A 55,849-nucleotide genomic window follows, 5' to 3' on the forward strand; every position below is an offset into this window, starting at 1 on the left:
CTCTCTCTCAGCGAGAACTAGACGCAGTGGCCCTCAGATTGAACCAGCGTCCGAGAAAGACCCTGGGGTTCGAAACTCCCGCCGCCAAACTGCACCAGGTGTTGCGTTGACGGGTTGAGCGCACCGCAGCTTTTTTTAGGATGTCGCGCTCCTCGCGCAGCACCCGCACCTCGCGCCGCAGCCGCTCGAGTTCGGCGCGCTCATCCGAGGCGGCACTGCTCGCCCTGGGAGCTGGCCTGCTCTCGCCGTTGCTGCTGGGGGCGCGACTGCCGCTCCCCTCCAGCTGCTTCTTCCAGTTGCGGATGCTCTGCTCGGTGCAACCGAACTCTCTTGCGAGACTCTTGCCGGACCGGCCGGCCTTCATCAGCTCGACGACCCGCTCACGGAACTCCGGCGGGTATGGGGGGCGTGACTTCGGCATCGTGGGACCCTTTTCGCACAGCGGGTGGGACTCCACGAAACCGGGGCAACTTCAGTTCCGCCATTCTGGGGCCAAGGACCTTATTGCTCAGGCTGATCGACAGAGTAGGAAGCTTAGGGAGAGTGGAGTTCCCATCCGATGGCACGTTGCGGAAAAGCGTGCTGCCGACGCAATGCGGAAGCTCCTTCAGGAAGCGGGAATCAAAGGAGTTGAAGTCGTCCACACTCCGGCACTCTGAAGAGGTTGATTCGTGACCAGCACATCCACGCCAGAGATATACCCGGAGACTTACAATGCTTGCGCCTACTGGGGCTCACGCAAGGAGTCTCCCGAAGAGTGTGCCCGGCGGACAGCGGCATTCCTCAACCTCCTGGCCTCCTGTGATCCCTTCCTTGCCCATTGGTACAAGCCCGCAAGGTCACGGAAGGACGCACTCAAGCATCCTCTGATGCCACCCGATGTGCCGACGCTGGCCGAGATGTTTCAGCGCGGGGTGAACCGCGAGAAGGGGGGGCCTGCTTTCGAGGATCTTGGCTTTAGCTTCTGGTTCGGGAACGGAGGAATCGGCGCGGACAGCGTAGACCTGCGCATCAAGTGCGGCGACTACAGTGGTGCCAACCCCAATCACTGCGTGATGCCACTACCCAGAAGGGGGCCGAACGCGGACCGGATCGTTACGACTCCTGTCCTGGAAGGCATCGTGAGAGCGATGATTTCCGCCTGGGAGCCCGACTGGGCATTGGCGGGCTCGACTACCTACAGGATGCAGTACCCGGAGCCAGACTCGGCGCCCTTTTCCCTGGGGTGGTTTACGTACCTCTCACTTCGCTTGGGCGCGGTGCCGCCACTGCCCACCCCCGTGCGCATCGAGCCGGTCGAGGACAAGGGCACGTTGATCATCCTGACCCCCGAGCGATTCACCGTGGCCAACCCCGAGCACATCGCGCTGGCGCGGCGGGTGCGCGAATTGTTGGTCCGAGCGGGGCTCATGCAATCCGCATCCTTTTGAGCGTCCACTTCGCGATCCAGCAGGCGCCAGCGTCATGGGAAGAAAGCGAGCTCGTCTTGTGCGGCGAGCCCGCTGAATTCCTTCACGTCAGCGGACGTTCAGATTCACGATGGCGTTGGTGCCCATGACGGCGCCAAAGGTGTCGGCGATGGTCACCAGCGCGGACTTGTGCAGCACATCATGGGGAATGGTGCCGCCGCCGGGCACATCGATGTCCCGGGTGGCCGAGGCGTCGTCCGCCACGATGACGTTGTAGCCGAGGGGGACCGCATCACGCGCCGCGCCGGACACGCAGGCGTGGGTCATCAGGCCGGAGATGATCAGCGTCTTGATTCGGGAGATCTGCAGCTCGTGATGGAGCTCCGTGCCCTGGAACACGCTGATCTGGTTCTTCTTCACGACCTTGTGATGGGCGGCCGGCTGGAGGTCCTTGTGGCAGAAGACCGTCGCGCTGTCGTGGGCGAAGACGGGAGCGCCGGACGGGCTCACGTGCCACACGTGGAAGACCGGCAGCTTGTGCCGATCCGCGAAGGCGATGAGTCGCCTGGCGTTGTTCAGTGCTCGCGTCCCATCCGGAATGGGCAGTTTTCCGCTGAAGTATTCTTCCTGGAAGTCGATCACCAGCAATGCGGTGCTGAAGGGGTCAAGCGAGTCCGGGGCGGATGCGCCAAGGATGGTGCGGATCGTGGGGTGCGACACTCTGTTCTCCGGGTCGAAGGCGGGGCGAGGATGGACGGCCGCGCGAGTGTACTCACCCCTTGCCACCGGACGCTCGGGTTGTCCTGAATTCCGTGTTGTTACTCCGGGGCCTGGGACAGCAGCGCGGCGTCCCGGAGCAGGGCTTCCAATCCGCCTGCTCCCTCGGTGACCCGGTAGTAGCCGCGAAGCTGTCCCCGGGCGTCCACGAGCACGAAGTGCTCCCCATGGAAGACGCTGAAGAAGTCGTCTTCGCCCGCGTCGGCGTCGCGGCCCATCATCACCCGGAAGCCCTCCAGGACGGTCGTCTCCACCTGGTCCAGCGGCCCTGTCAGCAGCGTCCAGTTGGACGTGTCGATGCGATGGTCGCGCGCATAGGCGGTCAGCCTCTCCGGCGTGTCGTAGCGAGGGTCGACGCTGAACGAGGCGAAGCGCACGTCCAAGCCCTGCTCCCGGGCCTGTCGCTGCACGCGCAGCATCTTCTCCGTGAGCAGCGGGCACACGGTGGGGCAGCGGGTGAAGAAGAAGTCCGCCACGTAGAGGTGGCCCCGCATGTCGGTGTCGGAGAAGGGGCGTCCCGTCTGGGCGGTCAGCTCGAAGCGCGGGAGCGGCCCGTACAAGGGCAGGTTCTCCGCGGCGATGCGCGCGCGTTCGCGTTGAACGCGAGGCCACGCGGTGAACAGCAACGCGATGACCGCTGCTCCGGCGAGCACGAATAGGGATGGGGTCTTCATAGAGGGGGACAGGAGCGCAGACAGCGCGCGTCCGTGATGACGCGTTCGGAAGTGGATGGCGTCTGGTTCGAGTCGTAGACGCCCCGGACCTGGAGGCGTTGGTCCACCAGCAACAGAAGGCGTCCGCTGTCCCGCAGCGGCTGCCAATCCGGGTGGAGCACCGTGGAGTCGCGCGACGTCGCGATGACGACCTGGACTGGGACGCCGTCGGCCTTCAGCCGTTCTTGGACCTGCCGCAGGAAGGGGAGGGGATGCGCGTCCAAGTGGAGCAGGGTGAGCTGTCCCTGAAGCTGCCCGGTCTCCAGCGGTTGGCCCTGCTCATCGCGAAGGGTGAGCGAGGGCAGTGGCCCATACACCGGAGGGGGGACCTCCAGCTCCCACGAGGCATTCGTCGTCGGCGCCTCCGACCAGGCGAAGTCCAGCACCAGCACGAGCGCCGCGCATGCGAGCGCGGACACGGTCAGCCCCGCGGCTCCCAGCACCACGAACACCCACGAGCGGGGCTGCGCGGAAGAGGACGGAAGGGCGGACATGATGGCGCACCCTCTCGCATCCAGACCGCATGCGCGATGCGACACCTTGTCGCAGAACCCGGGCGGGCCTCTTCCGCTACACGGCAAGGATGATCAAGGCACTGCTGATGGGAATGCTGTTGCTGGGAGCGACACCCTCCGCCGAACCAGATGCTGGCCAGGTGAGCGCGGTCGCTACCGTGGGAACAGTGGCCAGCGCATCCGGCCGGCTCCGCGTCGAGGTCCTCTCCTCGATGACACCGCTCCGAAGAGGCGTTCAGACGTTCCAGGTGCGAATCACCGAGGCCGTGTCGGGAAAGCCGGTGCCCGGTGTCGTGCTGTCCGTCCAGCCCTGGATGCCCGCCATGGGCCACGGCATCTCCGAAGTTCCCCGAGTCACCGCGAGAGAGCCAGGGAGCTTCGAGGTCTCCGACGCGGACCTCTTCATGCCCGGCGTCTGGGAACTGCGCTTCACGCTGAAGGGGTCGGTGGTGGAGGACTCCGCGACCGTGACCCTCAAACTGGGACGGTAGTCGCGGCGGGCGCTGCGAGCAGGGAGTTGTTCGGCCGGTGGAGTGCCATCCCTGCCCGACGAGGAAGTCTGAGCGGGAGCGAGGGCCTCAGGCCTTGAGCGCCGAGGGAGCCGTCTCGCGCGGCATCAGGCCGGTGAACTCGTAGATGAACGCGCCGTTCTCCGTGACGTCCACGGTGCAGGCGCCCGCGCGGGAGAGCTCCTCGAGCACCTCCTTGGCCTCGGTGAAGGAGAGGTGCGTGCCCGTCGCCACCTCGGCGATGGTGACGCGGCCGCCGTGCCCCTGCGCGCAGGCGAGCACGGCCCGCTCGACGTCGCGGGAGTCCAGCGAGGGCCGCACCACGACAGGCGCATCCCTCAATTCGGGCGGCAGCTTCGCGCGCCGCGCGGAGCGGACGAGCGCCAGGCCTCCGAGGACGAAGACGGCGCCGAGGATGATCCCCGCGACCGTGTGGTCCGCGGTGCCATTGATCAGCTTGTCGATCTCGAGGCCAATGCCAAAGACGCCGAACGCGGCGAGCGCCCACCCGATGATGCTCTTCATGCAACCCCCTTCGCGACGGGACCACCCATCCGTCCCCCAGCGCGGGTTCATAGCAGAAGACGTCGTGTCTCAAGCGGACGCAGGGGTCCACCCGGAGTGCGTTGGCGCGCCGGTCCACCCGTGGAGTTGAATGGCTCAAGAGGACCCCATGCCGACCGACCCGTCCAATACCGCCCCCTCGCGCCTGCCCGTCGTCTTCATCCCGCACGGCGGTGGCCCCTGGCCCTTCGTGGAAATGGGCCTTCCGAAAGCCGAGGTCCAGGCGCTCGCGACCTACCTGCGCCAGGTGGGCCAGCAGCTCGCGACGCCACCCAAGGCGCTGCTCGTCATCTCCGCCCACTGGGAGGAGCCCGTGGCCACGGTGATGACGTCCACCGCGCCACCCATCCTGTATGACTATTACGGGTTCCCGCCGGAGTCGTACCGCATCCCCTGGCCGGCGACGGGCAACCCACGGCTCGCCTCGCGCGTGCGCGAACTGCTCTCCTCGGCGGGCTTCGCCACGTCGGAGGACCCGGCGCGCGGCTATGACCATGGCACCTTCATCCCGCTGAAGCTGACGTATCCGGAGGCGGACATCCCCTGCGTCCAGCTGTCGCTGAAGCAGGGGCTGGACCCGGCGGAGCACCTGGCCATGGGCCGGGCGCTCGCGCCGCTCCGCGACGAGGGTGTGTTCATCATCGGCAGCGGGATGACGTTCCACAACCTGCGCGCCTTCGGAGACCCTCGCGCGCACGAGGTCTCCGCGAAGTTCGACGCGTGGGTCCAGGACGCCGTCACCTCTCCCTCATCCGAGCGTGACGCCAAGCTCACGCAGTGGATGCAGGCTCCCTACGCGCGGCTCGCCCATCCTCGCGAGGAGCACCTGCTCCCCTTGATGGTCGCCGCCGGTGCCGCCGGTGAGGACCGGGGCACCACCGCCTGGTCCGGCTCCATGATGGGGACGCGCATCTCCGGCTTCCAGTTCGGCTGACGCGGCGGACCTCAGCCCTTGGGGGCCGGGGCCTGCTTCTTCTCGGCCAGGACCTTCAGGACCTCCTGCGCGGTGGCGGCCGAGGACGCCGGGTTCTGCCCCGTGACGAGCCGCCCGTCGCGCACCGTGAAGCTCTTCCACAGCGGGCCGGACTCGTAGCGTGCGCCCAGCTCGTGCATCCGGGTCTCCAGCGGGAAGGGGACGATGGCGTCGAACTTCGCCGCCTGCTCCTCCGCGTTGCTGAAGGCCGCCACGCGCTTGCCCGCCACCAGCGGCTTGCCGTCCGGTCCCTTCACGCCCACCAGCGCCGCCGGGCCGTGGCAGACCGCCGCCACCACCGAGCCCCGCGCGTAGCCCGCGGACAGCAGCTGGTGCGTCGGCGCGTGCTTCGCCAGGTCCCACATCACGCCGTGCCCGCCCACCACGAAGTACGCGTCGTAGGTGTCCTTCACCTGGGCGAGCACCTTCGTGTTCGCCAGCTTCTTCGTCGCCTCGGCGTCCGCGAGGAAGGCGCGTGTGTCCTCCGTCTGCTCCTTTTCACTGCGCGGATCCACGGGCGCCTTGCCGCCCAGCGGCGACGCGATGTCCACCTGGGCCCCGGCCTTGGTGAACTGCTCGTACGGCGCGGCGAGCTCCTCCAACCAGAAGCCCGTCTTCTCCCCGGTGTTCCCGAACTGCGAGTGGCTGGTGACGATGAGCAGCACCTTCACGGCGGTGAGCGCTTCCATGGGACGTCCTCCTTCGAGCCCCCTTCCACGGGGGCGATGGGCGATGAAATACGTCCCGGCCCTCCCCAAGAAAATCGAGAGCTGCTTCACATAAACTGAAGCCATGCTTGGCAATCACGAAGCGCTCTGGACGCTGTGGGAGGTCAGCCGGGCGGGCACGCACGCGGCCGCCGCCACGCGCCTGGGCATCACCGCCTCCGCCGTGGGTCAGCAGCTCAAGGCCCTGGAGCGGCACGTGGGCGTGGCGCTGTTCGAACGGGTGGGGCGCCGGGCCCGTCTCACTCCGGCGGGCGCCGCCCTCGTCGCGCGGCTGGGCGAGCACCTGCCCGCGCTGGACGCGGCGCTGGAAGCAGCCTCCGAAGCCCAGCGCGCGGTGCGCGGCGAGGTGTCCCTCGGCGGCCCCTGGCCCTTCTTCCGGTACTGGCTCCGGCCCCGCCTGCCGGGCCTGCTGGCGCGACACCCGGAGCTGCGGCTGGACGTGCGCTTCGACGTGCCCAGCCGCGTGTCTCGGCTGTTGCTGGAGGGCGCGCTGGACCTGGGCATCCTCGGGCTGTTGCCGGACGCTCCGGGACTGGAGGTCCGGCCGGTGGCCCAGGAGGAGTTCGTCGCCGTGGGCGCGCCCGCGTACCTGAAGCGCTGGGGAACCCCGCGTGGTGCGCGCGACTTCGGTGCGCACCGGTTCATCGCCTTCGACGCGGACCTGGCCATGCTGGCGCCGTGGTGGCGCGCCGCCTTCGGGCCAAAGGAGCCCCTGCCGGCGCAGGTGGTGTGCCGCGTCGCGAACCTGGACGAGATGCTGGCCCTGGTGGATGCGGGCGTGGGGCTGGCGGTGCTGCCCGACTACCTGGTGGCGCCCGCCGTGCGCGAGAAGCGGGTCGTGACGCTCACGCCAGAGCAGGGCCGGCGCTCCGCGCGACGGCCTCGGGGAACGCTCTATGTCGCGTGGCGCAGGGCCGCGGCACCCACGGCCCGCTTCCTCGCGGTGCGCGACTGGCTCCTGGCCGGATAGGCGCTGCTTCCGGAAGGCAGCGGGGCAGCGCGTGCCCGCCCGCCCTCCGGCCGGGGAGGAGGGCGCGTCGGGTAGCCAGGCCCAGGCTCGAACGGTCGTGGTTCCCGGCGGGGCAGGGTGTCCCCATCTTTACCGGGGGAGAGCGGGCTCGTGCGCCATGGACGGACTCCGTCGGGATGCGGGCTCTTTCGCACGACGCGGGAGGACGTGGCCAATGCGAAGAATGCGCGGGACGGCGGGCCTGCTGGTGCTGGGCCTGGTGGGACTCGGGGGACTGTCGGCGTGCCACGGCGGCGAGCCGGGGGCGGACGGCCCTTCCGCGAAGCACCGCGAGGGACGTTCGGAGGTGCTGCGCGGGCTGATGGCCTCCAAGGAGACCGTGGACCCCAAGGCGCTGAAGACCGCGGGCTCGGAGGCGAAGGGCGCGCCGCCCCCCGCTCCGGCGCCAGAGGGGACGGGCGGCTCCGGTCAGCAGCCCCGGCCCATGGGCTGGGCCGCGGGCCGCGTGTCCTGGGTGGGCGACGACGAGCTGCTCTTCGTGGACGGCCATGGCCATGAGCAGGAGGTCTTCGTGGACGAGGCCACGCGGCTCAAGCGCGCCGACGAGAACGTGCAGCTGCACGACATGTCCGAGGGCGATGAGATCCGCGTCACCTACGAGGACCATGGCCAGGAGTGGATCGCCCGGGACGTGGAGGCGGTGCCCGCGGAGCCGGAGCCCGGGCCCGACCCCGCGGCCCCGCCGCTGCGCTGACTAGAACGCGCCTCCGTCCGCGCGCCGGCCCGGCGAGGACTGCAGCCCGGGCGTCAGCGTGGTGTGCAGCACGAAGCTCGCGTCTGGCGACAGGTCCGGGGAGCGGTTGATGGACACCGCGTCCACGGTGCTGAAGTACTCGACGCGGTCCACGACGCCGCCGTCCGGGCGCTTGAGCTGCACGCTGTCCGACGTGTTGTTGAGGCTCAGGGACCCGCTGGAGGCCGCGACGGTGTCGGGCGTGCCGGCCGGGAAGCCCGCGGGCCCACCGAAGACGACCAGGGGCCGGCCCGGTTGCAGCACCGTGCCCGCGGCGAAGACGTGCTGCGGGTTCAGGGCGTCCCACAGGATCCAGCCGGACAGGTCCAGCGGGGCCGTCCCCGTGTTGTAGAGCTCCACGAACTCGTGCGCGGTGCCGCCGGGGAGCGCGGGCTCGTTGGCGAGCAGCTCGTTGATGATCACGCGGGGCTCCGCGCGCGTGAACCAGATGCGGCCGGGGCTCATGTCGAAGCGCGACGCGTTGGCCGTGTCCACCACGCGCACGCGCACCAGGTCGCTCTCCACGTCCGGCACGGTCCACGTGAAGGTCCCCGCGCTAGCGCTCACGGAAGGGGCCACGACGCTCCAGATGTCGCCGCTGTCGTAGGTGGCCTCGATGCGCACGGTGCTCACGCCCGCCGAGCGCCACGTGACCGCCAGCGGGGTGCCCACGACGAACGTGCCACCGAGGGGCTCGGTGACCCGCACGCGCGGACCGGGAACGCCGCTCAGGTCGTAGCGGGTGAGGACGGGGTAGTGGTCGCTGACGGTGCGGGCGTAGTCCGGAATGGTCGCGTCGGGCCGGAGCACCTGGACGCCGCCGGGCACCGCGTCCACGGCGACCTCGTCGGTGACGAGCGTGTGGTCGATGACCTCGTTGTACTCCGTGGTGGTGCGGATGGTGGCGTCGGTCAGCACCTTCGTGAGGAAGGTGTAGTGCGTGGGGTCGTCCAGGAAGTTCAGGAAGGGCGTGGGCAGCGCCACGCCGTTCTGCGTGGAGATGGAGTGGTCCAGGTCATCGTTCCAGTCGCCGATGACGAGCACGCGCGCTTCGGGCAGCCACTGGTCCAGGTAGCTCTTGAGGGCGGCCGAGGAGCGCTGGCGCTGGCCGTAGGACGTCATGTCCTCGAAGGCCTTCATGTGAGTGACGATGACGACCAGCGGCGCGTCCTCGCCGTGGATGCGGGTGGTGAAGTCCACGCGCAGCGGCGGGCGTCCGCCGAAGTCGGCGGCCTGCGCGGTGAGGATGATCTGCGCGCTGCGGTAGGTGAGCGAGCTGTCGTAGAGGATGCCGGGCTTCTGCTCGCCCGCGGAGTACAGCGACGTGCCGCTGAGGACGTAGGTGGTGTTGTTGGCGAGGAAGCCTCTGTAGCCGCCGGGCAACCCCGCCATGAGCGTGTTGAAGTCCGCGGTGTCCACCATCTCCACCAGGCCCCAGACGTGGGCCCCCGCGTCGCGGATGACGTTCGTCGCCCCCGCGACCTGGAGGTCGTCGGGCACGCCGCCGTCGGAGGTGGAGTTGGCCGGGCCCTGGTTGGGCGCGCCGAACCACTCCAGGTTCCAGTGGCCCACGGTGAACAGGGAGAGGGTCGGCTCCACCCTCATCAGCAGCCGCGCGGACGCGGTCTGGCCGTCCGCGTCGCGCACGATGGCGGTGAAGGGCACCGTGCCCGCGGCGGTGGGCGTGCCGGACAGGGCGCCGTCGGTGGAGAGGGTGAGCCCCGCGGCCAGCGTGCCGGTGAAGCTCCAGGTGAGCGGCGCCCGCCCGCCGGAGGCAGTGAACGTCATGGCGTAGGGCTCCCCCACGCGTCCGTCCCCGAGCCCCAGGGACGTCACCGTCAGCGCCGGAATGCCTGCATCCGGAACTCCCGCATCGGGGGACATGCTGCCGCCATCGGAAGGCGAGCCGCCATCGTCCGGCATACCGCCATCACCCGACGAGCCGCCATCACCGGGCACGCCACCATCGTCAGGTGTACCGCCATCACCGGGTACGCCACCGTCGTCAGGTGTACCGCCATCACCGGGCACGCCACCGTCGTCAGGTGTACCGCCATCACCGGGCACGCCACCGTCGGAAGTCACGCCGCTGTCGGAGGGCACACCACTGTCGGCTTTCACCCCGGCGTCGGAAGGCACGACCGGCGTCGGAGGCGTGGAGCTGGGACACGCGGTGAGCAGCAGGGCGACGAGCGGCGCGACGATTCGAGGAAGAGCCATGGATGCCATCCGGTCCGGACGCTGCAAGGGGGGGCTGCGGCCCACCGCCATGACGGGCGGTGCATCCCCTGCTTCCAAGAGTGACACATCCCCCTGTCTTCCAAGAAGAAGGGCCGCGCCCCCCGGTGGGGGAACGCGGCCCTGGGTTACGTCAAGGTGTCAGGTCCGGCGATTACGGCGTCGGCGCACCCGGCGTCGGGGTGGTCACGAACGCGAAGTCCGCGTTGTTGTCGTTCGTGTCGTTGCCGTTCGGAGTCCGCTGCAGGGAGCCCGCCGCGGAGTTCGAGTCCGACGCGGAGGTGCGCGTGCCCTCCGCGAAGTTCAGCGACACGGTACCCGCGGCCGTGGCGATGGAGAACGTGCTGTTCTGGTTGCCCGGCTCGTAGAACACGGTGTCGAGGAGCGTGCCCGTCGTGTCGTCAACCAGGCCCACGCCGTCACCGCTGCCGTTCTGGATGATGTCGGTGTTCGCGTTGGTGGCCGACTTGATGATCAGCCGCAGCGTGCCCGCCGGCAGGGTCGCCGTGGTGAAGTACGGCTCGGCCGCCGCGACGATGTAGCCGCCCGCGGGCAGCGACGTGACCGCGTTGCCCTGCGCGTCCTTGGTGTCGGCCAGGTTGAACTTCAGGTACTCCACGCGCGGGTTGGCGGTGGAGTCGCCGTTGACGAACACCAGCTTGACGTTGGTCAGGTCCGCCGCCGCGGTGCCGCGGTTGTAGATCTCCAGGAACTCCGCGTTGTCGGTGCCCACGTTGTCGTAGTCGATCTCGTTGATGACCAGCGACGCGCCCGTCGGAGCAGACGTCAGGCCGGTGAACTTCGCGGTCTTGGCCGCGTCGTCCACGGCCTTGCCGGCGGTGTCCTTCACCTCGCCGTTCACGGTCACCGTGTACTCAGTGCCAGCCGTCAGATCCGCCGTGGTCAGCGCGACCTGGTTGCCCGTCGCCGTCGCCGCGGAGACGGCCACGGTCGGCGTGATGCCGAAGTCCGCCGCCTCCACGCTGGCCGCGTCGAGCCTCCGGTCGAACGTCAGCCGCACTTCCGTGGCGCTCAGCGCACGCGCCTCGGTGAGCTTCGGCGCGGGGCACGAGGTGATGGTGAGCTGCTCCGGCGCGAACACGGACACCTGCGGCTGGGCGTTGAAGCGCCAGACGATGCCGGTGGGCACGGCCACGTCGCAGCCCAGGACCAGGTCCAGGTCCGTGGACAGGGTGTTGGGCACGCGCAGGCGCAGGGGGCTGGGGGACGGCTCACCCGTGGTGATCAGCGGGAAGGCGGTGAAGGACGAGCCGCTGCCAGCGCCCGCCTCCAGCTTGCCGGACACGGTGACCAGGCGGCTCTCGTAGATGCCGGTCGTGCCGCCGTCCTCGAAGCTGCTCTCGCCGGAGATGTCCACCTTGAGGCCCGACACGTCGTTGTTCTTGCTCACCACGGTCAGGTCCGTGACGGTCTTCGCCACGTTGAGCCCGCTGATGATCTCCTTCTCCGTGACGTTCAGCGTCACGAGGTCACCCACGGCGACCGCCGTGGTGGACGCGGAGCCGCGCACGAACATCGCCGGCCCGTTGGCCTCGGCCTGCAGGAAGAAGCCGGAGGCCTCCGTGGCCGAGCTACCCGTCACCTCGGGCTTGATGAAGGTCACGAACGCGCCGCTCACGGGCTGCGGCGTGGCCAGAGCGCCCGTCGGGGCCGCGATGAACGCGGAGATCTGCGCGCTCGTCTGCGCCGGCGTCGTGGTGCCACCGTCGGTGCCCGCGTCCGTCGTGGTGCCCGCGTCCTCTTCCGGAGGCGTGTTCACCGTGCGCAGCTCGCACTTGTTCTCCACGCAGGCGTAGATCTGGCCCGCGGGCGCCGCGCCCTTGTCACGACAGTCGAACTGATCGACACACTCGTCGCCGCAACCCGTGCCGACCGTGACGAACACGGTGGTCACGAGCGCCGGCAGCCAGCTCCGCTTCAGGCTCTGCTTCAGCATGTGAATGCCTCCCAGATGGGGGTCCAGATTGCAGGTTCGGTCCCCCTTACACCCGAAAACAGAGGGGCGTCCATTTGCCCAACCACCTGCCACGTCCCTGTCACCTGAAAGGACGCCCAGGGGCCTGGGAATCGAAGGAAGTCAGGGACTCTTCCGTGCCGGGGCGGACGCTGGACCCGCGTACAGGTCGATGACCTCGCTGATGCCGCGCTGGCACACCGCGCAGAAGGGCACCCGGTCCCGGGTGAACATCATGCAGTCCATCTGGGGCCGGAAGTAACCCTTCGCCTCGTAGTGCGCCCCCTCGAAGGCGCCCACCTTCCCGGACAACTTCTGTGTGCCCAGGAATTTCTCCTCCCAGTCCCGCTGCGCCACGAAGAGCGCGTCCATCTCCGACTCGGGTTTACGCTCCGCGCGAATCTTCTGCCGGCGTTGCTGCACCTGCAGGGCGTGCGCGTCATAGGCGGGCTGATTCCAGGGCGTGGGCAGCGGGGTCCCCGGCGCCACCAGGTCCTTCCACTTGAGCTGGGCGGGGTCGTGGAGCGCGGTGACGTTCTTCTCCCAGGGCTCCACCCGCTCCGCGGGCGCGGCGCCGTAGATGGGGGCGGACGTGTAGTACTCGTCCGCCAGCCCCGCGAAGTGGTGGCCGAACTCGTGGACGAAGACGTAGGGCGCCCAGAGGCTGTCGGCGGCCACGGTGCTGAAGAGGCCGTAGATGCCTCCGCCGCCGTAGGTGTTGCCGTTGGAGAGGATCTCCACGAACTCGTAGGGCGCGAAGGCGGCGGTGTCACGCAGCGCGGCGTTGTCGAAGGTGAGGATGTAACGCTCGGCGCCAAAGGCGTCGTAGGTGGAGCCCAGGGGCGGGCGGCGGTGGACGCCGGTGGAGGGCCGGGAGATGCCGGACTCGGCCGCCTTGGGCATCAGGCCCCAGACGTTGAAGTCCGCCTTGCGCTCCTTGAAGGGGGAATAGCTGAAGAGGATCTCCACCAGCTTGCGCGCGTCCTTCTCGAACTTGGCGCGCTCCGCCTCCGTGTAGCCGTCCCCCAGGATGAGGAAGTCCACCTTGTCCTGCGGCGGCCCGTTCTCCAGCAGCTTCAGCAGCGGGCCCGGCGCGGGCGGCGAGGACGGATCCACGAAGGGGTCCTTTGGATCCACCACCAGTGACCAGATTTCGCGGAAGGCGTTCTGCGCGTCGCGCTTCTTCAGGATGACCTGGACGGGGCTGTCCGGCGCGGGGAAGCGCAGCGATTCACTGAAGGTGCGGTGGGCCTGCTTCGCCTCGTCCGTCAGCTCCCACTCGCCGAAGATGGAGGCGAAGCCGCGCGAGAACAGGAGCCGGTTCGTCCGCCGGTCCCGCACCTCGAAGAGGTACTTGCCCAGGTTCGTCTCGTCGATGGCCCTCGCCGGGTGGCCCGGCCAGGGCAGGGGCTCCACCACCAGCCGCTCCAGGCTGAAGCGCTCCTCGGTGGCGTTGCCGGTGTGGAAGTAGTCGACGCGGAACGTCCGGGGCGCGGCGAGGGCGGTGCTCGCCGTGAGCAGCAACAGCAGGAGGGAAGCGCGCATGGGGCGCGACTCTACGCGCCCGGCGCTTCCCGGCCAGGGACCTCTGGCCGGGACCGTCCGCTCAGAACGCTCCGGATACGCTCGCCGCCGCGCCCGTCTCGTCCGCCGTCACTCCCAGCGTCACGGGCGCTGGCTTCGAGGGGGAGGACACCAGGAAGAGCACCGCCCCGGTGACGACCGCCGCGCCTCCTCCCACGAGCAGCCCCGTCATGACGTTGCTCTTGCCCACCAGCGAGTCGCGCAGCGCGACGGCCCGCGCATCCGTGCTCACCAGCTGGCCGCCGTTGGCCGCGCGGCGGTCCTCCAGGCCGTTCAGGTCCTTCTGGGCCAACAGCCGCACCACGCCCGCGCCGCCCAGGGCCGCCACGCCCGCGCCCATCGCCACGTACGACGCCGTGCGCAGGCCCGCGCTGGGGGCGCCGCCGGAGCCATCCTCCGACAGCAGGTTGGGCGCGGTGAGGTCCGCGCCCGTGCCGGAGGCGCCGGCCGTGCCCCTCGCGCCGCCCGCGTCCCAGGGCGCCTTGCCGTTGGCGTTGTTCATCACCACGAGGTTGGAGGGCGAGCGCCCGGTGGTGACGAAGTCCACCAGCGCGGAGAGGGCCTCACCGGGCGCGTCCAGGCCCTGCGTCTTGAAGCCGCCCTCGCGCAGCTTCTGCCCGCCGTCGACGTTGAGCACCGTGGCGGCGAACCACTTGGGCCCGCTGCTCGGGCGCTCCAGCCGCACGACGATGACCTCCTCCACGCCCAGCGTGCCGCCCAGGCGCACCGCGTGGCTCCAGGTGCGCTCCTCGTTGCCGTCCGCGGCGGAGAGGCACGGGAAGGGCGCGGCCGTCACGGACCCCTCGTAGGCCAGGTCCACCAGCAGCGGCGTGTCCGCCCCCTGCGCCTGCACCTGCCGGGGGAAGCTCACCGCGTCCCCCTTCACCATCGTCAGCTCGTACGCGCCCGCGGGCAGCTCCAGCGTGAGCGGCGTCTGCCCCACGCTCAAGCCCTCCAGGTACGCGTCCGCCGCGGGCAGCGTGGACTTCAGGGACAGCTTCACCTTGGGCGTCTTGGCCAGGTCGCGGCGCAGCTTCTCGAAGGCCTGTCGGATGGAGGGGGCGTACTGGTCCGGATCCAACTGGTACTTCGGCTGGAGGCGCAGCACCTGGAGGAAGGCCGCGTCGCTGTCCTTCGTCTTCCCCAGCGCCCGGTGGTTGAGCCCGTGCAGGAGCTGCGCGTGGGCGAAGAGCTTCCAGCGAGGCTCGCCCGGCGGCAGGCGGCGGATGTCGCGCAGGGCGTCGTCCAGGAGCTGGGTCGCGCGGGCGTTGCGGCCCTCGTAGAACTGGTCCTGCGCGGCGTCCAGCTGGCGCTGGAGGTCCTCGAAGGAGCGCGAGGAGTCGGGGAAGAGGCGCTCGGCGAACTCGGGCGCGCTCAGCACGTGCTGTTCAGGGCGGGCGCGGAGGGCGTCGTAGAACGCCTTGGACTGGCCGCTCAGCTCCGCGTCCCGGCAATCGCCGCTGGAGACCACCAGCCGGTGGGGCGCGGCCCCCGAGGCGGTGGCGCACATCAGGCACAACATCAGCGCGAACGCGGACGGCTTCGGACGGAAGGGCATGGTCACGTGGGTGTGGAAGGGATGGCCGGACCGGCGATGCAGGCCGCGTTCCGTCCTCTACCGGACTGCCCACCCTCCAGGCCAGCGCCCCCCGGCACCTGCCTCCCGGTCCCGCATGTGGACCCCCGTCCGGATTCCGGGCCCCCTGCCTTGCTGGCTGCCCCCCGGGTGAGTCACCGGTGTCCCGGGTGCGACGCCGGGCGTCATCCCCACCTTTCCGTCCACGAACCCTTTCGAACGCTCGGGCCGCCGGGCCCGCCACAAGGACCCCACTCCATGGATCGCATCTGGAAGAAGAAGGTCATCGTCATCACGGGCGCCTCCAGCGGCATTGGCCGGGCCACCGCGCTGCTGCTGGCGAAGAAGGGCGCCCACGTGGTGCTCGCCGCGCGCCGGGAGGACCCCCTGGAGGAACTGGCGGCCGAGTGCGAGTCCCACGGCGTCCAGGCGCTGGTGGTGCCCACGGACGTGGCGGACGCGGAGGCCGTGCGGAAGCTGGCGGAGGCCGCGGTGGAGGCCTTCGGCCACTTCGACGGCTGGGTGAACAACGCGGGCGTCTACATGCTGGGCAGCCTGGAGGAGACGCCGGACGAGGCGTTCCGCCAACTCATGGAGACCAACTTCTTCGGCACGGTGAGCGGCGCGCGCGCGGCGCTGGCCCGGTTCCGCCGCCAGGGCTACGGGACGCTCGTCAACGTGTCCTCCACCTTTGGCACCGTGCCCGCGCCGTACCTGAGCGCCTACGTGGCCTCCAAGTTCGCGGTGCGCGGCTTCTCCGCGTCGCTGCGCCAGGAGCTGCTGGGCACGGGCATCGACGTGTGCACGGTGATGCCCGCCGCCATCGACACGCCCCTGTGGCGCCACACCGCCAACTACACCGGCTGGCGCATCCGCCCGGTGGAGCCCGTCTACACACCGGAGCGGGTGGCCCGCACCATCCTCCGCGTGCTGCGCCACCCCCAGGACGAGGTGATTGTCGGCCCCGCGGGGAAGAGCTTCGCGGCGATGCACGGCCTGTTCCCCCGCACGTATGAGCGCACCATGCGGGCCGGCACGGACGCGCTGCACTTCCAGGACGAGCGGCAGGGCCCCACCCCCGGCAACGTCTTCCAGCCCATGGAGGAGGGGGACACGGCCTCGGGCGGTTACCACGGCACCGGAAAACAATGGCTGCGTCGTCTGTTGGTGGCGGGAGGACTGGCCGCCGCGGCGGTGACGCTGCGCCGGCGTGCGGCCGAGCGGCACCTGGAAGCACGGCTGGCCCACGCCCTGGGGGTGTGATGCCCATGTTTCCGGGGGAGTCCCCATGCCGGGGCTCTTTTCGTGACGGGGCCATGACATGAACTGGGGAAGAGTCGCGCCCGCCATGAACATCGCCGTCCTCGTCAATCTGCGTGCGCGTAAAGGGACCGAGGGGATGGGCGGGCTCGTCAGAGACCTGCTCCCCCGGGCCCGGGTGGCCCTGACCCGTTCCCTGGAGGAAGCCCAGGAGTGGGTGGACCAGCTGAGGCATGACCCGCCCAGCCTGCTGCTCGCGGGCGGAGGCGACGGCACCATCACGGGCCTGCTCAACGAGCTGCGCTCCCAGGGCGTGGCCCTGCCGGCCATTGGCGTGCTGCCGCTGGGCACGGGCAACGCCTGGGCCCGGGTCACCGGAGCGCCACGTCCCCAGGTGGCCCTGAAGCAGATCGCCGCGTATGGCGAGCGCTTGCCTCCCCTGCGTCCCTTCTCGCTGGTGCGGGTGGAGGGCCGGGTGGCTCCCTTCGCGGGCACGGGTTGGGACGCGGAGATGATTCAGGACTTCAAGAACCAGCTCGCCGCCGCCGGTCCGCTGAAGAAGTCACAGGCCGGCCTGCGCGGCTACCTGGGCGCCATGTTCACGCGCACGGTGCCGCGCCACCTGTTCGGCGAGGGCAACCCGAACGTCTCCGTCTACAACCTGGGCGCGCCCGCGCTGACCATCGACGCGACGGGAGCGGTGCGGCCGCTGCCCAACGCAGGCGAGGGGCAGCTCTTGTACCAGGGCCCCGCGGGCGTGGCGGGCGCGGCGACGACGCCGGAGTGGGGCTTCGGCTTCAAGGCGTTCCCGTTCGCGCAGGCGGTGCCGCACCGGCTGTCCGTGCGCGTGTACGGCGCGGGCGTGATGGAGGCCACGCGCAACATGTTCCGCCTGTGGCGCGGCGAGCACCCCATGCCGCGCATGCACGACTTCTTCGTGGAGCGCCTGCGGATGGACTTCGACCGCGAGGTGCCCTTCCAGATGGGCGGCGACGTGCTGGGCATGCGCCGCTCGCTGGAGTTCGACCTCGCGGAGGAGAACGTCAACCTGGTCGACTGGCGGCGCCTGGGGCGGCTCGTCGCCGTCTAGGAAGGCGGTTCGCGGTCCGTTGCCTCATCCGGCGCGGAAGCACGGCTCGTGCGGAGGCGTCCGAAGCAATCGACGCGAAGCAATCCACCCTCCTTGTCCTCCGTTACGCGATTCTGTCCGAGATCGCCGGTGGATGGAGCCCTGGGCTGGAGTCCCGCCTCGGGAGGAGAAGCGTCACAACCTGTCCGACAGTCGGACAGGCTTCCCAAGGGCGCGTTCGTCTCGTCTCCTCCGGCACACTCCCCATCACGCTCGCAGGGGACGAGCGCCGGGGCAGCTGCGAACAGCGGCGCCGCGCTGCCCGCCTCCACGGGACAGTCCTGCCGCGGGGCATGAGGTGCAACCTCGATCGCCTCGTCGGCTGGTGCGAGGCGGCCGAGGCAGTGCTCCTCAACGGAGGGGCGTGCCTCAAGCGCATCATCCTGCGCGGTGGCTGACGCGGGGGCGACGGGGCTGCACTCCTGGGGGCGGTTGTCCTCGGGGGACGCCTGCTTCTGTGAGGTGGGTGCGAAGGCGTCCAGCACACGCTCATCGCACGCCTTCAGGAGTGCCGGCAGCTGGTGCAGGAGTGCCTGGGTGTCGCGGTCGTTCAGGGCATGCGTCGCGCACACGGCCCACTCGCGCAGCGACTCGCCACCCATGAGGGGCAGCAGCCGGGCCGCAGTGCCTCTGAAGGCCCGCTGTAGTGACTGGATGAGGAGCTGGTACCCGGGACGTGCCGCCGCCTGGGCTGCGAGCCGCAGCAACTCGAATTCCAGCTGCGCGCAGCGCTCCCCGGGGTGCCAGCGCGCCGCGTCCCAAAGCTGGAAGCAGGTGTCCCCCAGCCGCTGCAGATCCATGACGGAGGCATTCGCGCAGCAGTCGGCCAGCAGCTCCACCAACACCTGCCGCTTGAGGAAGAAGACGCCCTCCAAAAGCAGTCGGCACTCCTCGGAGCGCTCGTCATGGAGTGCCAGGCCCAGGTTCTCCAGCGTCAGCGACTCATCCAGTGCCACCGCTCGTGCCTGGCGTCCGGGATGCTGCACCACCAGCCCCCGTGCCGACAGCCGCCGCAGTGCCTCGCGCACGGTGCCCCGGCTCACCCCATAGCGACGAGCCATCATCCGCTCCGAGGCCAGCCGCCCGTTCCTCGGCAGCCGTCCCAGCGCAATCTCCCGCTCGAGCTGCTCCTCCACGTACGCCACGAGCCCCACCCGCACCATCTCCGTCCCCCTCCTCGCCCATGCTTCGCCCATCCAACCAGACGGGTCTGACATGGACGCGAGGACCCGCCCTCCTTGGCGCTCGCCGGGACAGCGCGGCCTCGGGTGGCGGGCAGCTCGAACTGGTCCGACAGTCGGACCAGTTCGAGGACATCGCGCCCGGCAGGCGGCTTCTGCCCGTGGACTGCCTTGGGGGCCGTTCCAGCACGCTGTCACGGCCTACCGCTGCGCTCCGTGAGTCGCGCGTTCTCGTGAGAACTTCGGCCGCCGGGGCTCACGAACCGCAGGAGACCTGTCCAGCCGCCGTGCGCCTCCCAAGCGTGAAGGCGCTTGCCGGCACCGTGTCATCTGGACACGATGGTGGCTGGAGGGTCTTCCCATGAGCCACACCTATGAGTACCCGCGCCCGGCGGTGACGGTGGACTGCGTCGTCTTCGGGTTGGACGAAGAGGACCTCAAGGTGCTGCTCATCCAGCGCGGCGTGGAGCCGTACCAGGGCCGGTGGGCGCTGCCCGGTGGCTTCGTGCGCATGGACGAGTCCCTGGAGGACGCCGCGCGCCGTGAGCTGGAGGAAGAAGCGGGCCTGCGCACCAGCCACCTGGAGCAGCTCTACACGTTCGGTTCTCCGGACCGCGACCCCCGGGGCCGCGTCATCACCGTGGCGTACTTCGCGCTGGTGAAGCTGTCTCAGCACCACCTCCAGGCGTCCACCGACGCGCGTGAGGCGGCGTGGTTCTCCGTCTGGGATACGCCGAAGCTCGCGTTCGACCACGCGGACGTGCTGGCCACCGCGCTGCAACGGCTCAAGGGCAAGGTGCGCTACCAGCCCATCGGGTTCGAACTGCTGCCGCCCAAGTTCACGCTGTCGCAGCTTCAGCGGCTGTACGAGACGGTGCTGGAGCGCGAGCTCGACAAGCGCAACTTCCGCAAGAAGATCCTCGCCATGGACCTGCTGGAGGAACTGGACGAGGTGGAGCAGGACGTCTCCCACCGCGCCGCGCGCCTCTACCGGTTCGACCACAAGAAGTACAAACAGCTCGAGAAGGCCGGCTTCAACTTCGAGCTGTAACCCTCACACCTCCCGCCACACCCATCGGCGCCCGCTGACAGGTTGTCCCACGTCGCCTTGACTTCGTGTCATTTGGACACTATGTTGGTGTCGTTGATACACGAAGTCGGGCGGCGCGGGGCCGTCCACTCGCCAGCAGGTTCCCAGGTGGTGCGTGCCCTTCGAGGGCCACGGGAGAGCCATGTCCACGCTGCCCTTCGATGTCGCGGTGGGTTCGGTGCAGGGCCGGGAGCACGCGCGCTCGGGACGCAACAACCAGGACGCCGCCTGCGTCCGGGAGAGCGAGCACGGGCTGGTGGTGGTGGTGGCGGACGGGTGTGGCAGCCAGCCGTGCAGCGAGTTGGGGGCGCAGTTGGGCGTGCGTCGGCTGGCGCAGGCGGCTCAGGCGAGGCTGGCGCGCGGTGAGACCGTGGACGGCGCGGACTTCCTGCCGGGGCTGCGCTCGGACCTGTTGGAGCTGATGGAGGGCCTGGTGTCCACGCTGGGGCGGGACGTGATGGGGGACCTGCTCTTCACGCTGGTGGGGGCGGTGATGACGCCGGCTCACACGCTCGTCTTCTCGTCGGGGGACGGGGTGTGGATGCTCAACGGCGAGGTACACGCGCTGGGGCCGTTCCCGGGCAACGCGCCGCCGTATCTCGCGTATGCGCTGCTGCGCGGGGAGGACGTTCAGCTGGAGCCTCGGGCGCTGGTGCCCACGGACGATGTGCACGCGTTGCTGGTGGGCACGGACGGGGTGGGGGACCTGCTGGGCCTTTCGCAGGCGCGGCTGCCGGAGCGCGATGAGCCCGTGGGCCCGCTGTCGCGCTTCTGGACGGAGGACCGGTACTTCACGAACCCGGACGCGGTGCGACGGCGGCTGGCGCAGCTCAACCGCGAGTCGGTGCGCGCGGACTTCGCGGAGCGGCGGCTGCTGCGCACGCCGGGGCTGCTGACGGACGACACCACGCTGGTGGTGCTGCGCCGCCGGATGGGGAGGGCGTGAGGCCATGGACGTCTGGCTGGAGGGAAAGAAGGTCCGGTTGGATCCGCAGCGGGCGCTGGGCAAGGGCGGCGAGGCGGATGTGTATGACCTGGGTGATGGCCGCGCGCTCAAGGTCTTCAAGCAGCCCGAGCACCCGGACTACCTGGGCCTGTTGCCCGAGCAGGCCGCGGCGAAGGCCCGGCTCGTGGAGCACCAGCGCAAGCTGCGCGCGTTTCCCTCGGGACTGCCGGCGCGAGTGGTGACGCCGCAGGCCCTGGCCACGGACAAGAAGGGCGTGGAGGTGCTGGGCTATGCGATGCGCAAGCTGGACGGCGTGGAGCCGCTGCGCCGGTGGAGCGAGCCCTCGTTCCGGCGCGCGGGAGGCAAGGCCGCGGACGCGGTGACGGTGCTGGCGGGGCTGCACCGGGTGCTGGCTGGGCTGCACTCGGCCAGCGTCGTGGTGGGGGATTTCAACGACCTGAACGTGCTGACGGTGGGCACGGACGCGTACTTCATCGACGCGGACAGCTTCCAGTTCGGTCCCTATCTGTGCCCGGTGTTCACGGAGAAGTTCCTGGACCCGCTGCGGCTGGATCTGGCCGCGCAGACGCTGACGCCCGCTCGGCCGGCGACGGTGGAGAGCGACTGGTATGCCTTCGCCGTCACCGTGATGCAGTCGCTCCTGTGCGTGGGGCCGCAGGGGGGCATCCACAAGCCGAAGACGCAGGCGGCTCGGCTGAACGCGGTGGGACGGATGCTTCAGCGGGTCACCGTGTTCCATCCGGACGTGCAGTACCCCAAGCCCGCGCTGCCCCGGGCCTCGCTGCCGGATGACTTGCTGCACCTGTTCCACCAGGTGTTCGTGGAGGACCGGCGCGGCGCGTTCCCGCTGCCGGTGCTGGAGGGACTTCGCTTCACGGTGTGCGCGTCGTGTGGCCTGGAGCACGCGCGGGCCGCGTGTCCCACGTGTCAGCCGCACGCGACGGTGGCGGCCACGCCGGTGTCGGCGGTGCGCGGGCAGGTGACGGCGAAGCGGACGTTCACGACCCGCGGCGTGACGGTGCACGCGAGCGCGGAGGACGGAGTGGTGCGCTTCGTCTACCACGCGGACGGCGCGTACCGGCGCGAGGATGGGCGCACGGTGATGCGCGGCGCGCTGGACCCGACGCTGCGCTGGGCGGTGCAGGGGGACGTGACGCTGCTGGGGCAGAGGGGGCGCGTGGCGGTGTTCACGCCGGGCCGGGAGCAGGAGTTCCTGGGCGTGGATGTCTGCGACAACCGGCCGGTGTTCGCGGCCAATGCCAGACACCGGTTCTGGGCGTCGGGCGGCGGGCTGTGGCGCGACGGTGTTTACGGGGCCGAGCGGTGGGGGGACGTTCTGCAGGGGCAGACGCGGCTGTTCGTGGGACCCCGGTTCGGTCTGGGGTTCCACCGCGCGGCGGGGCTGCGAGGCGCCTTCCTGTTCAACGTGGAGCGCAAGGGCCTGCGGGACGGACTCGCGCTGCCGTGGCCGTCAGGGCAGTTGCTGGACGCGGAGGCCGTGTTCGACGCGGACTCGGTGTGGCTGCTGCTCGCGGAGGAGTCCAACGGCCGCACGGTGCACCACGCGGTGTTGCTGGGCTCGGACGGATCGGTGCGCGCGAGCGCCCGAGCCGACGCAGGGGACGGCTCGTGGCTGGGGACGCTGGGTGGAAAGTGCGCAGTGGGGGGCGCTCTCTTCTGCGCCACGGACGCCGGGCTGACGCGCGTGGAGCTCCAGCAGGGCCAGTTGGTGGCGGTGCGCGAGTTCCCGGACGCGGAGCCGTTCGTGGACGCGGGCCGAGGGCTCTTGCTGTCGCGAGAGGGATTGACGGTGGTGGGGGCCCAGGACCTCACCGTGCTGCGGATGAAGTGAAACACACACAGGGGGATGGACATGAAGAAGACGACCGTGAAGGAACTGCCGCTGCCCGGGTTCTACAATTCCAACCACGCGGCGGAGTACGGCTACGGCGCGAATGCTGGGAAGCTCCAGCGTGACGCCGGAGCGTGGAAGGCGGCGCAGGGCGTGACGGCGGCGGCCACGGACCGCTTCAACCTGCACCTGCTGCTCATCGACGTGCAGAAGGACTTCTGCTTCCCGGATGGCTCGCTGTACGTGGCGGGGCGCAGCGGGCGGGGCGCCATCGACGACAACCGCCGCATCGCGGAGTTCATCTACCGGAACCTGGGGGCGCTGACGAACGTCACCGCGACGCTGGATACACACTTCGCCTTCCAAATCTTCTTCCCGTCCTTCTGGGTGGACCAGGACGACCAGCCGCTCCAGCCGTACCGCGAGGTGACTCGCGAGCAGATTGAACGCGGCCAGGCGAAGCCGAACCCCGCGGTGGCGAAGTGGCTGTGCGGCGGCAACTACCCGTGGCTGCTCAAGCAGGTGAAGTTCTACTGCGAGGAGCTGGAGCGCGCGGGGAAGTACACGCTCTACCTGTGGCCGCCGCACTGCCTGCTGGGCAGCGACGGGCACGCGCTGTCGGGCGTGGTGCAGGAGGCGCGGCTGTTCCACTCGTACGCGCGCGGCGTGCAGTCGTGGGCGGAGGTGAAGGGCGGCAACCCGCTGACGGAGAACTACTCGGTGCTGCGGCCGGAGGTGTTGATGCGGCATGACGGCCAGCCGCTCGCGCAGCGCAACACGCAGTTCCTGAAGACGCTGCTCACGTCGGACGCGGTGGTGATTGGCGGACAGGCGGCGAGCCACTGCGTGAAGAGCAGCATCGATGACCTGCTGGGGGAGATCGTCGCGCAGGACGCGGCGCTGGCTCGCAAGGTGTACCTGCTGACGGACTGCATGTCGTCGGTGACGGTGCCGGACGGCAAGGGCGGCTTCGCGGCGGACTTCACGCCGCAGGCGGACGCGGCGCTCAAGCGCTTCGCGGACGCGGGCATGCACCTGGTGAAGTCCACGGACCCGCTGGCGAGCTGGCCCGACCTGCACCTGGCGTGACGTCTGGCATTGGTACTCACACGAAGGGAGACACGGACATGAGCAAGGCGAACGGGACGGGTGTCACGAAGCTCTTCGAGGACGCGCACGCGGAGGGCATCCTCAGCCCCGCGGGGTTGCAGACGCTCACGGTGGTGGACCTGGGGGCGCAGATCCAAGCGGGCCTTGGCATCCACGTGGACGACGTGCAGGCGAGCGAGGTGGTGCTGGTGACGGTGATGCCGGATGACTCCGGGAGCATCTCGCACGCGGGGCACACGAAGACGGTGTGTGACGGGCACAACCTGGTGCTGGACGCGCTGCTGGCGAGCCAGCAGAAGGACGGCGTGCTGTTCCACACGCGCTACCTGAACGGACACGTGCTCAATCCGTTCCGGCCGCTGGAGGACGTGGTGCGGATGCACTCCAAGAACTACTCGGCGGACCAGGGGACGCCGCTGTATGACCAGGCGGTGGTGCTGCTGGGCACGGTGCTGGCGAAGTCGCAGGAGTTCAGCGGCAACGGAGTGCCGGTGCGCACGGTGACGCTGCTGATTACGGACGGCGCTGACGCGGGCTCGCAGAAGGCTCGGGCGAAGGACGTGGCGTCGCTGGTGAAGGACCTGCACCGGGTGGAGAACCACATCGTCGCGGCGATGGGCATCGACGATGGGGTGACGGACTTCCGGCGCGTGTTCCAGGAGATGGGCATCGCGGACCGGTGGATTCTGACGCCGGGGCAGAGCGCCCAGGAGATCCGCGCCGCGTTCCAGGTGTTCAGCCAGTCCGCCGTGCGCGTCAGTCAGGGCGCTGCCAGCTTCAGCCGCACGGCGCTGGGTGGGTTCGGAGCCTAGCGGGCGCGGAAGGCCAGGCGTTACGCCCGGAGGAAGTCTCCGAGCAGCTCGCGGACCTCCGCTGGCCGCTCCTCGGTCACCCAGTGGCCGGTGTCCCGGAGGATGTGGGGCTCGACCTGGGTCGCCACCGCTCGCGCCTGCGCGACGAGCGGTTCGCCCATGGACTTGTCACCGCCAATGACCATCACGGGCATGGGGAGTTTGTTCCGGGCCAGCTCCCGGAAGGACTTCTTGTCCTGGTCCAACGCCTGGAAGTAGCCCCATGTCGAGTGGAGCCGGCCCGGGGCCGCGTAGGCCTCCGTGTACGCCTGCCGTTCCGCTTCGCCGACGGCCTGGGGATTGGCGGCGAAGTCGGTCCAGAAATGGTCGAAGTAGATGCGCTCGCGCCCCTGCACCAGCTTCTCCGCGGTGGGGCCGTTGAAGGTGAAGTGCCACACCTCCAGGCTGCGCATGACCTGGTCGGACCAGGGCTCGATGCCCGGCAGGAACGCGTCCAGGAGGGCCAGGCGTTCGACCTCGTCGGGGAAACGGGCGGCGTAGGCATAGGCAACCATCAGGCCGATGTCGTGGCCCACGACGGAGACCTTGTCGAAGCCGAGCTTCTTCACCAGCGCGCGCATGTCGCCGGCCATCGTCTCCTTGTCATAGCCCTGCGCGGGGGCGGCCGAGCCACCCGCGCCTCTCAGGTCTGGGATGAGCACGGTGTGCTGCTTCGCCAGCTCGGGCGCAAGGCGCCACCACATGAGGTGCGTCTGCGTGTAGCCGTGCAGCAGCAGGACGGGGCTGCCCTTGCCGCCGATGACGAAGTGGATCCGCGTGCCGTTGACGTCCTCGTCGCCTTCGCGGAAGCCTTCCGGGAAGAAGGGACGGACGGTGCTCGGCTGCTGGCGTGTCATGGGCGCCTCCTCGCGGGAGCGGGTTCACGCCTCAGGGTGTGCATGCCCCGAGTGCGTGAGGCGCCAGGTCGAGCGGGGAGGCCGGCGCTCGGGTCCCCGGATTCCTCAGTCGTCCTGGGGCGGTAGCAGGCGGGACTGGATGAACTCCAGGTACTTCGCGTCGTCGCCTTCGAAGAGTTCCTCGCCTCCGCCCATGAAGGCGCGGGCCAGCTCATCGGCCGCGCGGGCTTCGTCTCCCAGCTCCAGGGCGCACTGGCCGAGCCGCAGGTGGATGAAGGGGTTGCCGAGCCCTCCCGGCGAGTGGACGGCTTCGCGGAAGTGCTCGCGGCAGTCCTCGAAGCGTTCGAGCTGGAAGTACATGTCGCCGATGGCGGCGCGCACCCAGGTGTTCTGTTGATGGTCGCGGGTGGGTTCGGGAATCAGGGCGAGGGCGGCCTTGAAGTGTTTCAGGGCCTCCTCGAAGTTGCCCTCTCCCGCGGCGGTGTCTCCCTGGGCGCAGAGGTCGGTGATGCGCTGGTGGGTCTCATCCGATATCGACGTCATCCGTGCTCCGGGGACCGGGGGGAGAATCGCGGTCCTCGGCACAGTGTAGATGACATGTCGTGGATTGGGAGACGGTGCTTGGGCACGAAACCGTGGGGACGGGCTGGCTGCTGGCTGATGCTGCTGGTGTTCTGGGTGGGCTGCGCCAGCGGACCCACGGTGCGGCTGCGCACGGAGCGGGGGACTCGGACGTATGCGCCGGCCACGTGGGACGGCCGTGTGCCGGTCAGTGCTCGGGAGTTCGAGGAGGCGCTGACGCGGCTGGTGCTGGAGGTGCCACTGACGGTGCGGGCACCGAAGGTGGTGCGCGCGGTCGCGAAGAAGGGGGCGCAGCTGGACCTGGGGCTCGGGTTCATGCTGCGGGACGGGTACGGGCGGTGGTGCCGCGCGCATGAGGCTCCGGGGGACTGCTTGTCCTTGCTGGCGGACGGTGCGGGTTTCGGTGAGTTGGACCGGCTGACGCTCGCGGTGGGCATGTCGCTGGACCCCTTGCGCGCGAGCATTGGGGCCGCGCTGCAGGACACGCTGAATCCGGAGTTCTTCGTCTCCGTGGTGGCGGGGGCCATCACCTCGTGGGTGGTATTGGCGGCGGCACCGGAGCCCCTGTTCACCAAGGCCGCGGCGGTGATTGCCGCCGTGTTCCTGGCGTACGTGGGCGTGCAGTCGTTCCTCACGGTGGTCCGGGCGTGTGGTGCGCTGAAGGATACGACGGACCGGGCGCAGACGTTCCAGGAGTTGGAGGAGGCGGCGGAGGTCTTCGCGCAGGCACTGGGGCCAGAGGTGGCGCGCGTGTTCGTGCTCGCGGTGACGGTGCTGGTGAGTCACGGCGTGACGGTGGGGCTTTCATCCGCGCTCTCGTTGATGCCGCGCTTCCCGGACGCGGTGCGACTGGGCTCGACACAAGCGGGGTTCAACCCGGCGCGAGTGTTAGACGTGAGCGCGGTGGCGGTGGTGGACGGCGTGGTGGAGGTGACGCTCGCATCCACGGCGGTGGCGATGGCCGCGATGGGCCCGCCTCCTCCAAGCAGCAGTGCGGGAGGTCCGGGCAAATGGGTGCAGGTGAATGAGTCGATGTCCGACCGTGCCCGTGACTATCAGGCACAGGTGACTGGAGCACCGAAGGGCTCCGCGTATCGGGTCAAGCGAGGGGACGAGGAGGTCGACTTCGACGGCTATGACCTGGATGAGAACGTTCTGCTGGACGCGAAGGGCCCTGGTTACGAGCAGTTCTTCGGTATGGATCTGAAGGCGAAGAGATTCTTCCAGGGCGCGGATGCCTTGGTTGAGCAGGCTCGGCGGCAAATCGAAGTGGCTGGAGGTGCTCGCGTTCGATGGGTGGTCGCCGAGAAGAAATTCGCAGACGCCTTGCGTGCGCTGTTCAATCGCCAGAACGTTAAGGTGGAAGTGCGTTATCTCGCTCCCACGAAATGAGCACCGCCGACCACATGACGGACCGTTACTACCTGGGGGCTTACTGGACGGCTCGGCACGAGTCCGACGAATCCTGTGCTCATAGAGCGGAAAGGTTGTTCGAGCGCCTGGGCCACCTTGAACCTACGTGGCGTCAGTGGCACGAAACCGGACGCACCTTCAAGCAAGCGCAGGAGCGTCAGGTACAGACCGGCCGGGCCTCCTTCCTGAATCTGTTCGCTCGAAAGAAGAACCGTATCGGTGACGGCTTCCAGTATTGGTTGTGGGCGGGCCCTCATCCGGATGAAGCAACTGCAGTCAGTGGCTTTTGTGGTTCATCGAGTCACCTGCAGACTTCGGTCTGTGTGGTTGACCTCCCTACTGACGGAGAAGTGGCTGGACGCGTTCTGACAGCACCCGTCTTGCGCGAGGTGCTTCGTGCCGTGGTGCGCTGTTGGGAGCCGGCATGGGGCGTCGTTGCATCCGAGCAGTACCGGGACCAAGTATCGCCTTCCTCAGGGGACGCGGGCACCTTCGTGGGCTGGATGACCTACTTCTCCCGGCAGTGGGGAGAGGTTCCTCCGCTTCCCGCCACGGTGCGCGTCGAGCCCGTGGAGGACCTGGGAACCCTGGTGATCCTCACGGAGGAGCGGTTCACGGTGACGAACCCAGAACACGTCCGGCTGGCCACGGAGGTGCACCAGATTCTCGATGCAGCCGGCCTACTGCGCGCCTTGTGATGACTCCGCCAGGAACACCTCCGCGGCTCCTGGCTGACCCCGCGCCTGCGCTTCCATCCGGTGGAACGCCGTGAGCGTCCGCGCCAGTCCGTCCACTCCGCCGAACTGGAAGCCCAGCTGCGTGCCGTAGCGGACGCAGCCCTCCACCTTCTTGGGCAGGTGCTCCGTGATGTCCACGGCCAGCGGGCGCAGGCCCTGCGGCACGGCGGCGTCCGGGTGGGCCTTCGGCTGGCGCACGGCGTACGGGGTGTCCCGGTAGTAGAGGATCCGGTTCGTCGGGATGCCCAGCCCCTTCACGGCTCGCACCACCTGCACGTGGTCCACGTGGCTCCCCAGGGCCTGGGGCACGAAGACCCGGTCCGGCTTCAGGTCCCACAACACCGACTTCAAGCACTTCGCCACCTTCGCTTCGATGACGTCGTCCGCTCGCGGTGGCTGGAACAGCGCCTCGGGGCTCGCGTAGCCCCGGTGCGGCGCTTCCTCCAGGTCTCCCCACCGCACCTGGTCCACGCCCATGCAGGCGGCGAAGGCGCGGTCCTCTTTCCTCCGCAGGGCCATGTAGTCCACCTCCGGCCCCAGTCCCTTCGATGTCTGACATTGCAGCGCGAAGCCCTTCGGCCCCGGCACCGACCGCGTGAAGACGGTGACGAGCGCCACCGTCCACCCCTTCGCCTTCAGCGCCGCCAACGTGCCACCACAGGAGAAGGCCACGTCGTCCAGGTGCGGTGACACGAACAGAGCCGTGCTCATAGCAGGTGCGGCTCCGCCCGGAACCGGCACGTGTGGTCCGCGCGCTCCTCCGTCATCGCCGGGTCGTAGAGGTGCGTCCACCGCGTGTCCGGCCGCGTGCCCGTCAGCGTCCGGTAGACGCCTTGAATCCTCCGCCCCACCGCTCGCCACGAGTACAGCTCCCGCACCTCGCGCAGCGCCGTGGCCGCCAACCGCTTGCGCAGTGGCGCGTCGTCCATCAGCCGGCCCATCGCCTCCGCCAGCGCGGCGCTGTCCTTCGGCGGCACCAGCAGCGCATCCCTGCCGTCCTCCAAGCAGTCCACCACCCCCACCGCTCGCGTCGACACGATGGGCAGTCCGGAGGCCATCGCCTCCAGCAGCGTGTTGGAGAACCCTTCTGAATACGTGGGCGACACGAACAGGTCCGCGCTCCGGTACAGGTCCGGCGCCTTCGCGTAGATGGACGCCCCCGTGAGCTCCACCACGCCCTGGAGCCCGTCCGCCTCCACCTTCGTGCGCACCGCCTCCAGGTCCGGTCCAATCCCAGACACCCGCAGCTTGAACTTCCGCCCGTCCGCCACCAGCCGCCGCACGGCATCCAGCAGCTCCATCACCCCTTTCCGGGCGTCCACCCGGCCGTGATACAGCCACACCGGCACGTCCCGCGTTTCTCCCAGCGCGGACTCACTCCTCGGATGGAAGCGCTGCGTGTCCGTGGCGCCGGGGACGATGGTGAACCGCTCCAGCGGCGTCCCGTGGTTACCGCTCACCTCTTGCGCGAAGGACCTGCTCCCAATCAGCAGCGCCCCCGCGTGGCCCAGCACCGCGAGCATCGCCTGCTTGTGTGTCCCGCAGCAGGTCCCCACCCAGTGCCCATCTCCGCCCTGGATGGAGACGACGTTGGGCAAGCCCAACAGCCTCGCCGCCTGCAGCGCCGCCAGGCCGCACGGATAGCCGTACTGCGCATGGATGAGGTCGAAGGGGCGGCGACGGTGCTCGCGCACCACCGTGTTCACCATCACCTCCAGGTCATGCTCGAAGCTCGCCGGCTGGCCCTGGTTGATGCGCTGCTCGCCCACTGACTCGCAGCCCAGCACGTGCGCGCCCGGAATGCCCGGCGGCGGCCCTCCCCCGTACACCGCCATGCCCGCCGGATCGCTTCGGTACTGGCTCACCATCGTCACGTCGTGCCCGCACGCCACCAGGTCCCGCACCAGGTTCAGCGCATAGACGCTCATCCCCGAGATGGCCGGGAAGAAGCGCCGGGAGATGAAGCAGATCCGCAGTCCGTTCACGCTGTTCACGCCGCCACCTCCGCGCCCGTCGGCAGGCGCTTCCTCAACCATTCCAGCGCCCAGGGCACCAGTTCGTGCGCCCGGTGCGCGTCCCGCGACAGCTCCACGCACACCAGCCGGTCGTAGCCCGCGCGCGTCAGCTCGCGCAGGACCGACGGCACGTCCACGTCCCCTTCGCCAAACGGCAGGTGCTCATGCACGCCGCGCCTCATGTCCTCCAGCGCCACCGTGCCCAGCACCTGCGCGAACTCGCGCACGGCCTCCGCTGGCGTCCGCTCCTGCGTCACCAGCAGGTGCCCCACGTCCAATGCCAGACGCACGCCGGGCACCCGCGCCTGCAACCGGCGCCAACTGTCCACCGTCTCCACCAGCATGCCCGGCTCCGGCTCCACCGCCAGGACCACGCCGCGCGCCGCCGCGTACTTCGCCAGCCTCGCCACGCCGTCCACCAGCCACGGCCACGCGGCCTCCTCCGTCACGCCCGGACGGGGCACTCCCGCCCAGAAGGACACCGCCTCCCCCCGGCACGTCGCGCACACGTCCACCGCGCGCTTCAGGAACTCCAGCCGCCGCGCTCGGCCCTCCGCGTCCGGGGTGATGAGCGTGGGCTCGTGCTTCCTCCGAGGGTCCAGCAGGAAGCGCGCCCCCGTCTCCACCACCAGCCCCAGGCCCAACCGCTCCAATCGAGCGGCGAGCTGCTCCGTGCGCAGCTCGAAGTCCGGCGCGAACGGGTCGAAGTGGTGGTGGTCCAGCGTCAGCGCCACGCCGTCGTAGCCACTGTCCGCGATGAGGCCCAGCGCGTCCTCGAAGCGGTGGTTCGACACGCCGTTGGTGTTGTACGCGAAGCGCAGGGCCATGGCTCACTGCCCCCCGAAGCGACGGCTCGCGAGCACCGCCGGCACCGCGTGGCGGTCCGGCTCCCGGTAGAGCGCGTACAGCCGCCCCACGCGCGCCTCCGCCAGCCGCACGTTGAACCAGACGGGGCCGCCCAGCCGCTCCTCTGCCTCGGGCGTCAGCCGCACCGGCTGCGCGCCCGGCGGCGGTGCTCCCAGGCCCACCAGCGGGTCCCTGCGCTCCAGGAGCCGCGCCGCGTTGCGCTCGCCCACGCGGTTGTACGTCATCGTCTCCACCTCCAGGCCCGGCACCAGCGCCTTCACCACGTGCACCTGCCGTCCCGGCGGCGACAGGTCCGCGACCAGGATGTCCAAGCCCGCCGCGTGCAGCTGCCGCACCACGTGGTCGCAGCGGAGCGACGGCTCCTCCACGGTGGGCGCGCGGGGCAGGTCCTCGAAGCGCACCTTCTGGCGGACCATCAGCGTGCACGCCGTCAGCTCGCGCAGCGCCGGGGCCGGCAGCCGCGCCCACTCCACCATCGCGTTGAGCGCGCGTGGCTCCTCCGCGTCCAGGTCCACCTGGGGCACGAAGCGGTCCATGTATTCCGGCGGCGCCACCCGGGCCACGTGGCTCAGCGGCCCGTGCATGAACGCCTTGCGCGCGCGTGAACAGGCGTACTCCAGCAGCGCCTTGCGCAGCGCCCGGTCCCGGTCCGGGTCGGCCGCCTCTCCGCACGCCGTCACCATCAGCGGCTGGTCCCCCACGGACAGGTCGCGGCCCACCACGTACAGGTTCACCAGGCCGAAGTCCGTGCTGGCCAGCTTCGCCATCACCTCCACGCCCGCGCGGCGGTAGAGCTCCAGCAGCTCGCGCACGTCCGGCGCCAGGTCCGAGCCCTCCAGGTCCAGCACCACGCCCTGGTCCATGGCGCGGTACATCAGCCCGTTGCCGTCGCGCTGGATGAGCTCCAGCAGGCCGTGCGCCAGCGCTTGGGGCCGCGTCAGCCCCGCGCCCTGGCCGTTGGTGATGGGCGTGATGAGCGGTGTTCGCCCCTGCAACTGACCGGGATGGATGGCGACGTACTCCTCCGGCACCAGCACCCGCTCCCCGGTGGCCAGCCGCTGCATCTCCACCCAGACGAGCGGCAGGTCCGGTTGATACGGACTGCCCGCGGGCAGCCCCAGCGTGAGCGGATCCGCCACCGCGGTGGGACCTCGCGCGCGCACCAGCGCCGCATGGCTGCCGTGCACGCGCGGCATGCGGTGCATCGCGAGCTCGCAGAAGGTCTCCTCCACCAGCTCGCCCAGCGCGCCCACCCGCGCCTCTTCGTCCGTGCGGCCATAGCCGTTGCCGTGCAGCACCGCGCCCGTCCCGCCCCCCAGCGCCAGGCTGGCGGAGGCCACCGGAATCCCCAGCCGGTCGATGGGGTCGATGCGGAACATCTGCAGGGCGCCGGTGGACACGGCGTGGTGATACGCGTCGATGGCTCGGGCAATGCTCATGACAGTTCCTCCAGTGGAAGGGGACGGGTGTGCGGCATGCCCGAGAGCAGCCGGTCGAAGAGCGCGAGCGCGTGCTCGCGGGTGACGCCTCGCGCGAACTCGAACGGGGTAAAGACGTGCTCGAACGGGAGCTGCTTGAGCACCGCGCGGTAGCGGCGCAGCTCGCCGTGGCTCAGCGGAATCGCGTAGTGGAAGCCCTTGTGGCACGACAGCCCCGCGGGCCTGCCTCGCGCGTCCAGGTCCACCTTCAGCGCGTCGCCGCAGAACAGCGAACGGGTGCGCGCGTCGTACAGCACCGTCTGGCCCTCGTAGTGGCCGCCCACGCAGTGCAGCGTCAGGCCCGGCGCCAGCTCATGCTCGTCATCCACCGGCCAGCGCACCTGGAAGGCCTTGCTGTACGGGACCGCGTCCCGGTGCAGGACGAGCAGCGGGTCGAAGTGCTCCTGCAACTGCCACAGCGCCCCGAAGCCGTGCGGGTGCGACGCGGACAGCACCTGGAGGCCGCCCATCACCTCGATGAACTCCAGCGCGGGCCGCGAGTACCAGGGCGCGCCCTCGAAGCCGACGTTGCCTTCGGGCCTGCGCAACAGCCACCCCGTGGAGCCCAGGCCGAAGGGCGGCGTGCAGGTGAAGCCCCAGATGCCGGGCAGCGCCTCCTCCCAGCGCGTGGAGAGCCGCTCCGACACCTGGCCCGCCGTCTGGAAGTCCCAGCCGTCTCGCGGCAGCGCGTTGCGCACGTCCAGGCAGGTGGGACAGCCCGTGGGTGGCTCGCGCGGGAAGCCCGGCTGCCACGTGCCGCAGTGGGTGCAGGCGTAGCGGGTCAGTGGCATGGCGGAAACGCCTTTCCGTCCTGCGTCGCCTGCGTCAGCAGCCCCACGAGGCGCACGTCGCGCTCCGGCGCGAACGGCTGCGGACGGCCCTCCAGCACGCACGCGGAGAAGACCTCCACCTGATGGAGGAAGGGACTCCGGTCCTCTTCCGGCGACAGGGGGACCCACGTCTCCTCTCCTGTCTTCGCGTCGATGAGCGACAGGGAGCCGCCGGGGGTCTGCCCCATCGTCTTGTAGGCCAGCGCTCGCGCCCGCGTGCCGATGAGCTCCAGCGTGCGCCGGGGGTACGCGTCCGGGCAGTTGTAGGCCACCTGCAACAGGCCCAGCGCGCCGCTCTTGAACTGGCCCATCAGCACCGCGCCGTCATCCACGGCGTAGCAGTGCACTCGCCGCTGCGTCATGGCGGTGAGCGATTCCCACTCGTCGCCCAGCACCACCTCCAGCAGGTCCAGGCCGTGCGGCGCCAGGTCGATCATCGCGCCGCCGCCGGCCTGCTCCGGGTCGATGCGCCAGTTGTCCGGCGTCCAGTCCTCGGGCAGCCAGCAGGCGTAGTGGATGCGCGCCTGGGTGACGGTGCCCAGCACGCCCTCCTTCACCAGCGTGCGCAGCTTGCGGTGCGCCGCGTGGTGGCGCTGGTCGAACGCGGTGGCGTAGTGCACGCCCGCGCGCTGGCACGCGGACACCATGCGCAGGCCGTCCCTCGGCGTGACGGCCATGGGCTTCTCGCACAGCACGTGCTTGCCCGCGGCGGCGCACGCCTCCGTCATCGCCGCGTGCAGGTGGTTGGGCGTGGCGATGTAGACGGCCTGCACGTCCTTGTCCGCCAGCGCCGACCCGAGCGCGGTGTAGCGATTCACGTCGTCCGCCGGGATGCGCATCAGCGCCTCCGCGTTCGCGTCGCACAGGGCCACCAGTCGCGCATTGCTCGCGCCCTGGAGCGCCGGGATGACGTAGTCCCTTGCCACCCAGCCACAGCCCACCACCGCCCAGCCCAGTCTCCGGGCCCTCGGCTTCGCCTCGAACATGGTCACCGCCTGTTGGGAAGGTTGAGGAACCGCCGCCGGCTCATGGCCACACCGCCGCGTCGCGCAGGACGTCGTTGCCGAACGTCTGGAGCGGGCCGGGGTGGATCAGCTCCAGGTCCTCCATCGCCTGGCGCAGGGTGAAGCCCGCCGCGCGGGCGTGGGCCTCCAGCTCCAGCACCCGGTCCAGCGCGTCCGCTGCGTTGAAGGCGCGCGCCTCCGCCGAGTCCACGTTGCCGGTGAGCGCCAGCGCCTGCCGCACGACACCGGCCAGCCGCTCCGGCAGCGAGGACAGGGCCTCCTCCGTGAGGCGCTTCATGACGGGCTCCAGCAGGTCCCCCAGCAGCGCCTCGCCGCGGTAACCCGCGTCCGGCAGCGCCGCGTTGAAGAGGTGGTGCGAAAGCCCCGCCACGAAGGGCAGGGCAGGGGACGCGCCGAAGCAGGGCGCGACGAGCACCGCGCCCACCGCCACCGCGTAGCAGTGGTCCGCGTGGCCCTCCTGCGGTGACACGAGGATGCGCGGCCGGCCGGGGAACGTGGCCCCGGCGCGGGGTTGGCGCACCAGCCGCTCCACGAACAGGGGCGGCGGCATGTGACACGCCTCCTCGGGCGTCTGGGAGAGCGCCACGGACAGCCGCTCCCGCAGGCCGGGGTCCAGCGGCGCGGCCACCGCTTCCAGGCTCCGGTGCAGCACCCGCGTCGCGTCCAGCGGGGACAGCCCCGCCCGCTGGAGGACGTCCATGTCCAGGCCGCCCAGCCGCACCGCCGCCAGCGCGCGCGCCGTCTCCTGCATCGCCACGATGCGCGGGTCCATGCCGGAGGCCAGCGCGGCCCAGGCCCGGCGGAAGCCGTGCGCCGCCAGGCCGTCCGGATGGTCCGGGGTGCGGATGCGCTTGAGGTCCATCAGCTCCGACAGGAGCGGGCGGAGCTCCGCCAGACGGCCGGGGGACGCCGTGTCACGCGCGGGTGCGTTCATGGCTCAACCCCTGATGCGTTCCGGGAGGCGCTCCACCTGCCGAGCGCGGCCCGCGCCAAGCCACGTCATCAGTCGGCGCTGCTGCTCCGCCATGGCGTGCTCCACGGGTTCTCCGTCTTGCGACATGGGGGCCTTGAAGAAACAGCCCAGCGCGTCGATGACGCCGCACTCGCCCCGGCGCTTCGCCAGGTCCAGCGTGCGCGCCAGCTCCACGACGAGCGGCGCGGCGAGGATGGAGTCCTTGCAGAGGAAGTTGAGCTTCAACTGCATGGGCTGCCCCAGGAAGCCCGTCACGTCGATGTTGTCCCAGGCCTCCTTGTTGTCCCCTCGCGGGCGGTAGTACTGGATTTGGACGACGTGGTCCTGGACCTTGTAGCCAAGGATGCTGTCCAGCGCGGCGCCCTTGGTGTCGAGCTTGTTCTGCTTCGACGCCGGGTCGTTGAGCGCTTCTCCGTCGCGGTTGCCCAGGATGTTGGTGGAGTACCAGCCGTCCACGTGCAGCGCGCGGTCGCGCAGCGCGGGCGCGAGCACCGTCTTGAGCAGCGTCTGCCCCGTCTTGCCGTCCTTGCCGGCGATGGGCGCGCCGGTGCGCTTCGCCAGGAGCAGCAGCGCGGGCACGTCCGCGGCGACGCTGGGCGTGAAGTTGGCGAACGGGATGCCGTCCACGATGGCCGCGTACGCGTAGAGCATCGCGGGGCCGATGTCCGGGTCGTTCGTGTCCAGGGCCTTCTCGAAGGACTCCGGCGTGGCGAACTCTGGACGGGTGAGGTCCACGGCCTTCTCCGTGGAGGCCAGGTTCACCACCACCACGCGCTCCAGCTGCTCACGCTGCTTGAAGCGGGCCAGGTCGTCGCGGATGGCCCGCACCTGTTCGCGCAGGGTGCGCGCCTTCTTGTCCGCGGTGCCCACGACGTTCTTGCAGAACTTCGCGTTGGAGGCCGCGGGCCACGGCCGCATGCGGCCCAGCGTGGGCGCCACCGCCTCCAACTGCGCCTCCGTCAGCACCGCGTGGTTGCGCGCCGCGTGCGCCAGGTCTTCCTCGAACAGGTCCCAACCGCCGAAGGTCAGCTCGCTGTACTCCGCCAGCCCCAGTCCCTTAGCGTCCGCCAGGGGCAGGCCCCGCGTGTCCACCCGTCCCCGGCGCAGGAGCTCCATGCCCGCCACCGCCGTGGTCGCCACCGCGCCGCCCAGTCCCACCACCGCCACGCCCAACCGCTCGTTGCCCGCCATGTGTGAAGCCCCTCCCCGACCGTTGTGCCCCGTGCTCTCGCGGCGACACTTCGGCGGCGCCCCGGGGTGACAGGAGCGCCGTGGATGGAGGCGCTTGGGGCGCCCGCTCGCTGCGAGAGTTCGTGGAAGGTCGGCACCTGCCTGAGGGCTTTCAACTCAGCCCCTGGGCCGTGTGGATTGTCGGCTGGAGGAGAGCCGTCTCAGACGTGCCGCAGCTTCCAGCCGCCGCGCCGGAAGAGGGCGGCGCTCGCCAGCCCGAGCGCCCCGTAGGTGACGGCGATGGCGATGAACGCGCCCGAGGGACCCAGGCCCAAAGGATGGGAGAGGAACCACGCGAGCGGCAGCTGGAGGCCCCAGGAGAAGAGGGCATTCACCACGGTGGGGGTGGTGGTGTCGCCCGCGCCGTTGAAGGCGTGGGGCAGCACGGTGACGAAGGCGTAGAGGGCCAGGCTGCAGCTGACGATGCGCAGGCAGCGCACGGCGTGCAGGCCCACCTCCGGCTCGGAGGTGAAGCGGTGGATGAGCGGCTCCGCGAAGAGGAGGAAGCCCACCGCCACCACGCCCAGGAACGCGAGCGTGTAGAAGCTGGCGCGCCACGCGGCCCGCTCCGCGCGGTCGGTGTCGCCCGCGCCCAGGCTCTGGCCCACCAGCGTGCCCGCCGCGTGGGACAGGCCCCACGACGGCTGCTGCGCGAAGAGCAGGACACGCATGGCCAGCGTGTAGCCAGCGAGCGCGGTGCTGCCGAAGGTGGCCACGATGCGCATCAGCACCAGCCAACTGGACATGCCCAACAGCGACTGGAGCGTGGCGCCTCCCGACAGCTTGAGCAGCGAGCGCAGCGTGGACGCCTCCACGCGCAGGTGGCGGCGGCGCAATTCCAGACGTCCGCTGCCCTTGAGCAGGCGATACACCTGATACAGCACGCCGGTGGAGCGGCCCACGGTGGTGGCCAGCGCGGCGCCGGTGACGCCCATCGCGGGCACGGGGCCCAGGCCGAAGATGAACAGCGGCGCGAGCACGATGTTCACGGAGTTGGCCAGCCACAGCGCGCGCATGGACGTGGCCGCGTCCCCCGCGCCGCGCAGGATGGCGCTGATGAGGAACAGCAGCATGATGATGGGGAAGCTGGCCAGCATCAGCCGCGTGTAGCCCGCGCCGTGCTCGACCACGCCGGGCGCGGCGCCCAGGGCCATGAGCAGCGGACGCGCGAAGTAGCTGCCCGCGAACGCCAGCGGCACGGCCAGCGCGAGCCCCAGGCCCAGGGCCTGCACCGCGGTGCTCGCGGCGCGCTCCGGATCCTTCTGTCCGATGCGGCGCGCGATGAGCGCGGTGGCGCCGATGGACAGACCCAGCGGCAGGGTCTGGAGGAGCGTGAGCATGGACTCGGTGAGGCCCACGGTGGCGATGGCGTCCGCGCCCAGGTGCGACACGAAGAGCACGTCCACCAGGGCGAAGATGGACTCCATCACCATCTCCAGGACCATGGGCACGGACAGCAGCAGGAAGGCGCGATCCACGGGCCCGGTGGCCAGGTCCTCGGTGGAGCCCTTCACCGCCAGCCACAGGGAGGCAAGGAGGCCCCTGGCTCCAGAGGTAGAAGGAGAGGCGTCCGGGGCGAGGGTTTCAGGCGGGGGTTGCGTCATGGATTGCGCGTTGCAACGGGACGCCTTCCGCGTTTCATCCCTCGCGGTTCCCCGCTCGCCGGCGCGTGCGGACGGGTAGATTCAGGGCATGGCTTCCGGTCCCCGCGTCCTCCTCCTCGCCGAGCGCTTTCCCCCTGACATCGGAGGGCTCGCGCGCAGCGGGGCGCGCACCGCGGGCTCGCTCGTGCGGCTGGGCGCACGCGTGGACGTGGTTGCATGGACCCGCACGGCGCAGCCGGGGGCACTGGAGACGGTGCCGGACGCGGGGGACGTGTCGCCGTTCGCGAAGGGCGTCACGCTGCACCGGTTGGGGTTGTTCGGCAGCGCGGACCTGTCCATGCAGCACACGCTCGATGTGCTCGGCCACCTGCACTCGCGGCGGAAGTTCGACCTGGTGTGGGGGCACTACCTGTACCCGCCGGGTTTCCTCGCGGTGGTGTTCGCGCAGAGCGCGGGGCTCAAGTCCATCCTCAGCGCGCGGGGCAATGACGTGGATCAGCTGATGTTCCCACCGGGGGACTTCGCCCGCCTGCTCTGGACGATTCAGCGGGCGGACGTGCTCACCGCCGCTTCCGCGGACCTGGGCCGGAAGATGGCGATGCTGCTGGGCCGGGACCCGGGCGTGGAGGTCATCCCCAACGCGGTGGACACGGCGCTGTTCTCACCGGGCCCGGCGGACGCGGCGCTGCGCGAACGGTTGGGCATCCAGCCGGGCGAGGCGGTGCTCGGCTTCTCCGGGGAGCTGCGCCACAAGAAGGGGCTGCCGTTCCTCTTGTCCGCGCTCACGGAGGTGCGGCGCGTGCGGCCCGCGTGCCTGCTGGTGATTGGCGAGGTGCGCGCCCGGGACGCGGAGCACCTGGTGGCCTACCGGGCGGAGCATCCGGAGGACGCGGCGCGCATCATCATCTCCGGCGCGCTGGAGTCCCCGGAGCTCATCGCGGAGCACCTGCGGCTGTGTGACGTGTATCTGCAGCCGTCGTTGTGGGAGGGCATGCCCAACGCGCTGCTGGAGGCGATGGCGTGCGCGCGGCCGGTCATCGCCAGCGACGCGGGTGGCATCCCGGAGGCGGTGGAGTCCGGGGTGAATGGCTTCATCGTGGAGAAGGCGCTGCTCAACCACCTGGGGCAGGCGTGCCTGGACGTGCTGGGGATGCCGGAGGCGAAGCGCGCGGCGCTGGGGGCTGCGGCGCGCGCGCGAATCGAGGCGGGCTTTCAGGCGGACGCGGAGGCGGCGGTGTTGTCGCGCGTGCTGACGCGCGCGATGCCCAGGTCGTCCGAGTAGGCGTTCACCAGCGCCTCCTGCGCGCGGCCCCATGGGAATTCACGCTCCACGCGGGTGCGGGCGTTGGCGCTCATGGCGGCGCCGAGGGCGGGATTGGCGATGAGGTCCTTCACTGCTTCCGCGATGGCCTTGGGCGAGCCGGGGCGGATGCGGTAGGCCTCGGTCCCTTCCGCGAGCGCGCGCACCACGGGCAGGTCGCTGACGACGACGGGCGTGCCGGTGGCCATGGCTTCAATGAGCTTCAGGGGGCAGCAGCCCTGCACGCAGTTGCGGTCGTTCACGGGCAGCGGCACGAGCACGACGTCGCAGGCGTGGTGCAGCCGGGCGAGCTCTTCCTGGGGCAGGGGTTCGAGGATCTCCACCGCGCCCTGGAGCACGAGGTCGCCGCAGCGGTCCAGGAGGGCACGGCGCGCGTGCTTGCGCAGGGGGCCCACGAGGGTGAGGGTCACGGGCAGGTCGCGGCGCAGGAGGCGGCAGGCCTCGATGGCGTGGTGCACGCCCTGCCACGCGGTCATGGTGCCGCTGTAGAGCAGGCGCAGCGGGCGGCCGGCTTCGGGAGGGCGTGGAGGTGCGTAGCGGAACACGTCCAGGTCCACTCCGTTGGGGATGACGCGCAGGCGCTTCGGATCCGCGCCGCGGGAGATCAGGTGCTCCGCGGTGACGGCGCTGGGCGTGACGAGGAGGTCCGCGGCCTGGAGGCAGGCTTCTTCTTGCGCGAGCAGTTTGCGCATCAGCTCCGCGTCATCGGAGACATCGGGGTGGTGGTACTTGAGCTCGATGGAGGGCAGGCCGTTGACCTCGTAGACGAGCGCGTCGGTGAGGGCGGCCTTGCGCCGGGCGATGGGGTAGCCCTCGAAGATGGAGCGGACGTGGACGACCTTCGCGCGCGGCCGGCCCCTCCACCACGCGCCCAGGTGCGAGCGGAACGTCAGCGCCTGGGCGACCAGGTCTTTCCCGCGGGCACCCAGCGGGTGGTAGGTGACGTGGGGGCTCAGGGCAGGCGGGGGAGCACCGGGCGCGTCGCCGATGGCCACCAGGTCCACCGGGCCGAACGCGGCGCCCAGGGCCTCCACGAAGGCGCGGATGTGCACGGCGGCGCCCTTGGGCGCAGGGAAGCGGTCGAAGGACGCGTAGACGATGCCGGAGGTGCCCACGGTCTGGTGCTACCGCGACGGCGGCCCGGCGGCAAACGGGGCGGTCCGGAGTTCGGGCAGCATGGCGCGCATGCTCATGAGCTCCGGGGGGATGGTGGCGCTGCTCACGGCCGCGCCCGCTCCCAATGCCCAGCCGCTCACGTGGATGGTGACCGGCTCCGACGTCACGTTCGAGATGTCATCGAAGGACCTGCGCGCCCTGCGCGGCGGCAAGGAGGTCTTCGGCCTCCTGTCGCGCCAGGAGCGCCAAGGCGCCCTCCCTGAGCTTCGAGTGGGAGGGCGCCGACGCGAAGAAACCCTGATCAGGCCGGCTTTTCGATGTGGCCGTCCGCGTGCCGCGCGAAGCGGCCTTCTTCCCGCGCGTGCACCGGGTCGTGGCTGGGCCAGGGCCAGCCGCCGAAGCCCGTGCGCTGGTAGTCCGCGAAGGCCTGCTGAATCTCCTGCCGCGAATTCATCACGAACGGGCCGTACTGCACGACCGGCTCGCCAATGGGCCGCCCCTGGAGCAGCAGCAGCTCCGCTGTCTCCGGGCCGTTCTCCAGCACCACGTCCACGTCCGCGCGCAGCTCGATGGCGCTGCGCGCCGGCACCGCCCGGCCGCCGACCTTCATCCCAGCGCCCAGGAAGAAGTACAGCATCCGGTTCGTGCCGCGCTTCGCGGCCGGCAGCGTCCAGCGCGCGCCCGGCTCCATCTTCAGCGTCCAGATGGCCACGTCCGCGTCCGCGTTCGCGGCCCAGGACTTGGGCGGCGACGGAGGCGCCTGGATGTCGCCCAGGTTGCCCGCCACCACGGTGATGTTCGTGGCGCGGCCCGCGTCGTCCTTCGCCACGTGGCGCGGGATGACGTGGTTCCACAGCATGGAGAAGTGCGCGGGCACCATCTTGTTGGCGCGCGGCAGGTTGAGCCAGATTTGAAACAGCTCGATGTGGTTGCCCTGGTCCTGCTTGAGCAGCGGGAACATCTCCGAGTGGTTGATGCCGCCGCCCGCGGTGAGCCACTGCACATCACCCTCGCCGAAGCGCGCCGCCGCGCCCAGCGAGTCCGAGTGGTCCAACAGCCCGTTGCGCACGATGGTCACCGTCTCGAAGCCCCGGTGCGGGTGCTGCGGGAAGCCCGGCACCACGGTGCCGTGGTACATGTTCCAGCCGTCCCGCCCCGCGAAGTCCTGGCCGATGTCCCGGCCCGCGAGCGACGCCTGGGGCCCCAGCCGCTCGTTGCCCTGGGGGTAGCGGTCGTCATGGTGCACGCAGAAGAGGAACGGATCCGGCGTCCGCCACGGGGTGGGGGACGGCCCGAGCGGATCCACGCGGACCACGGCTTCCGGTTGCTGTGCCTGCTGCTGACTCATCTTCGACTCCTCTGCCTTTCCCGAACCGCGTGAACACCCCACGGTGGAGATGCCCGCCGCCGCGATGAGTTTCAGCGCCGCTCTCCGGCTCACTTCGTCCAAGGTCCACCTCGCGCCCGATGCCGTCGGCGCCGTGCATCCTACCTAACGTCCTGGCCTTCCCGGCGCTCGGCCTGCCTGCATGGTCGGCGGTTCACCCCTGGTAGGACGGCCCGGAGGCCCCTACGCTCGCGCACGGGTCCGCCCGACGGGCATCGCAGGGAGTCCACCGCCTTGGCGGTCAACGTCAGCCGCTTCCACGAACTCTTCCGCTACCAGTCCCGCGCGCCGGTGCCGGACCTGCTCGAGGACATGGAGGTCCTGTCCCAACTGGACGCCCGCGCGGAAGGGCAGCGACGCGCGCTGGCGTGGTCCGGGTGGTTCACCGCGCTTCCGGGCGGGGTGATGGCTGCCGTGACCTACGGCGTGTGGGCGGGCACCGTGGAGCGGGATGAAATCACCGAGGCGGGTGCCCAGCTCCTCAAGGTCACGGGCGTGGTGGGTGGGTCGCTGCTCGTCGTGGGGCTCCTTCTGTTCCTGTGGCGTTACACCCTCAAGCCGCGCGACCTGGACAACCGGCGCTACGGCCTGGCCCAGGCGCTGCTCCGGCGTCTGGAGATGGACCTGGCCCCGAACGCTCCGGTGCGGCTCAAGCTGGACCTGCGCCCGCCGGACGTGCTCGACAAGCGCGTGCGGCAGGACATGGTGGGTTGGTGGAACACGGACTTCTTCGTCGACCCGTGGTTCATGCTGGAGACCCGGTTGGCGGACGGCGCCTTCGTGCGGATCCGCATGGTGGAGCGGCTCCAGAAGCGCGAGCGCTCCAAGACGAGCGCCAGCGGCAAGACGAAGACGAAGACCCGGCGCAAGGGCTTCGCCCAGTTGAGCGTGTCCGTGCGTGTGAAGCCGAAGCGCTACCCCGGCCTGGAGCGGCTCAAGGTCCGCGCCACCGCCGCAACGCGCCTGCCCCGGAAGGTCGAATTGGAGCGGGTGCGCGTCGCCTCGGGCCGGCTGCTTCTGCGCGCCCGGCTGTCCGACGAGTGGGTGGCGCGGGCGGAGCGTGAACCGGGAGCCAAGGACGACGCGTCCCGCACGGCGACGATGATGCTCCTGAGCATCTACCAGGTGCTGGGCTACACCCGGCGGCGCGCGAAGTTGCAGGCAGCGCGCGGACGTCGCAAGTCGGTTTGACCGCCCGGGAGCGGCTCTCTACTCTCACGACCGTGGCGCTCGACACCTCCGAATTCAAGAAGACGTATGTCTACGAAACCCGCGCCCCGGTGACGGAGGTGCTGGCGGACCTGAAGACGCTGGGGGCGCTGGACGCGTGGGCGGAGCGGAGGCGGATCTTGATGGGGATCGGCTCCTTCGTCTTCGTGTGCCTCAGCATCTCGTTCGTCATCCTGTTGAAGTGGCTGCTGTCCGCCGCATTTCTCGCGACGAGCATCGCGCTCTGCATCCTCTGGGCGCGCTCGAAGCACACGGACCTGGAGAACCGCCGCTACGGGCTGGTGGCCGTGCTGCTCCAGCGCTTCCAGGTGGACCTGGACGCGAACGCGCCCGTGGACGTGAAGCTGGACCTGGCGCCGGAGGATGCGGAGCGCAAGTGTGTGGGCAAGCTCAAGCGAGGCCGGTGGGACTGCGAGGATTTCACCGATGCGTGGCTGTCCCTGCACGGCCGCTTCGCGGATGGCACGCACCTGCACCTGTTCGTCGTGGAGCACGTCCAGAAGCGCAAGCGCTACGGCCGCGGCAGCAGCGGCAAGACGAAGCTCAAGACCAAGCGCAAGGGCAAGACGCTGCTCCAGGTGGGGCTGCGCGTGAAGCCGGAGCGCTTCCCCGGACTGGCGGATCAGCGCGCGAACGCGAAGAAGGCCGTGCGGCTGCCCCCGGAGGTCATCCTGTCGCGGCTGGACGTGGCCCAGGACCGCGTGGCGATGCGCGCCCTGCTGGGGCGGGATGGGCGGGACTGGGTGGTCCGCAGGCCGAAGCCCGCCTCTCCCAGCGAGCCCACCGTCCTCCCACCGAATGACGCGTCCCGCGTCGTGACGATGATGCTCTTGAGCCTCTATCAGGTGCTCAACCACTCCAGCTCCCGGGGCCAGCCCGGGAAGATGAGGTCCACGCCGTGAAGCTTCGTGTCCTGTTTCTCGTGGGTCTGGGAGTGCTCGGGGCTTCGGCGTGCCAGCAGGGCGGTGCCCCCGCCTCCAGCGCGCAGCCCACCCAGGCGACTCCCGCCAACGCCGCCGCCGCCGAGCCGCATGAGGCGGGCGCCAAGCTCAAGTTCAAGGATGGCGACGACCGCGAGCGCTTCTCGCTCAAGCCCAAGGACGACGGCGCGAAGCTCGTGGACGGCGCGGACAAAGAGGTCGCCCGCTACAAGTGGAAGGGCGGCGAGCTCAAGGTGTCCGGTCCGGACGACACGGTGCTGGCCTATGTCACCGGCGGCCCGGACGCGTTCCAGGTGAAGGACGCCGCGCGCTCGGCGGTGCGCTACACGCTGACGCGCGAGGGCTCCGGGTGGGTGCTCACGGATGACCAGGGCATGCTGCTCTACACCGTGACAGCCGACGGCGGCGGCGCGTCCGTGAAGGGCGCTTCCGGCGCGGAGGCTGTTCACGTGAAGGTGCGCGACGGCAAGCTGTCCCTGCGCGACCCGTCCGGCAAGACGGTGCTCGCCACGAAGCAGCCGGTGTCGCCGGAAGCCGCCGCGTGCCTGGGCTTCGACTCGCTGGACCTGCCCCTGCGCATGGCCCTGCTCTTCCGCCTCCAGAACCCCGCGTCGCCCTGAGCCTCCCAAGCCATGTCCCCTTCCTTTGCTTCCGCGGAGCAGTGCCTGGAGACCTCCGGCTTCCTCTTCTCCCACCCGTGTGAGCGGGGGGCGACCACGCAGTGCATGCGCTGTCAGAAGCCCATCTGCCTGATGCACATGCGCACGCTCGACGGCGGGGAGGCGGTCTGCGTGGCGTGCGCGCGCGCCGCCGACAACGGCGACGAGAACCGCGACCTGTCCAACACCTCCGACGAGGACGACCCCAGCTACTACTACGAGGACTACGGCTACTACGGCCGCGACGCGTGGCGCGGCTCCGGCGCTTCGTCCTCGGGCAGCGACCCCAACGACTTCACCGAGGCCGACGGCGAGAGCGTGCGGCGCGAGGACGACGCCTCCTTCGAGGAGGACCTGGGCGGGAGCTGAGCGTGGCCGCGCGACGTCAGCACTGGCGCCTCTACGCGCTCGGCGGAGGCCTGGGGCACCTGACGCGCGCCGCGGCCCTGGCCCGCGTGGCCGTGGGACGGGGCCATGCGGTGGACCTCCTCACCAACAGCCCGTTCGCCTCCGGCCTGCCCCTGGAGTCGTGGCTGGGCCCTGGCGCCACCGTGCACCGCGTGGACTCGCGGCTGGACAAGGCCGGCACCGTGGCCGCGGTGGGCGCGTGGCTCGCGGAGTCCACACCGGACGTGCTGGTGGTGGATACGTTCCCCCGGGGATTGGCCGGGGAACTGGTGGCGCTGCTGCCCACCGTGCGCGCGCCGCGCGTGCTGGTGCACCGCGACCTGAACCCCGTCTACGTGGAGCGCTTCGACGTGGCCCACGCCGTGGACGCGTTCGACCTGCTCGTCGTGCCCGGTGAGGACGCGCCCTTCGCGCACCACCCTCGCGCGGTGCGGACCGCTCCGTGGTTGCTGCTGGACGCGGACGCGCTGCTGTCCCGCGAGCAGGCCCGGCGGCGGCTGGGCCTGGACGACGGGGACTCGCGGCCCGTGGTCGCGGTGATGGGCTGCGGCCGTCCAGAGGAGGTGGCGGAGGCCGGGGAGACCGTGAACCGGCTGCGTACGTTGCTGGCCGGACAGGCGGCGGTGATGTGGCTCGTCCCCACGGACCACGCGTCCGGGCTGACGGTCTGGCCAGCACTCGCGGTGATGCGGGGCGTGGACGTGCTGGTGGGCGCGGGCGGCTACAACACCGTGCAGGAGGCCCGGGCCACCGGGACGCCGCTGGTGGCCTGGGCCCGGCCCCGGCTCTATGACCGGCAGGCCCTGCGACTGACGGAGGCGGAGCGGGTGGGGGACGCGGTGGAGCTGGAGGCGAAGGTCGCGTCCCTGCTCCTACTCCCGGGATGGTACGACGCGCGCCCCTCGGCGTGGCTCAACGGCGTCCACGCGGCGGTGGAGGCCATCGAGCGCGTCGCGCGTTAGTGCTTGAAGCCCTGGTGGCCGGCGGCCGGCTCGATGCCGTGGGCCATGACGAAGTGGTACATCACCTGGGGGTCTTCCTTGGGGCCGCCCATCAGCTCCACCAGGAAGTGGCCCGCCTGCGGATCCGCGTCCGGATCCGGGGAGATGGAGACCTCGGAGACCTCGCGGCCCACCATCACCATCTCGCCCACCAGGGACTTGCCCTTGATGAGCTGGAGGACGTGCTGGCGCTCCTCTTCCATCAGCATCCAGTGGAAGTCGTCATGGTCGAACAACGTCATGTCGGGGGAGCCACACCGCAGGATGCAGTTGGTGTGCTCCTGGAGCCAGCGCCAGAAGGCATCGAAGTTCAGGGTGCGGGCCGGTGGGGCGAGCAGATCCATCGGGTGACCTCATCGAGAAGAGCGGGCGCCCGAACGCCGGGTGCGCATCGGGCCGCGTGTCCGTGCTGACTAACATGGCCGGGCCTCGGGAGGCCGGCTCCTTTTGGGGGCCTGTCCGGGGTGGGCCTGCCAGCATCCAGGCGCGAATCCACGATATCGGACGCTTGTTGCTTTCCTTGGGAAGAGGGCGACGACCACCGGGGTTGGCGCGGCCCGGAGGAAGGATGCGCGACCATGACAAAGCGGGAGGCCGGCCGGCGGTTCGCGTGGAGGCGGCGATGAGCCTGCGCGCCTTCTTTTCCACCGTGGTGGGTGGGCTGGTCCTGCTCACCGTGGTGTCCGCCACCCTGCTCGTGGTGCTGACGACCGCCCTGGAACGCATGGCTTCCACGCTGAGTGAATCCGTGGAAGGCGTCCGGCAGGCCGAGGAGCTGGAGGTGGACCTGCTCGTCCACTCGCGGTTGTTGTCATCGCCGGGGGTCCCCATGGTGGCGGACCCGTCGCGCGGGCGCTCGGCGCCCCAGCTTGAGGCCGACCTGCGCGGTCAGCTGTTGGAGATGCATGCCATCGCGTCCACCCGGGAGGAGCGCCAGAGCGTGGCGGAGGTGCAGCAGCAGGTCTTCGCCTACCTGGCCGCGCAGCATGCGCCGCTCGGTCCGGAGGTGACTCCGGCCCAGCACGACGCGTCGGCGATGGTTTCGCTGGACGCGGCGCTGCGCTCGCTGGAGCGCCTCATCGAGATCAACGTGGACCAGGCGCAGGCGGCCCGGCAGAGCGCCGCGCACTGGAGCGAGATGGCCAACCTGTTGGGTCTGCTGTTGGGCCTGCTGCTCCTGGCGACGATAGGCCTGGTGGTCTTCTGGCTGAGGCGCTTCGCGCTGCGCCCGGTGACGGAGCTTCGCAGCGCGATGGCCGGCTTCGGCCGGGGTGGGCGGCACCTGCGAGCGCCCGAGGAGGGCCCGTTGGAGATCCGCGACATGGCCCACACCTTCAACGAGATGGCGGACAGCCTGACCCACCAGCAGGAGCAGCAGCTGGCGTTCCTGGCGGGCGTGGCGCACGACCTGCGCAATCCCCTGTCCGCGCTGAAGCTGTCCACCTCGCTGACGGGCCGCGGAGAGGTCACCCCGGAGCGGATGCAGCGCACGCTGTCGCTGGTGCGAAGGCAGGTGGCGCGCCTGGACCGGATGGTGGGGGACCTGCTGGACGCGACCCGCATCGAGGCCGGCAAGCTGGAGCTCCAGCCGGAGGTGCGCGACACGCGCGAGCTGGCGCGCTCCGTGGTGGAGCTGTACCAGTCCAGCGAATCCGGGCACACGCTGGAGCTGATGGTGCCGGACAGCGCGGTGCTGGTGCGCGCGGACCCCTCCCGGTTGGAGCAGGTGCTGAACAACCTGGTGAGCAACGCGCTCAAGTATTCCCCCTCGGGCAGCCGCGTGGAGGTGTCCGTGCGCGGCGACGGAGAGCAGGTGGTGCTGGCCGTGGCGGACCAGGGCATCGGCATGTCGCCGGAGGAGCTCCGGGGGCTCTTCATCCCGTTCCAGCGCGCGGGCAACGCGAAGCAGCGCGCACCGGGCGTGGGACTGGGGCTGTCGGTGTCGCGGCGGATCATCGAGGCGCACGGCGGCCGCATCGAGGTGGAGAGCCAGCCCGGCCAGGGCTCCGTGTTCCGCGTCCACCTGACCCGGGTGTCCGCCGGCCCTCCGAGGCCGCCCGAGCCCTCCGACGAGGAGGAGCGCGCCAGGGAGGGCTCCGGCGAGGACTCCGGCGCGGTGCACTGAAGGCCGGGACAACCGTTGCCTGAAGCGGGCCCGGGTGAAGCGGAGGGATGCGCCCGGGCGGGGCAGGGCGTACCTTGCGGCCCCATGTCAGGAGCCGTCTGGATGATGAAGCATTCCTACCGGGCCGTGCCGCTGGCCGCCGCCCTGCTGGTGCTGGGAGGGTGCGCGGGGCGCACGCAGACCGAGCCCCCCGTGTCCCCCGCCGAGCCCATGCGGGAGGCGCCGTCCTCCGTCGTCCAGTCCCAGGAGGGGGGCTTCAGCGTGACGTTCCCCGGCCCCGTCACCGAGGAGCGGCGCGTGCAGCCCACGGACGTGGGCGAGGTGACGCTGCACACGTTCATCGCCGCGCGCACGCAGGAGGACACCGCCTACTACGTCTCCTATACGGACTTCCCGCTCGCGGCGGTGGCGCAGGTGAGCCCGCGCGACGTGGTGGACCGCGCCAGCCAGGGCGCGCTGGAGGCCCTGGGGGCGACGGCCATCACCGCGAAGACGCTGGAGCTGGAGGGCGGCTTCCCCGGCCAGGAGGTGGGGGGACTGTCCGGTCCGCGCCGCCTCCGGGGCCGCTTCTTCATGGTGGGCCCGCGCCTGTACCAGCAGCTGCTGCTGCACCCGGAGGGACGCGCGCCCCAGGACGCGGACCGCTTCTTCGACTCGTTCCGCCTGGACCCGGCCGTGGTGGGCAGGTTGAGCCAGCGGACGCCCGGCGGCTGAGGGCCTCGCTTTCAGTGCAGCGGGTGCACGAAGCGGCGCACCCCGGCGAGCAGGGCCTCGCGGTCGAAGGGCTTGGAGAGCACCTCGCGGATGGCGGGGTGGCGCTCCTCGCTGGAGCTGATGGCCATGACGGGCAGGTCCGCGAAGCGGGGCTCGCGGCGCAGGCTGTCCAGCAGCCGCCAGCTGTCCTTGCGCGGCGTCCACATGTCCACCAGCAGCAGCGCGGGGCACGGGTGCGCTTCCAGCCACGAGAGGGCCTCGTCGCCGTTCCCCGTGGCGGCGACGGTGTGCCCTTCGCCCAGGAGGATCTCCACGAGCGCGTCGCGCAGGTCGCTGTCGTCCTCGACGAGGAGGAGGGTGGGGGGCGTGCGGCTCATGGGCCCGACGCATAGGGCAAGCACGACGGGAGTGACAGGGAACATCTGCCGGGTGCGACTGGTAGCGCGGGGCGCGCGCTTCATCGCTCGTCGAACATGGCCTGGAGCACGCGCCAGGCGAGCTTCAGCTCGGAGCCGGAGCGGCACGCGAGGAAGTCGCAGATCTCCGCCACACCGTCAGTGCGCTCCAGGTCGAAGGAGTGGAAGAGCGTCTTGAGGGACACGTCCAGCCCCACGGACAGCTTGCCCAGCGTGTCGAGCGACGGAGAGAAGGCGCCCCGCTCGATGCGGCGGATGGCGTCCACGGACAGGTCACTGCGTTCGGCGAGCGCTTCCTGCGTGAGCGAGCGGCTGTTGCGCATGAGGCGCACGTGCTCGCCAAATCGCCGGTGGAGCTTCGTCCACGTTGTGAGCCGGTTCTTCGCCATAATCGCGGCGGATAATTTGGGGACGTGCCGCGCCATGTGAAGGGACCCTGTTCGCGGCCGGACCCTGCATTCGCGTTGGCGTACGGGAAACCTGTTCTTCCCCGGGACTGGCGGGCCTGGACGTGCGGTCCAGGACGGATGAGATGTCCGGGATGCCACGCCGGGGCGGCTCGCGAGGCGGCCGAGCGTGGGGTCCAGAACATGCGTGTCCCCGGGCTTTCGTCTACGCTCGCGGGCCACATGACGGTTCTCGATGTCTCGCGAGGGCTCCGGCGGGCGGGGTTGCTCGCTGTCCTGGCGGGGGCCCTGCTCCCCGGGTGCGAGTCCCGCACACCCCCTCACCGTTTCCCCCTGACGACGACTCCCGCGACGGACTCCGTGCCGCCGCCGGAGCCCGGTGCCGCGCGGCCCGCCTCCGTGGAGGCGCAACCTTCCGCGCATCCTGAGTCCGCGGTGACGGGCGCGGGTGCTCCCCAGGTGGTGACTGCTTCCGCGAGCCTGCCCGCGGAGGCGCCAGGCAAGGCGCGGCCGGCGGCGCGCTCCGCGTTCCGCGTGCTGCCGCCCACCACCGGGCGTGCCGGACAGCTGCATGCGCTGGCCACGCGGCTGCAGGCTCCAGGCGGCACGGTGGAGGACCCCTGTCTGGAGCCGGGTGACACCGGCTGCGCGCGGTCCGCGCTGACGCCGTTCTTCACCGCGCTGGACGGGCTCATCCAGACTCCGGGGACGACGCCCACTGTCATCGCCGCGTTCGGCAACTCGCTCATCGCGGGGGACCGCATCGTGGACGTGGTCCGCGAGGAATTCGCGGCGGGCTTCGGCGGCGCGGGCCGGGGCGTTCTGCTGGTGGACCGCATGGCCCCCTACGGCGGACGGGGGCGCACGGCCGCCGTGAGCAACGGCTGGCAGCCGCGCACGCTGGGCGAATTGAAGGCGCCACCGCACCCGTTCGGCATCACCGGCGTGTACCACCTGGCCACCGAGAACCGCGCCCGGGGCCGCTTCAAGCTGGAAGGCGAGCCGCGTGGGACGCTGTGGTGGAAGGACGTGAAGGGCGCGGGCCGCCTCGTCGTGTCCGTGGACGGCGCGGTGCTGACGCGCACGGAGCCCCAGGAGGACGGGGCCAGCCGCACCACGTCCTTCGACCTGCCCGCGGGCGCGAAGTGGCTGGACGTCACCGCGGAAGGCAAGGGTGCCATCGTGCAGGGCGTGGTGCTCCAGAAGGACGCGCCCGGCATCGTGCTGGACATGTTGGGCGTGCCGTCCGCGGATGCCACGCTGTATTCCCGGCTGGAGGAGGACGCGCTGAAGGCGCAGCTTTCCCAGCGCGACCCGAAGCTGCTGCTCTTCTTCCTGGGTGGCAATGAATCCAAGCGCCTGGAGTGGAAGCGCACGGACCTGCCCACCGTGCGCCAGGACCTGGCCTCGCTCCTGCGCCGCGCCCGCGCCGCCGCGCCCGGCAGCGCGTGCCTGGTGGTGGGGCCCATGGACGCGGTGCAGGACGGGCACGCGAAGGGCAAGCCCCTGACGCAGCGGCCGTTCCTGGAGGCCGCCATCCAGACGGAGCGCGAGGTGGCGCTCGCCGAGGGCTGCGGCTTCTTCGACCTCTATGCGGCGATGGGCGGCGCGGGTTCGCTCGCGCGGTTCAACCAGGCGGGGTTCATGCACGACGACCTGGTGCATCCGCGCGGTCATGGCCTGGACCTGCTGGGGCAGTTGGTCTCGGACGCGCTGCTCGCGGGCTGGGTGAACGAGGGCGCGGTGCCGGCACCGGCGCTCACGACCTCGCGTGAAGAGGCATCGGACACCGGTGCGAGCAGCCAGACCGCGGAGGCGGTGCCATGAAGCGGCTCTTCGTCGCGCTGTGGGTGTTGGTGCAGGCAGGGCCCGCGTTCGCGCAGGCGTCCGCCGAGAAGCCCGCGTCCGTGGCGCAGGCACCCGCGCCGTCCGAGTCTGGTGAGAAGCCCGCGTCTCCGCCGGAGTCCAGCGCGAAGGTCGCGCTGGAGCCGGACGCGAAGGCCTCCGAGTTCCCTCCAGAGGTGCAGCGTGCGCTGGACGCGCTGGTGCGCGCGGACCTGAAGCAGGGCCCCACCGCGGGCCTGTCCGTGGGCGTGATGCGGGGCGGCCAGCGGTGGATGAACGGCTACGGCTACCGCGACGTGGCGAAGAAGCTGCCGGCCACGGTGCGCACCACGTACCGCATGGCGTCCATCACCAAGTCCTTCACGGCGGTGGCCGTGATGCAGCTGGCGCAGGCGGGCAAGCTGGACCTGGACGCGGACATCCACACGCTGGTGCCCGAGTACCCGGTGAAGCAGTGGCCGGTGACGGTGCGGCAGTTGTTGGGCCACCTGGGCGGGGTGCCCACCTACGACAGCCCGAGCGCCGGCAACAACACGAAGCCGGTGACGACGAAGGAGGCCATCGGCCTGTTCGCGGACCGGCCGCTCGTGTCGGAGCCGGGCACGCGCTACCTGTACACGACGTGGGGCTTCAACCTGCTGGGCGCGGCGGTGGAGACGGCCTCCGGCCAGTCCTATCGCGAGTACCTGCGCGACCACGTCTTCGGCCCCGCGAACATGAGCCACGCGGACGTGGATGAAATCAGCACGCGCGATGCGCAGCAGGCGGTGGGCTACCGCGTGTCGGGCGCCACGCTGAAGCCGTCGCGCTTCCTGGACGTCACCAGCCGCTTCGGTGGCGGTGGCACGCGCGCGACGGTGGAGGACCTGCTGGGCTTCGCGCGCGCGGTGCTGGACCACAAGCTGGTGACGCGCGAGACGACGGGCCGCATGCAGGCGTCGATGGTGACGCGCGACGGGCACATCACCGATTACGGCATGGGCTTCGCGACCTATCCGCTGCGGGGCCACTACATCGTGGCGCACGCGGGCGGTCAGCCGGAGACGACGACGTTGCTGGTGCTGCTGCCGGCGGAGGACACGGCCATCGCGCTCGCCACCAACGTGGAGGACGAGGCGAAGCGGCTGCGCCGGCTGTCCATCCGCTTGATGGAGACGGTGCTGGACGAGGGCGCGCCGGGCCGGGGCGGCCACTTCACGGACCCCGTGGACGCGGTCGTCTACGAGGGCATGGGGCGGCTGGCGAGCTACGGGCTCGCGTACCACGACTGGGCCACGCGCGGGCCGGGCACGCTGCCGCCGGAGACGGACCTGGCGACGGCGTTCGCGAAGGTGTCCTCGCTCTTCGAGCGGGCGCAGATTGCCCGGGACGGCCGGGGTGCGATGGAGCGGATCCGCGGCGCGCACGAGCCGCGCGCCGAGTCGCTCTTCATCCGAGTGGGCGCGCACATGGCGGCCACGGTGGAGCGGGCGATGGGCGCGGAGCGGCTGCGCGCGTACCGGACGCAGGGCGCGGCGGGCTTCTTCGCGGATTACCTGGCGGCGTGTGAGACGCTGAAGTGCCCGGAGGCGGAGCGCTTCAGTTCCTCCGTGCGGAGCGACGTGGCGCGCTTCGTCGCCGGGTGGAAGCGCGCGGAGATGCCGGCGCTGAAGCGCACGCGCCTGGAGGCGGCGAAGGATCCGGAGCGGTTGTGGCCCTCGCTGAAGGAGGCGGCGGTGCGCGCCCCCGCGGTGCGGCCCGACTACACGGATGAGCTGCTGACGCTGGCGGACCGCGCGAAGCGGAAGCCGGTGGACCGGATGCGCTGGCTGGAGCGCGCGACGGAGCTGCATCCGGAATCGATGGACGCGCACCTGGCGCAGGCGGTGGGGTTGCTGGAGGCGGGCCGGGAGCCGGAGGCGATTCCCCACGTGCGTGAGGCGTTCGAGACGCCGGAGGGGTCGCTGGTGTTGTCGCCCTCGGGTTTCCTGAAGCGGTTGCTGGACACGCGTTCGCCGAAGGTGGCGCGGGGCCTGTTGCGCGCGGCGGTGACGCTGCATCCGGACGCACCGGAGCTGTGGGACGCGCTGGCGAAGCGCGAGCGGGCCCTGGGCGATGCGGGCGCGGCGAAGACGGCGTTGGCCCAGGCGAAGCGGGCCCGCCAGGTCCGGGCCGCGCAGGAGGCCCGGGCTCCGAAATCGCAGGGTGTCGTGGCCCCGGCGGGCAACGCGCCAGCGCAGGACAAGGCTGGAAGCACGTCCCCCTCGGTGCCGGTGGATCCGGAGTCCGCGCCGGAGCCGTAGCGCCCGCGAACCGGGCATCCCGGGAAGGCACGGCTCCCGAGCCTCTGGGCATGGAGTCGGTCCCCATGCCTGAGAAGGTGAGAGCCCTGGGGGCGCCTCCCCGGCGCCGGCGGGCCGTGGAAACCTGTCCGACAGTCGGACAGGTTCTTGAACCACGCAGCCTGGGCCTCCGCTTCAACCGAGCCACGGAAACCTGTCCGACAGTCGGACAGGTGCTGGATCCACGCGGCTGGGGCCCTCTGCTCCAACCGAGCCACGGAAACTTGTCCGACAGTCGGACAGGTTCTGGGTCCACGCGGCTGGGGCCCTCTGCTCCAACCGAGCCACGGAAACTTGTCTGACAGTCGGACAGGTTCTGAGTCCACGCGGCTGGGGCCCTCTGCTCCAACCGAGCCACGGAAACTTGTCCGACAGTCGGACAGGTTCTGGGTCCACGCGGCTGGGCCTTTGCTCCAACCGGGCCGCGGAAACTTGTCCGACAGTCGGACAGGTTTTGGAACCGAGCGGCCCGGGGGCCTTTGCTCCAACCGGGCCACGGAAACTTGTCCGACAGTCGGACAGGTTCTGGATCCATGCGGCTGGGGCCCTCTGCTCCAACCGAGCCACGGAAACTTGTCCGACAGTCGGACAGGTTCTGGATCCATGCGGCTGGGGGCCTCCGCTTCAACCGGGCCGCGGAAACCAGTCCGACAGTCGGACAGGTTCTGGATCCATGCGTCCGGGGGCCTCCGCTTCAACCGGGCCGCGGAAACCAGTCCGACAGTCGGACAGGTTCTGGATCCATGCGTCCGGGAGCCTCCGCTCCAACCGGGCTGCGGAAACCTGTCCGACAGTCGGACAGGTTCTGGATCCATGCGTCTGGGGGCCTCCGCTCCAACCGGGCTGCGGAAACCTGTCCGACAGTCGGACAGCTTTTGGAACTACGTGGCCCGGGAGCCTCCGCGCCAACCGGGCCGTGGAACCGAGTCCGACAGTCGGACAGGTTCTGGAAGGGCTCGGCCACGGGGCCTCCACTTCGGCCGGACCGCGGAAACTTGTCCGACAGTCGGACAGGTTTTGGACGACCGCGGCCCGGGGGCCGCTCCATCGGCTGCGCGCGTGGTGGAGGCCGAGCCGTGCGAGGATGCTCGGCGATGACGCCTTCCTGTCCTTCCTGTCAGGCCCCCTTCACCCCCGGCGCGGAGACGTGCGCGCGGTGCGGGGCCTCGCTGCTGGTGGCCCCGGCTCCCGGCGGCGCCGAGCCCGTCTGCGCCGTGCACCCCGAGTGGCGCAGCGTGGCCGCCTGCCCGCGCTGTGGCGCGTTCGCCTGTGCCCGCTGCCTGCGCCAGGGCCCCGAGGGCACCGTCTGCGCCACCTGCCTCGAACGTGAACCCCTGGGCCAACTGCCCTGGGACCAGCGCGCCGAACTGGGGATGCTCAAGGCGTTCTGGCGAACGTGCTTCGGCATGTTGATGCGGCCCACGGAGACCCTCCGGGGCGTCAACCCCGACGCTCCCGTGAGCAGCTCCATGGGCTTCGTGATGCTGTCGGCGATCGCCGGCTTCCTGTCGACAGGCCTCGTCTACACCGCGCTCATCGGCGTCATCATGGGGTTCGTCCCCGAGACGGAGACGAGCGGCGCG

Annotated in this window: 52 protein-coding genes and 2 pseudogenes (1 of these 54 cut by a window edge); 26 read left to right on the forward strand and 28 right to left on the reverse strand. The window is 70.5% G+C overall.

Annotation, left to right across the window (positions count from 1 at the left end):
• A pseudogene (locus D7X30_RS43185) lies at positions 1–110 on the forward strand (IS30 family transposase); the annotation flags it as partial.
• A gap of 17 nt (positions 111–127) precedes the next feature.
• On the opposite strand, the pseudogene D7X30_RS32525 reads toward D7X30_RS43185, so the two are convergent.
• Positions 128–421 (reverse strand): annotated as a pseudogene (locus D7X30_RS32525) (transposase); the annotation flags it as partial.
• 250 nt (positions 422–671) lie between these two features.
• On the opposite strand from D7X30_RS32525, the gene D7X30_RS32530 reads away from it, so the two are divergent.
• Positions 672–1,430, forward strand: a complete 759-nt coding sequence (locus D7X30_RS32530; RefSeq protein ID WP_120566870.1) for an immunity 52 family protein — start codon at positions 672–674, stop codon at positions 1,428–1,430.
• An 87-nt stretch (positions 1,431–1,517) separates the two neighbouring features.
• Here D7X30_RS32530 and D7X30_RS32535 read toward each other — a convergent pair whose 3' ends face one another.
• The 3 genes from D7X30_RS32535 to D7X30_RS32545 all read right to left on the reverse strand — a co-directional run bounded on the left by D7X30_RS32535 (position 1,518) and on the right by D7X30_RS32545 (position 3,393).
• On the reverse strand, positions 1,518–2,129 hold the full coding sequence (locus tag D7X30_RS32535; protein ID WP_120566871.1) for a cysteine hydrolase family protein: 612 nt from the start codon (positions 2,127–2,129) through the stop codon (positions 1,518–1,520).
• 98 nt (positions 2,130–2,227) lie between these two features.
• Positions 2,228–2,839, reverse strand: coding sequence for an SCO family protein (locus D7X30_RS32540; RefSeq protein WP_233591913.1), 612 nt, complete (start codon positions 2,837–2,839; stop codon positions 2,228–2,230).
• A gap of 17 nt (positions 2,840–2,856) precedes the next feature.
• On the reverse strand, positions 2,857–3,393 hold the full coding sequence (locus tag D7X30_RS32545) for a hypothetical protein (protein WP_120566873.1): 537 nt from the start codon (positions 3,391–3,393) through the stop codon (positions 2,857–2,859).
• Positions 3,394–3,506: 113 nt separating this feature from the next.
• Here D7X30_RS32545 and D7X30_RS32550 point away from each other — a divergent pair, with 113 nt between their 5' ends.
• A complete protein-coding gene (locus D7X30_RS32550; protein WP_255424221.1) occupies positions 3,507–3,905 on the forward strand; it encodes a FixH family protein in 399 nt (132 codons plus the stop codon).
• Positions 3,906–3,992: 87 nt separating this feature from the next.
• On the opposite strand, the gene D7X30_RS32555 is transcribed toward D7X30_RS32550, so the two are convergent.
• On the reverse strand, positions 3,993–4,448 hold the full coding sequence (locus tag D7X30_RS32555; RefSeq protein ID WP_120566874.1) for a hypothetical protein: 456 nt from the start codon (positions 4,446–4,448) through the stop codon (positions 3,993–3,995).
• 148 nt (positions 4,449–4,596) lie between these two features.
• Here D7X30_RS32555 and D7X30_RS32560 point away from each other — a divergent pair, with 148 nt between their 5' ends.
• Positions 4,597–5,421 carry a class III extradiol ring-cleavage dioxygenase gene (locus D7X30_RS32560; RefSeq protein ID WP_120566875.1) on the forward strand — a complete coding sequence of 275 codons (825 nt, stop codon included), beginning with the start codon at positions 4,597–4,599 and terminating at the stop codon, positions 5,419–5,421.
• Between the two features lie 11 nt (positions 5,422–5,432).
• Here the strand turns inward: D7X30_RS32560 and D7X30_RS32565 are convergent, their stop codons facing one another.
• On the reverse strand, positions 5,433–6,149 hold the full coding sequence (locus D7X30_RS32565; protein WP_120566876.1) for a type 1 glutamine amidotransferase domain-containing protein: 717 nt from the start codon (positions 6,147–6,149) through the stop codon (positions 5,433–5,435).
• A gap of 103 nt (positions 6,150–6,252) precedes the next feature.
• Between D7X30_RS32565 and D7X30_RS32570 the strand changes: the two genes are divergently transcribed.
• A complete protein-coding gene (locus tag D7X30_RS32570) occupies positions 6,253–7,158 on the forward strand; it encodes a LysR family transcriptional regulator (protein ID WP_120566877.1) in 906 nt (301 codons plus the stop codon).
• 214 nt (positions 7,159–7,372) lie between these two features.
• On the forward strand, positions 7,373–7,912 hold the full coding sequence (locus tag D7X30_RS32575) for a hypothetical protein (RefSeq protein WP_147443375.1): 540 nt from the start codon (positions 7,373–7,375) through the stop codon (positions 7,910–7,912).
• On the opposite strand, the gene D7X30_RS32580 is transcribed toward D7X30_RS32575, so the two are convergent.
• From D7X30_RS32580 to D7X30_RS32600, 4 genes are all read right to left on the reverse strand, one after another.
• Positions 7,913–10,171 carry a lamin tail domain-containing protein gene (locus tag D7X30_RS32580; protein WP_233591915.1) on the reverse strand — a complete coding sequence of 753 codons (2,259 nt, stop codon included), beginning with the start codon at positions 10,169–10,171 and terminating at the stop codon, positions 7,913–7,915.
• A 172-nt stretch (positions 10,172–10,343) separates the two neighbouring features.
• Positions 10,344–12,146: a lamin tail domain-containing protein gene (locus D7X30_RS32590; RefSeq protein WP_120566880.1), complete on the reverse strand. Its 1,803-nt coding sequence runs from the start codon at positions 12,144–12,146 to the stop codon at positions 10,344–10,346.
• Between the two features lie 141 nt (positions 12,147–12,287).
• Positions 12,288–13,709, reverse strand: coding sequence for an IgA Peptidase M64 (locus D7X30_RS32595; RefSeq protein ID WP_120566881.1), 1,422 nt, complete (start codon positions 13,707–13,709; stop codon positions 12,288–12,290).
• Between the two features lie 61 nt (positions 13,710–13,770).
• Positions 13,771–15,306, reverse strand: a complete 1,536-nt coding sequence (locus D7X30_RS32600) for a PEGA domain-containing protein (protein ID WP_120566998.1) — start codon at positions 15,304–15,306, stop codon at positions 13,771–13,773.
• Positions 15,307–15,582: 276 nt separating this feature from the next.
• Here D7X30_RS32600 and D7X30_RS32605 point away from each other — a divergent pair, with 276 nt between their 5' ends.
• Both D7X30_RS32605 and D7X30_RS32610 read left to right on the forward strand, forming a co-directional pair.
• Complete coding sequence (locus tag D7X30_RS32605; RefSeq protein ID WP_120566882.1) at positions 15,583–16,587, forward strand: SDR family oxidoreductase; 1,005 nt, start codon at positions 15,583–15,585, stop codon at positions 16,585–16,587.
• 85 nt (positions 16,588–16,672) lie between these two features.
• Positions 16,673–17,674, forward strand: a complete 1,002-nt coding sequence (locus D7X30_RS32610) for a diacylglycerol kinase family protein (protein WP_120566883.1) — start codon at positions 16,673–16,675, stop codon at positions 17,672–17,674.
• Here the strand turns inward: D7X30_RS32610 and D7X30_RS32615 are convergent.
• Positions 17,671–18,909 (reverse strand): FadR/GntR family transcriptional regulator, encoded by a 1,239-nt coding sequence (locus D7X30_RS32615; protein ID WP_233591917.1) that lies wholly within the window; start codon positions 18,907–18,909, stop codon positions 17,671–17,673. The two genes, D7X30_RS32610 and D7X30_RS32615, sit on opposite strands and share 4 nt — an antisense overlap.
• Before the next feature lie 346 nt (positions 18,910–19,255).
• Here D7X30_RS32615 and D7X30_RS32620 point away from each other — a divergent pair, with 346 nt between their 5' ends.
• From D7X30_RS32620 to D7X30_RS32640, 5 genes are all read left to right on the forward strand, one after another.
• On the forward strand, positions 19,256–19,945 hold the full coding sequence (locus tag D7X30_RS32620) for an NUDIX domain-containing protein (protein WP_014393057.1): 690 nt from the start codon (positions 19,256–19,258) through the stop codon (positions 19,943–19,945).
• 181 nt (positions 19,946–20,126) lie between these two features.
• Positions 20,127–20,930, forward strand: coding sequence for a protein phosphatase 2C domain-containing protein (locus D7X30_RS32625; protein WP_120566885.1), 804 nt, complete (start codon positions 20,127–20,129; stop codon positions 20,928–20,930).
• A 4-nt stretch (positions 20,931–20,934) separates the two neighbouring features.
• Entirely contained in the window at positions 20,935–22,803 is a 1,869-nt protein-coding gene (locus D7X30_RS32630; RefSeq protein ID WP_120566886.1) for a hypothetical protein, read from the forward strand.
• A gap of 21 nt (positions 22,804–22,824) precedes the next feature.
• Positions 22,825–23,892, forward strand: a complete 1,068-nt coding sequence (locus D7X30_RS32635; protein WP_120566999.1) for a nicotinamidase — start codon at positions 22,825–22,827, stop codon at positions 23,890–23,892.
• 38 nt (positions 23,893–23,930) lie between these two features.
• Positions 23,931–24,725, forward strand: coding sequence for a hypothetical protein (locus tag D7X30_RS32640; protein WP_120566887.1), 795 nt, complete (start codon positions 23,931–23,933; stop codon positions 24,723–24,725).
• A gap of 20 nt (positions 24,726–24,745) precedes the next feature.
• Here D7X30_RS32640 and D7X30_RS32645 read toward each other — a convergent pair whose 3' ends face one another.
• Complete coding sequence (locus D7X30_RS32645) at positions 24,746–25,621, reverse strand: alpha/beta fold hydrolase (protein WP_120566888.1); 876 nt, start codon at positions 25,619–25,621, stop codon at positions 24,746–24,748.
• A gap of 105 nt (positions 25,622–25,726) precedes the next feature.
• Positions 25,727–26,164, reverse strand: coding sequence for a M48 family metallopeptidase (locus tag D7X30_RS32650; RefSeq protein ID WP_120566889.1), 438 nt, complete (start codon positions 26,162–26,164; stop codon positions 25,727–25,729).
• Between the two features lie 78 nt (positions 26,165–26,242).
• Between D7X30_RS32650 and D7X30_RS32655 the strand changes: the two genes are divergently transcribed.
• Both D7X30_RS32655 and D7X30_RS32660 read left to right on the forward strand, forming a co-directional pair.
• Complete coding sequence (locus D7X30_RS32655) at positions 26,243–27,595, forward strand: restriction endonuclease fold toxin 5 domain-containing protein (RefSeq protein ID WP_233591918.1); 1,353 nt, start codon at positions 26,243–26,245, stop codon at positions 27,593–27,595.
• A 14-nt stretch (positions 27,596–27,609) separates the two neighbouring features.
• Positions 27,610–28,314 (forward strand): immunity 52 family protein, encoded by a 705-nt coding sequence (locus D7X30_RS32660; RefSeq protein ID WP_120567000.1) that lies wholly within the window; start codon positions 27,610–27,612, stop codon positions 28,312–28,314.
• Here D7X30_RS32660 and D7X30_RS32665 read toward each other — a convergent pair.
• The 9 genes from D7X30_RS32665 to D7X30_RS32705 all read right to left on the reverse strand — a co-directional run bounded on the left by D7X30_RS32665 (position 28,297) and on the right by D7X30_RS32705 (position 38,285).
• Positions 28,297–29,064: a PIG-L deacetylase family protein gene (locus D7X30_RS32665; RefSeq protein WP_120566891.1), complete on the reverse strand. Its 768-nt coding sequence runs from the start codon at positions 29,062–29,064 to the stop codon at positions 28,297–28,299. The two genes, D7X30_RS32660 and D7X30_RS32665, sit on opposite strands and share 18 nt — an antisense overlap.
• Entirely contained in the window at positions 29,061–30,347 is a 1,287-nt protein-coding gene (locus D7X30_RS32670) for a glycosyltransferase family 4 protein (protein ID WP_233591920.1), read from the reverse strand. The genes D7X30_RS32665 and D7X30_RS32670 overlap by 4 nt, the downstream gene beginning before the upstream one ends.
• Entirely contained in the window at positions 30,344–31,195 is an 852-nt protein-coding gene (locus D7X30_RS32675; protein WP_120566893.1) for a sugar phosphate isomerase/epimerase, read from the reverse strand. Before D7X30_RS32675 ends, D7X30_RS32670 begins: the two co-directional genes overlap by 4 nt.
• A gap of 3 nt (positions 31,196–31,198) precedes the next feature.
• Positions 31,199–32,674, reverse strand: coding sequence for a YcaO-like family protein (locus D7X30_RS32680; RefSeq protein WP_120566894.1), 1,476 nt, complete (start codon positions 32,672–32,674; stop codon positions 31,199–31,201).
• The gene (locus D7X30_RS32685; RefSeq protein WP_120566895.1) at positions 32,671–33,504 is read right to left on the reverse strand and encodes a hypothetical protein; all 834 of its coding nucleotides are present in this window, start codon (positions 33,502–33,504) and stop codon (positions 32,671–32,673) included. Before D7X30_RS32685 ends, D7X30_RS32680 begins: the two co-directional genes overlap by 4 nt.
• The gene (locus tag D7X30_RS32690; RefSeq protein ID WP_120567001.1) at positions 33,495–34,529 is read right to left on the reverse strand and encodes a Gfo/Idh/MocA family protein; all 1,035 of its coding nucleotides are present in this window, start codon (positions 34,527–34,529) and stop codon (positions 33,495–33,497) included. The genes D7X30_RS32685 and D7X30_RS32690 overlap by 10 nt, the downstream gene beginning before the upstream one ends.
• A 40-nt stretch (positions 34,530–34,569) precedes the next feature.
• Positions 34,570–35,502 (reverse strand): hypothetical protein, encoded by a 933-nt coding sequence (locus tag D7X30_RS32695; protein ID WP_120566896.1) that lies wholly within the window; start codon positions 35,500–35,502, stop codon positions 34,570–34,572.
• A gap of 3 nt (positions 35,503–35,505) precedes the next feature.
• On the reverse strand, positions 35,506–36,732 hold the full coding sequence (locus D7X30_RS32700; protein ID WP_120566897.1) for an inositol-3-phosphate synthase: 1,227 nt from the start codon (positions 36,730–36,732) through the stop codon (positions 35,506–35,508).
• A 200-nt stretch (positions 36,733–36,932) separates the two neighbouring features.
• Complete coding sequence (locus D7X30_RS32705; protein ID WP_233591921.1) at positions 36,933–38,285, reverse strand: MATE family efflux transporter; 1,353 nt, start codon at positions 38,283–38,285, stop codon at positions 36,933–36,935.
• A 178-nt stretch (positions 38,286–38,463) separates the two neighbouring features.
• Between D7X30_RS32705 and D7X30_RS32710 the strand changes: the two genes are divergently transcribed.
• Entirely contained in the window at positions 38,464–39,657 is a 1,194-nt protein-coding gene (locus D7X30_RS32710) for a glycosyltransferase (protein ID WP_120566899.1), read from the forward strand.
• On the opposite strand, the gene D7X30_RS32715 is transcribed toward D7X30_RS32710, so the two are convergent.
• The 3 genes from D7X30_RS32715 to D7X30_RS32725 all read right to left on the reverse strand — a co-directional run bounded on the left by D7X30_RS32715 (position 39,588) and on the right by D7X30_RS32725 (position 42,160).
• A complete protein-coding gene (locus D7X30_RS32715; RefSeq protein ID WP_120566900.1) occupies positions 39,588–40,811 on the reverse strand; it encodes a glycosyltransferase family 4 protein in 1,224 nt (407 codons plus the stop codon). The two genes, D7X30_RS32710 and D7X30_RS32715, sit on opposite strands and share 70 nt — an antisense overlap.
• Positions 40,812–40,820: 9 nt before the next feature.
• Positions 40,821–41,024: a hypothetical protein gene (locus D7X30_RS42075; protein WP_158619425.1), complete on the reverse strand. Its 204-nt coding sequence runs from the start codon at positions 41,022–41,024 to the stop codon at positions 40,821–40,823.
• A gap of 89 nt (positions 41,025–41,113) precedes the next feature.
• Complete coding sequence (locus D7X30_RS32725; RefSeq protein ID WP_120566901.1) at positions 41,114–42,160, reverse strand: pirin family protein; 1,047 nt, start codon at positions 42,158–42,160, stop codon at positions 41,114–41,116.
• A 273-nt stretch (positions 42,161–42,433) separates the two neighbouring features.
• On the opposite strand from D7X30_RS32725, the gene D7X30_RS32730 reads away from it, so the two are divergent.
• The 5 genes from D7X30_RS32730 to D7X30_RS32750 are packed head-to-tail and all read left to right on the forward strand — an operon-like array spanning position 42,434 to position 46,399.
• A complete protein-coding gene (locus D7X30_RS32730) occupies positions 42,434–43,390 on the forward strand; it encodes a hypothetical protein (RefSeq protein WP_120566902.1) in 957 nt (318 codons plus the stop codon).
• Entirely contained in the window at positions 43,387–44,331 is a 945-nt protein-coding gene (locus D7X30_RS32735; RefSeq protein ID WP_233591922.1) for a hypothetical protein, read from the forward strand. Before D7X30_RS32730 ends, D7X30_RS32735 begins: the two co-directional genes overlap by 4 nt.
• Positions 44,328–44,990 carry a hypothetical protein gene (locus tag D7X30_RS32740; protein ID WP_120566904.1) on the forward strand — a complete coding sequence of 221 codons (663 nt, stop codon included), beginning with the start codon at positions 44,328–44,330 and terminating at the stop codon, positions 44,988–44,990. Before D7X30_RS32735 ends, D7X30_RS32740 begins: the two co-directional genes overlap by 4 nt.
• A 12-nt stretch (positions 44,991–45,002) precedes the next feature.
• The gene (locus D7X30_RS32745; RefSeq protein WP_120566905.1) at positions 45,003–45,398 is read left to right on the forward strand and encodes a hypothetical protein; all 396 of its coding nucleotides are present in this window, start codon (positions 45,003–45,005) and stop codon (positions 45,396–45,398) included.
• A gap of 2 nt (positions 45,399–45,400) precedes the next feature.
• The gene (locus tag D7X30_RS32750) at positions 45,401–46,399 is read left to right on the forward strand and encodes a hypothetical protein (protein ID WP_120566906.1); all 999 of its coding nucleotides are present in this window, start codon (positions 45,401–45,403) and stop codon (positions 46,397–46,399) included.
• On the opposite strand, the gene D7X30_RS32755 is transcribed toward D7X30_RS32750, so the two are convergent.
• Complete coding sequence (locus D7X30_RS32755) at positions 46,396–46,782, reverse strand: serine/threonine protein kinase (protein WP_120566907.1); 387 nt, start codon at positions 46,780–46,782, stop codon at positions 46,396–46,398. The genes D7X30_RS32750 and D7X30_RS32755 overlap by 4 nt on opposite strands.
• 278 nt (positions 46,783–47,060) lie before the next feature.
• Here D7X30_RS32755 and D7X30_RS32760 point away from each other — a divergent pair, with 278 nt between their 5' ends.
• Both D7X30_RS32760 and D7X30_RS32765 read left to right on the forward strand, forming a co-directional pair.
• Entirely contained in the window at positions 47,061–48,563 is a 1,503-nt protein-coding gene (locus tag D7X30_RS32760; RefSeq protein WP_120566908.1) for a HAMP domain-containing sensor histidine kinase, read from the forward strand.
• Between the two features lie 102 nt (positions 48,564–48,665).
• Complete coding sequence (locus D7X30_RS32765) at positions 48,666–49,277, forward strand: hypothetical protein (RefSeq protein ID WP_233591923.1); 612 nt, start codon at positions 48,666–48,668, stop codon at positions 49,275–49,277.
• Positions 49,278–49,288: 11 nt separating this feature from the next.
• On the opposite strand, the gene D7X30_RS32770 is transcribed toward D7X30_RS32765, so the two are convergent.
• A complete protein-coding gene (locus tag D7X30_RS32770; protein WP_121716930.1) occupies positions 49,289–49,654 on the reverse strand; it encodes a response regulator in 366 nt (121 codons plus the stop codon).
• 80 nt (positions 49,655–49,734) lie between these two features.
• Entirely contained in the window at positions 49,735–50,016 is a 282-nt protein-coding gene (locus D7X30_RS32775; protein WP_233591940.1) for a helix-turn-helix domain-containing protein, read from the reverse strand.
• Positions 50,017–50,322: 306 nt separating this feature from the next.
• On the opposite strand from D7X30_RS32775, the gene D7X30_RS32780 reads away from it, so the two are divergent.
• From D7X30_RS32780 to D7X30_RS32790, 3 genes are all read left to right on the forward strand, one after another.
• Positions 50,323–51,927 (forward strand): GDSL-type esterase/lipase family protein, encoded by a 1,605-nt coding sequence (locus D7X30_RS32780; protein WP_120566911.1) that lies wholly within the window; start codon positions 50,323–50,325, stop codon positions 51,925–51,927.
• A complete protein-coding gene (locus D7X30_RS43700) occupies positions 51,924–54,227 on the forward strand; it encodes a serine hydrolase domain-containing protein (RefSeq protein ID WP_120566912.1) in 2,304 nt (767 codons plus the stop codon). The genes D7X30_RS32780 and D7X30_RS43700 overlap by 4 nt, the downstream gene beginning before the upstream one ends.
• Positions 54,228–55,360: 1,133 nt before the next feature.
• Positions 55,361–55,849, forward strand: partial view of a zinc ribbon domain-containing protein gene (locus D7X30_RS32790; RefSeq protein WP_120566913.1) — the 5' portion only. Its footprint extends 396 nt past the window's final position; only the first 489 of its 885 coding nucleotides appear in the window; the start codon lies at positions 55,361–55,363; the stop codon falls past the right edge of the window.

The organism is Corallococcus sp. AB011P (assembly GCF_003611605.1).
GTDB classification, from domain to species: domain Bacteria; phylum Myxococcota; class Myxococcia; order Myxococcales; family Myxococcaceae; genus Corallococcus; species Corallococcus coralloides.

Coding starts and splice junctions, on each gene's coding strand:
- D7X30_RS32555 (WP_120566874.1), bottom strand. CDS start 4,448: ATGAAGAGCATCATCGGGTGGGCGCTCGCCGCGTTCGGCGTCTTTGGC.
- D7X30_RS32600 (WP_120566998.1), bottom strand. CDS start 15,306: ATGCCCTTCCGTCCGAAGCCGTCCGCGTTCGCGCTGATGTTGTGCCTG.
- D7X30_RS32685 (WP_120566895.1), bottom strand. CDS start 33,504: ATGCCACTGACCCGCTACGCCTGCACCCACTGCGGCACGTGGCAGCCG.
- D7X30_RS32780 (WP_120566911.1), top strand. CDS start 50,323: ATGACGGTTCTCGATGTCTCGCGAGGGCTCCGGCGGGCGGGGTTGCTC.
- D7X30_RS32620 (WP_014393057.1), top strand. CDS start 19,256: ATGAGCCACACCTATGAGTACCCGCGCCCGGCGGTGACGGTGGACTGC.
- D7X30_RS32615 (WP_233591917.1), bottom strand. CDS start 18,909: ATGGGCGAAGCATGGGCGAGGAGGGGGACGGAGATGGTGCGGGTGGGG.
- D7X30_RS32710 (WP_120566899.1), top strand. CDS start 38,464: ATGGCTTCCGGTCCCCGCGTCCTCCTCCTCGCCGAGCGCTTTCCCCCT.
- D7X30_RS32680 (WP_120566894.1), bottom strand. CDS start 32,674: ATGAGCATTGCCCGAGCCATCGACGCGTATCACCACGCCGTGTCCACC.
- D7X30_RS32610 (WP_120566883.1), top strand. CDS start 16,673: ATGAACATCGCCGTCCTCGTCAATCTGCGTGCGCGTAAAGGGACCGAG.
- D7X30_RS32630 (WP_120566886.1), top strand. CDS start 20,935: ATGGACGTCTGGCTGGAGGGAAAGAAGGTCCGGTTGGATCCGCAGCGG.
- D7X30_RS32675 (WP_120566893.1), bottom strand. CDS start 31,195: ATGGCCCTGCGCTTCGCGTACAACACCAACGGCGTGTCGAACCACCGC.
- D7X30_RS32775 (WP_233591940.1), bottom strand. CDS start 50,016: ATGCGCAACAGCCGCTCGCTCACGCAGGAAGCGCTCGCCGAACGCAGT.
- D7X30_RS32590 (WP_120566880.1), bottom strand. CDS start 12,146: ATGCTGAAGCAGAGCCTGAAGCGGAGCTGGCTGCCGGCGCTCGTGACC.
- D7X30_RS32725 (WP_120566901.1), bottom strand. CDS start 42,160: ATGAGTCAGCAGCAGGCACAGCAACCGGAAGCCGTGGTCCGCGTGGAT.
- D7X30_RS32570 (WP_120566877.1), top strand. CDS start 6,253: ATGCTTGGCAATCACGAAGCGCTCTGGACGCTGTGGGAGGTCAGCCGG.
- D7X30_RS32645 (WP_120566888.1), bottom strand. CDS start 25,621: ATGACACGCCAGCAGCCGAGCACCGTCCGTCCCTTCTTCCCGGAAGGC.
- D7X30_RS32665 (WP_120566891.1), bottom strand. CDS start 29,064: ATGAGCACGGCTCTGTTCGTGTCACCGCACCTGGACGACGTGGCCTTC.
- D7X30_RS32770 (WP_121716930.1), bottom strand. CDS start 49,654: ATGAGCCGCACGCCCCCCACCCTCCTCCTCGTCGAGGACGACAGCGAC.
- D7X30_RS32765 (WP_233591923.1), top strand. CDS start 48,666: ATGATGAAGCATTCCTACCGGGCCGTGCCGCTGGCCGCCGCCCTGCTG.
- D7X30_RS32560 (WP_120566875.1), top strand. CDS start 4,597: ATGCCGACCGACCCGTCCAATACCGCCCCCTCGCGCCTGCCCGTCGTC.
- D7X30_RS32640 (WP_120566887.1), top strand. CDS start 23,931: ATGAGCAAGGCGAACGGGACGGGTGTCACGAAGCTCTTCGAGGACGCG.
- D7X30_RS32650 (WP_120566889.1), bottom strand. CDS start 26,164: ATGACGTCGATATCGGATGAGACCCACCAGCGCATCACCGACCTCTGC.
- D7X30_RS32635 (WP_120566999.1), top strand. CDS start 22,825: ATGAAGAAGACGACCGTGAAGGAACTGCCGCTGCCCGGGTTCTACAAT.
- D7X30_RS32550 (WP_255424221.1), top strand. CDS start 3,507: ATGCTGTTGCTGGGAGCGACACCCTCCGCCGAACCAGATGCTGGCCAG.
- D7X30_RS32660 (WP_120567000.1), top strand. CDS start 27,610: ATGACGGACCGTTACTACCTGGGGGCTTACTGGACGGCTCGGCACGAG.
- D7X30_RS32575 (WP_147443375.1), top strand. CDS start 7,373: ATGCGAAGAATGCGCGGGACGGCGGGCCTGCTGGTGCTGGGCCTGGTG.
- D7X30_RS32760 (WP_120566908.1), top strand. CDS start 47,061: ATGAGCCTGCGCGCCTTCTTTTCCACCGTGGTGGGTGGGCTGGTCCTG.
- D7X30_RS32755 (WP_120566907.1), bottom strand. CDS start 46,782: ATGGATCTGCTCGCCCCACCGGCCCGCACCCTGAACTTCGATGCCTTC.
- D7X30_RS32545 (WP_120566873.1), bottom strand. CDS start 3,393: ATGTCCGCCCTTCCGTCCTCTTCCGCGCAGCCCCGCTCGTGGGTGTTC.
- D7X30_RS32745 (WP_120566905.1), top strand. CDS start 45,003: ATGTCCCCTTCCTTTGCTTCCGCGGAGCAGTGCCTGGAGACCTCCGGC.
- D7X30_RS32565 (WP_120566876.1), bottom strand. CDS start 6,149: ATGGAAGCGCTCACCGCCGTGAAGGTGCTGCTCATCGTCACCAGCCAC.
- D7X30_RS32605 (WP_120566882.1), top strand. CDS start 15,583: ATGGATCGCATCTGGAAGAAGAAGGTCATCGTCATCACGGGCGCCTCC.
- D7X30_RS43700 (WP_120566912.1), top strand. CDS start 51,924: ATGAAGCGGCTCTTCGTCGCGCTGTGGGTGTTGGTGCAGGCAGGGCCC.
- D7X30_RS32700 (WP_120566897.1), bottom strand. CDS start 36,732: ATGGCGGGCAACGAGCGGTTGGGCGTGGCGGTGGTGGGACTGGGCGGC.
- D7X30_RS32595 (WP_120566881.1), bottom strand. CDS start 13,709: ATGCGCGCTTCCCTCCTGCTGTTGCTGCTCACGGCGAGCACCGCCCTC.
- D7X30_RS32695 (WP_120566896.1), bottom strand. CDS start 35,502: ATGAACGCACCCGCGCGTGACACGGCGTCCCCCGGCCGTCTGGCGGAG.
- D7X30_RS32625 (WP_120566885.1), top strand. CDS start 20,127: ATGTCCACGCTGCCCTTCGATGTCGCGGTGGGTTCGGTGCAGGGCCGG.
- D7X30_RS32690 (WP_120567001.1), bottom strand. CDS start 34,529: ATGTTCGAGGCGAAGCCGAGGGCCCGGAGACTGGGCTGGGCGGTGGTG.
- D7X30_RS32580 (WP_233591915.1), bottom strand. CDS start 10,171: ATGGCTCTTCCTCGAATCGTCGCGCCGCTCGTCGCCCTGCTGCTCACC.